52 protein-coding genes are annotated in these 45,084 nt (G+C 62.2%); 42 read left to right on the top strand and 10 right to left on the bottom strand.

Features of this window, described 5'->3' with window-relative positions:
* Positions 1–161: 161 nt before the first annotated feature.
* The 8 genes from NKI18_RS29285 (at position 162) to NKI18_RS29320 (ending at position 9,016) form a co-directional block, all read left to right on the top strand.
* Entirely contained in the window at positions 162–578 is a 417-nt protein-coding gene (locus NKI18_RS29285) for a hypothetical protein (protein ID WP_353021450.1), read from the top strand.
* The gene (locus NKI18_RS29290; protein ID WP_352621478.1) at positions 578–3,199 is read left to right on the top strand and encodes a hypothetical protein; all 2,622 of its coding nucleotides are present in this window, start codon (positions 578–580) and stop codon (positions 3,197–3,199) included. Before NKI18_RS29285 ends, NKI18_RS29290 begins: the two co-directional genes overlap by 1 nt.
* Before the next feature lie 7 nt (positions 3,200–3,206).
* Positions 3,207–3,503, top strand: a complete 297-nt coding sequence (locus NKI18_RS29295) for a hypothetical protein (RefSeq protein WP_352472061.1) — start codon at positions 3,207–3,209, stop codon at positions 3,501–3,503.
* Between the two features lie 87 nt (positions 3,504–3,590).
* Positions 3,591–4,031, top strand: coding sequence for a hypothetical protein (locus NKI18_RS29300; protein WP_352685225.1), 441 nt, complete (start codon positions 3,591–3,593; stop codon positions 4,029–4,031).
* 295 nt (positions 4,032–4,326) lie between these two features.
* Positions 4,327–4,812, top strand: coding sequence for a hypothetical protein (locus NKI18_RS29305; RefSeq protein WP_352621479.1), 486 nt, complete (start codon positions 4,327–4,329; stop codon positions 4,810–4,812).
* A 311-nt stretch (positions 4,813–5,123) separates the two neighbouring features.
* Complete coding sequence (locus tag NKI18_RS29310) at positions 5,124–5,498, top strand: hypothetical protein (protein WP_352621480.1); 375 nt, start codon at positions 5,124–5,126, stop codon at positions 5,496–5,498.
* A gap of 158 nt (positions 5,499–5,656) precedes the next feature.
* Positions 5,657–8,398, top strand: a complete 2,742-nt coding sequence (locus NKI18_RS29315) for an SGNH/GDSL hydrolase family protein (protein ID WP_352621481.1) — start codon at positions 5,657–5,659, stop codon at positions 8,396–8,398.
* A gap of 33 nt (positions 8,399–8,431) precedes the next feature.
* Entirely contained in the window at positions 8,432–9,016 is a 585-nt protein-coding gene (locus tag NKI18_RS29320; RefSeq protein WP_352621482.1) for an acyltransferase, read from the top strand.
* Positions 9,017–9,044: 28 nt separating this feature from the next.
* On the opposite strand, the gene NKI18_RS29325 is transcribed toward NKI18_RS29320, so the two are convergent.
* The 5 genes from NKI18_RS29325 to NKI18_RS29345 all read right to left on the bottom strand — a co-directional run bounded on the left by NKI18_RS29325 (position 9,045) and on the right by NKI18_RS29345 (position 11,217).
* A complete protein-coding gene (locus tag NKI18_RS29325) occupies positions 9,045–9,791 on the bottom strand; it encodes a hypothetical protein (protein WP_352621483.1) in 747 nt (248 codons plus the stop codon).
* A 243-nt stretch (positions 9,792–10,034) separates the two neighbouring features.
* Entirely contained in the window at positions 10,035–10,208 is a 174-nt protein-coding gene (locus tag NKI18_RS29330) for a hypothetical protein (RefSeq protein ID WP_352621484.1), read from the bottom strand.
* A 154-nt stretch (positions 10,209–10,362) separates the two neighbouring features.
* Positions 10,363–10,530: a hypothetical protein gene (locus NKI18_RS29335; RefSeq protein WP_023675755.1), complete on the bottom strand. Its 168-nt coding sequence runs from the start codon at positions 10,528–10,530 to the stop codon at positions 10,363–10,365.
* Between the two features lie 178 nt (positions 10,531–10,708).
* The gene (locus NKI18_RS29340) at positions 10,709–10,891 is read right to left on the bottom strand and encodes a hypothetical protein (RefSeq protein WP_352621486.1); all 183 of its coding nucleotides are present in this window, start codon (positions 10,889–10,891) and stop codon (positions 10,709–10,711) included.
* Positions 10,892–11,031: 140 nt separating this feature from the next.
* Positions 11,032–11,217 (bottom strand): hypothetical protein, encoded by a 186-nt coding sequence (locus NKI18_RS29345; protein WP_352621488.1) that lies wholly within the window; start codon positions 11,215–11,217, stop codon positions 11,032–11,034.
* Between the two features lie 152 nt (positions 11,218–11,369).
* On the opposite strand from NKI18_RS29345, the gene NKI18_RS29350 reads away from it, so the two are divergent.
* From NKI18_RS29350 to NKI18_RS29375, 6 genes are all read left to right on the top strand, one after another.
* A complete protein-coding gene (locus tag NKI18_RS29350; protein WP_352621489.1) occupies positions 11,370–12,167 on the top strand; it encodes an N-acetylmuramidase family protein in 798 nt (265 codons plus the stop codon).
* Position 12,168: 1 nt separating this feature from the next.
* Positions 12,169–12,381, top strand: coding sequence for a hypothetical protein (locus NKI18_RS29355; RefSeq protein ID WP_352621491.1), 213 nt, complete (start codon positions 12,169–12,171; stop codon positions 12,379–12,381).
* Complete coding sequence (locus tag NKI18_RS29360; RefSeq protein ID WP_352621492.1) at positions 12,381–12,650, top strand: hypothetical protein; 270 nt, start codon at positions 12,381–12,383, stop codon at positions 12,648–12,650. Before NKI18_RS29355 ends, NKI18_RS29360 begins: the two co-directional genes overlap by 1 nt.
* The gene (locus NKI18_RS29365; protein WP_352621493.1) at positions 12,635–12,838 is read left to right on the top strand and encodes a hypothetical protein; all 204 of its coding nucleotides are present in this window, start codon (positions 12,635–12,637) and stop codon (positions 12,836–12,838) included. The genes NKI18_RS29360 and NKI18_RS29365 overlap by 16 nt, the downstream gene beginning before the upstream one ends.
* Complete coding sequence (locus NKI18_RS29370; protein WP_023675762.1) at positions 12,838–13,161, top strand: hypothetical protein; 324 nt, start codon at positions 12,838–12,840, stop codon at positions 13,159–13,161. The genes NKI18_RS29365 and NKI18_RS29370 overlap by 1 nt, the downstream gene beginning before the upstream one ends.
* Positions 13,162–13,332: 171 nt before the next feature.
* Complete coding sequence (locus NKI18_RS29375) at positions 13,333–13,632, top strand: hypothetical protein (RefSeq protein ID WP_352621598.1); 300 nt, start codon at positions 13,333–13,335, stop codon at positions 13,630–13,632.
* Between the two features lie 14 nt (positions 13,633–13,646).
* Here NKI18_RS29375 and NKI18_RS29380 read toward each other — a convergent pair whose 3' ends face one another.
* Entirely contained in the window at positions 13,647–13,922 is a 276-nt protein-coding gene (locus tag NKI18_RS29380; protein ID WP_352621599.1) for a hypothetical protein, read from the bottom strand.
* A 169-nt stretch (positions 13,923–14,091) separates the two neighbouring features.
* On the opposite strand from NKI18_RS29380, the gene NKI18_RS29385 reads away from it, so the two are divergent.
* The 4 genes from NKI18_RS29385 (at position 14,092) to NKI18_RS29400 (ending at position 15,697) form a co-directional block, all read left to right on the top strand.
* The gene (locus tag NKI18_RS29385) at positions 14,092–14,388 is read left to right on the top strand and encodes a hypothetical protein (RefSeq protein WP_352571258.1); all 297 of its coding nucleotides are present in this window, start codon (positions 14,092–14,094) and stop codon (positions 14,386–14,388) included.
* A gap of 342 nt (positions 14,389–14,730) precedes the next feature.
* Positions 14,731–15,036: a DUF1236 domain-containing protein gene (locus tag NKI18_RS29390; protein ID WP_352621600.1), complete on the top strand. Its 306-nt coding sequence runs from the start codon at positions 14,731–14,733 to the stop codon at positions 15,034–15,036.
* Positions 15,037–15,164: 128 nt separating this feature from the next.
* The gene (locus NKI18_RS29395) at positions 15,165–15,377 is read left to right on the top strand and encodes a hypothetical protein (protein ID WP_352524156.1); all 213 of its coding nucleotides are present in this window, start codon (positions 15,165–15,167) and stop codon (positions 15,375–15,377) included.
* An 86-nt stretch (positions 15,378–15,463) separates the two neighbouring features.
* Positions 15,464–15,697 carry a DUF2934 domain-containing protein gene (locus tag NKI18_RS29400; RefSeq protein WP_352621602.1) on the top strand — a complete coding sequence of 78 codons (234 nt, stop codon included), beginning with the start codon at positions 15,464–15,466 and terminating at the stop codon, positions 15,695–15,697.
* A gap of 129 nt (positions 15,698–15,826) precedes the next feature.
* Here NKI18_RS29400 and NKI18_RS29405 read toward each other — a convergent pair whose 3' ends face one another.
* A complete protein-coding gene (locus NKI18_RS29405) occupies positions 15,827–16,141 on the bottom strand; it encodes a hypothetical protein (protein WP_352621604.1) in 315 nt (104 codons plus the stop codon).
* A gap of 378 nt (positions 16,142–16,519) precedes the next feature.
* On the opposite strand from NKI18_RS29405, the gene NKI18_RS29410 reads away from it, so the two are divergent.
* A complete protein-coding gene (locus NKI18_RS29410) occupies positions 16,520–17,248 on the top strand; it encodes a hypothetical protein (RefSeq protein ID WP_352621606.1) in 729 nt (242 codons plus the stop codon).
* A 146-nt stretch (positions 17,249–17,394) separates the two neighbouring features.
* Here NKI18_RS29410 and NKI18_RS29415 read toward each other — a convergent pair whose 3' ends face one another.
* A complete protein-coding gene (locus NKI18_RS29415; protein ID WP_023675769.1) occupies positions 17,395–17,727 on the bottom strand; it encodes a hypothetical protein in 333 nt (110 codons plus the stop codon).
* A gap of 275 nt (positions 17,728–18,002) precedes the next feature.
* Between NKI18_RS29415 and NKI18_RS29420 the strand changes: the two genes are divergently transcribed.
* The 3 genes from NKI18_RS29420 (at position 18,003) to NKI18_RS29430 (ending at position 20,106) form a co-directional block, all read left to right on the top strand.
* The gene (locus tag NKI18_RS29420; RefSeq protein WP_352621607.1) at positions 18,003–18,254 is read left to right on the top strand and encodes a hypothetical protein; all 252 of its coding nucleotides are present in this window, start codon (positions 18,003–18,005) and stop codon (positions 18,252–18,254) included.
* Positions 18,255–18,436: 182 nt separating this feature from the next.
* On the top strand, positions 18,437–19,687 hold the full coding sequence (locus NKI18_RS29425; RefSeq protein ID WP_352621642.1) for an aconitase X: 1,251 nt from the start codon (positions 18,437–18,439) through the stop codon (positions 19,685–19,687).
* Positions 19,684–20,106, top strand: a complete 423-nt coding sequence (locus tag NKI18_RS29430; RefSeq protein WP_352621609.1) for an aconitase X swivel domain-containing protein — start codon at positions 19,684–19,686, stop codon at positions 20,104–20,106. The genes NKI18_RS29425 and NKI18_RS29430 overlap by 4 nt, the downstream gene beginning before the upstream one ends.
* On the opposite strand, the gene NKI18_RS29435 is transcribed toward NKI18_RS29430, so the two are convergent.
* Both NKI18_RS29435 and NKI18_RS29440 read right to left on the bottom strand, forming a co-directional pair.
* On the bottom strand, positions 20,103–20,267 hold the full coding sequence (locus NKI18_RS29435; RefSeq protein WP_352621611.1) for an SIP domain-containing protein: 165 nt from the start codon (positions 20,265–20,267) through the stop codon (positions 20,103–20,105). The two genes, NKI18_RS29430 and NKI18_RS29435, sit on opposite strands and share 4 nt — an antisense overlap.
* A 226-nt stretch (positions 20,268–20,493) precedes the next feature.
* Positions 20,494–21,525 carry a LacI family DNA-binding transcriptional regulator gene (locus NKI18_RS29440; protein WP_023675775.1) on the bottom strand — a complete coding sequence of 344 codons (1,032 nt, stop codon included), beginning with the start codon at positions 21,523–21,525 and terminating at the stop codon, positions 20,494–20,496.
* A gap of 372 nt (positions 21,526–21,897) precedes the next feature.
* On the opposite strand from NKI18_RS29440, the gene NKI18_RS29445 reads away from it, so the two are divergent.
* The 20 genes from NKI18_RS29445 to NKI18_RS29540 all read left to right on the top strand — a co-directional run bounded on the left by NKI18_RS29445 (position 21,898) and on the right by NKI18_RS29540 (position 44,845).
* Entirely contained in the window at positions 21,898–23,511 is a 1,614-nt protein-coding gene (locus NKI18_RS29445) for an extracellular solute-binding protein (RefSeq protein ID WP_352621613.1), read from the top strand.
* 78 nt (positions 23,512–23,589) lie between these two features.
* Entirely contained in the window at positions 23,590–24,450 is an 861-nt protein-coding gene (locus NKI18_RS29450; protein WP_254820511.1) for a carbohydrate ABC transporter permease, read from the top strand.
* Complete coding sequence (locus tag NKI18_RS29455; protein ID WP_352621615.1) at positions 24,447–25,406, top strand: carbohydrate ABC transporter permease; 960 nt, start codon at positions 24,447–24,449, stop codon at positions 25,404–25,406. Before NKI18_RS29450 ends, NKI18_RS29455 begins: the two co-directional genes overlap by 4 nt.
* The gene (locus NKI18_RS29460; protein ID WP_352621617.1) at positions 25,403–26,494 is read left to right on the top strand and encodes an ABC transporter ATP-binding protein; all 1,092 of its coding nucleotides are present in this window, start codon (positions 25,403–25,405) and stop codon (positions 26,492–26,494) included. Before NKI18_RS29455 ends, NKI18_RS29460 begins: the two co-directional genes overlap by 4 nt.
* A gap of 1 nt (position 26,495) precedes the next feature.
* Positions 26,496–27,557, top strand: a complete 1,062-nt coding sequence (locus tag NKI18_RS29465; RefSeq protein WP_352621619.1) for an ABC transporter ATP-binding protein — start codon at positions 26,496–26,498, stop codon at positions 27,555–27,557.
* Between the two features lie 50 nt (positions 27,558–27,607).
* The gene (locus NKI18_RS29470; protein ID WP_352621644.1) at positions 27,608–28,696 is read left to right on the top strand and encodes a Gfo/Idh/MocA family protein; all 1,089 of its coding nucleotides are present in this window, start codon (positions 27,608–27,610) and stop codon (positions 28,694–28,696) included.
* 42 nt (positions 28,697–28,738) lie between these two features.
* Positions 28,739–29,653, top strand: coding sequence for a sugar phosphate isomerase/epimerase family protein (locus tag NKI18_RS29475; protein WP_352621621.1), 915 nt, complete (start codon positions 28,739–28,741; stop codon positions 29,651–29,653).
* A gap of 37 nt (positions 29,654–29,690) precedes the next feature.
* Positions 29,691–30,629 (top strand): sugar ABC transporter substrate-binding protein, encoded by a 939-nt coding sequence (locus NKI18_RS29480; RefSeq protein ID WP_352621623.1) that lies wholly within the window; start codon positions 29,691–29,693, stop codon positions 30,627–30,629.
* A gap of 61 nt (positions 30,630–30,690) precedes the next feature.
* Entirely contained in the window at positions 30,691–31,695 is a 1,005-nt protein-coding gene (locus tag NKI18_RS29485; RefSeq protein ID WP_352621625.1) for an ABC transporter permease, read from the top strand.
* The gene (locus NKI18_RS29490; protein ID WP_023675783.1) at positions 31,692–32,474 is read left to right on the top strand and encodes an ATP-binding cassette domain-containing protein; all 783 of its coding nucleotides are present in this window, start codon (positions 31,692–31,694) and stop codon (positions 32,472–32,474) included. The genes NKI18_RS29485 and NKI18_RS29490 overlap by 4 nt, the downstream gene beginning before the upstream one ends.
* Before the next feature lie 34 nt (positions 32,475–32,508).
* Positions 32,509–33,690: an aldose 1-epimerase family protein gene (locus NKI18_RS29495; RefSeq protein WP_352621627.1), complete on the top strand. Its 1,182-nt coding sequence runs from the start codon at positions 32,509–32,511 to the stop codon at positions 33,688–33,690.
* Positions 33,691–33,781: 91 nt separating this feature from the next.
* Positions 33,782–34,870 carry a fatty acid desaturase family protein gene (locus NKI18_RS29500; RefSeq protein ID WP_352621629.1) on the top strand — a complete coding sequence of 363 codons (1,089 nt, stop codon included), beginning with the start codon at positions 33,782–33,784 and terminating at the stop codon, positions 34,868–34,870.
* A gap of 44 nt (positions 34,871–34,914) precedes the next feature.
* On the top strand, positions 34,915–35,229 hold the full coding sequence (locus tag NKI18_RS29505; RefSeq protein WP_352465283.1) for a MocE family 2Fe-2S type ferredoxin: 315 nt from the start codon (positions 34,915–34,917) through the stop codon (positions 35,227–35,229).
* A gap of 37 nt (positions 35,230–35,266) precedes the next feature.
* Entirely contained in the window at positions 35,267–36,067 is an 801-nt protein-coding gene (locus NKI18_RS29510; protein WP_023675787.1) for a 3-methyl-2-oxobutanoate hydroxymethyltransferase, read from the top strand.
* A gap of 226 nt (positions 36,068–36,293) precedes the next feature.
* On the top strand, positions 36,294–37,736 hold the full coding sequence (locus tag NKI18_RS29515) for a DHA2 family efflux MFS transporter permease subunit (RefSeq protein ID WP_352621632.1): 1,443 nt from the start codon (positions 36,294–36,296) through the stop codon (positions 37,734–37,736).
* Positions 37,737–38,015: 279 nt separating this feature from the next.
* Entirely contained in the window at positions 38,016–39,002 is a 987-nt protein-coding gene (locus tag NKI18_RS29520) for an ABC transporter permease (protein ID WP_023675789.1), read from the top strand.
* Positions 39,003–39,061: 59 nt separating this feature from the next.
* Entirely contained in the window at positions 39,062–40,087 is a 1,026-nt protein-coding gene (locus NKI18_RS29525; RefSeq protein WP_352621634.1) for a sugar ABC transporter substrate-binding protein, read from the top strand.
* A gap of 83 nt (positions 40,088–40,170) precedes the next feature.
* Entirely contained in the window at positions 40,171–42,294 is a 2,124-nt protein-coding gene (locus NKI18_RS29530; RefSeq protein WP_352621636.1) for an ABC transporter permease, read from the top strand.
* Entirely contained in the window at positions 42,291–43,349 is a 1,059-nt protein-coding gene (locus NKI18_RS29535) for an SMP-30/gluconolactonase/LRE family protein (protein WP_352621638.1), read from the top strand. Before NKI18_RS29530 ends, NKI18_RS29535 begins: the two co-directional genes overlap by 4 nt.
* Positions 43,349–44,845 carry a sugar ABC transporter ATP-binding protein gene (locus NKI18_RS29540; protein ID WP_352621640.1) on the top strand — a complete coding sequence of 499 codons (1,497 nt, stop codon included), beginning with the start codon at positions 43,349–43,351 and terminating at the stop codon, positions 44,843–44,845. Before NKI18_RS29535 ends, NKI18_RS29540 begins: the two co-directional genes overlap by 1 nt.
* Positions 44,846–45,084: the final 239 nt, after the last annotated feature.

Raw genomic sequence — 45,084 nt, forward strand, 5'->3', positions numbered from 1 at the left:
GCCACATCGGCCACCTCGTTGAAACGATCGAGGCAACCGAATGCAACAACTACTTCGCAAACGCCGGCTACGCTTCCATCAAAACGTGAAAGGCTCTAGCTCTTATCGGTACGGCGCTTTCGGTCGGCGGTGCGCTGGCGGAAGGCCAGCAGTCGAAGCAAATGGCCGAGTACCAGGCCAAAGCCTATGAACAGCAGGCGCGGGCCGACGCTCAAAGCTCGGCCTTCGAGCAGGGCCAGGAGCGCCATAAGCAGGACCTGCTGGAGGCGCAGGCGCGTGCCCAGGCCGGCGCTTCGGGCGTCGCCATTTCTGGCTCGCCGACCGAGGTGCTGGCCGTCAATGCCAGGCAGGGCCAGCTCGACCTCAAGGCGATCCAGTACGGCTCGCAGCTGCGCCAGAACGGTCTCGCCACGCAGGCGGCGATTGCGCGCTTTTCCGGCAGGCAGGCGGTGGGCGCCTCGATCTTCAAGGCCGGCGGCAGTCTCGTATCGGGCATCTCCGGCCTCTACGACCCGGCCAAGGCGGTGACGTTCGGCAGAAGCGCCTTCCCGCCGGCGCCGGGCGGAGGCCTCTACTGATGGCCACCATCCCGCTCCAGCTTGCCCAGCGCCGGCTCGATACCGGCACTGTGGCCTCCTATCCCAACGGCTCGCCAGTGGGCGCCGCCATGCAAGGCTTTGGCGACGAGCTGTCGGCGATAGCCGAACGCTTCCGGCAGCAGAAGCAGCAGCAGGACGCGTTCGACGCCGACATTATCGGCCGCGAGCTGAACGCACGCATCGCCCACGCCGAGGCCGTGGCGGTGCAGACCGCGCCGGCCGACGGCAGCGGCCTGCACGACTTCATGTATGGCCAGCTCGATCCGCGCAGCGACGGCGTCGTCAAGCCCGGCCTGTTCGACCAGATCTTCGACGACACCGTGGCGAAAGTGCCGGAGGGCGAACGCGCCAATTTCCTCGCCCAAAAGCAGGCTCTGCGGCTCGCCGGCTCGGCGCGCATGGCCGCGCAGCAGCACGCGCGGCGCCAGAACTATGAGCAGGCCGAGTGGAGCAAGGTCGAGGACGGCTACACGAGCGCCATCGCGCAGGGCGACCCGGACGACAGCGGCACGTTCGAGGCGATCAGGCAGAGCGGGCTCGAGCTGATCGGCAAGATGGGCAACCCGGCGGCCCGGCAGGCCGCCGAGGCTGCCTGGCGCAGCAACACGGCCAAGGCGCTTGTCCGGGCGATGATTGCCCAGGACCCGAAGCGTGCTGTGGAGGTGCTGGGGACTGGGCCGGTCTCAACGGACGGCAGGACTAAGGACGATACCATCGAGGCTGTGGGCGGACCTCGGGCGAGTGGGTCCAGCGTGCTGGCGACGCGCGAAGCGCCCGTAGGTGGCCTTCCGTCCGACGAAACACCTATCCGCACGGGTTCCGTGGGGCCCGTCGGAAATACGGCTTGGGCTGCCGCAGGACCCTGGATTGCCGACTTGTCGCCGGACACGGTTCAGGATCTCGGCCAGAAGGCGCAGGTAGCGACTGTCGCAAGCCTGGTCGATGCGCGCACGAACATCGACATCGCCTTGCAGAACGCGCCGGCTGCCATTGCCAATACCGGCAGCTATTCTGGCAAGACACCGGGTGCCGAAGACTTCACTGCCGTGTACGGCGCCGAAGAGGGCGGCAAGCGCCTCCAAGCCTTCAACATAACGGCTGATATCGGCCGCGCGGTTTTCGACATGCGACCCGTCCCGAACCGGGCGATACACGCCCAGGTTCGGGATTTTGAACCCGGCCCCTACGGCTCGCGGGAAGAGCGCGAGCAATATGAGATAAGGGCCGGCGCCGCGCAATTGGTGCTGGGTGCCAGGCGCGCCGATCCCGCCGGGTACGTCGGCCAACTGTTCCCGAACCATGCTCCGGACTGGGACAAGATCACAGCTCCTGAGGATTATAAGGCTGCCGTCACCTGGGCCGTCGCTGCTCAGCAGGAGTTGAGCTTCGACCGAATACTGCCAATGCCCTGGGCTGTAGCTGGCCAGCAGGCGGCGAAATACATCGACCAAGGCGTGCCGTTCGAAAAGCGCCTTGCCAAGTTGAGTTCGATCGTCCTGGCGGTTCGCGATCCTGATGCCCGCAAGGCGACAACCCAACAGATTTCTGTGGCGGCGGAAGCCCAGTGGCGAGCCAAGGCCGCCCAAGATCCGAACGTCGCGCCAGAGTCGTTGGAAGCCCAGGTTGCAGTGCTCAAGAACGGGCTGGCGTGGATCGGGGAACATCCGGCCCAAGCCCAGTACAGCACCATGCCGTGGCTACAGCAATTCGGCTTGGCGTTCTCGGATGTCGGCCGCCTCACGGCTAAGGGCGCGGCCGCCGGCGGTGCGGATGCGATCTCCGCCGGGCTGGACTCCGCTTGGTCGGGAGGAAACTACCAGAACCTCCTCGAAGATGAACAGGCCAAGACCGAGGACGCCGAGGACCGGGCCGGCTCGGCCGGTTGGGCGGCGGAAGCCCTCGGCATCGGCTTAAGCGGATATGGCCTGGCGGAAAGTTTGTTCGGTTTGCTGGGCCGGGCAAGCGTTGGCGCGGCGGCAGAGAACGGCTTGATCGGTCTTGCTGCCCGAACTGGCGTCGGGGGTGTGGCGGGTGGCACTTATGGCGGGGCATACGCCTTCAACACAGGACAGAGCGTCCCCTGGGGAATTGCCAACGGCGCGCTTTGGGGGGCGGGCGGCAATGTCCTTGCCGAAGGGCTCAGTGCCGTTGGCAGCCAGGTGTTGGCAAGGCTTGCCGGGCGTTCTGCGAATGCTAAACCTGATATCGTACTGGATAGTGGGGCTCCCCCGGTTTCTGTCAATGCAGAAGAGATTCCGATCTCGACCGGCAAGGCCCGAGAAATAAGGAGGCCCTATACGCATTTGGAAGATCCTCCCAACGTTGCGTCCGGCAAGGATCCAACAAAGAAGCAGAGGATAGCTATTTTCGAGGAAAATAAAAGGGTGAATGATGGAATTTTGAGATCGGATGAGAGTGGTATAGAAATAATTCCAGCAAAGAAAAGCAAAAGAGGCGTAACTCCTCCAAAAAATGAAGCTCATATCGATCACATAGATCCGGTTAATCCCGCTGACAAGACAAAATCGTCAGGATCAAATAGCTATAAAAATCTTCGTCTTACGGCTGGGTTTGAGAATATAGAAAAATCGAACAAATAGGTGACATATGACCGAATGGAAGTTCGAAAACCCAAAAAACACAGCCGTTATTTCGACTCGGAAGATATTTAGGGGGGGCGGCTGGATTGCGTATGTGTCACATGATGATGACGGCGACGATAATGAGTCGTGGCAATTCTACGGAAATGAAGCTGAAGTTGATCAAGATGACCTAATTTTAGTGGCCTTGGTCGAGGTGGTCGAGCTTGATGGAACTGTTGCACAGTTGGCGGATTTGCCGTTAGGCTGGCGTGCGTGGCGCGATACAAAGTCTTCGCCATGGAAGCGCGACAAAATCACCTAAACACATTCTGAATGGTAGCGGAGTTTACTCTGCTTTGACCCGGTGAAAGTAAAAAAAGGCGTTACTCCTCCGCCAACGAATCACAGTTTGATCACATCGATCCGCTTATTCCAGTTGATCCGACAAAGACTCCCGGATCGAATAGTTACACCAATGCAAGGATGGTTGCAAGAATTCGAAACAGAGAAAGTGGAACAAATAGGCGCTGTGATGACTAAATGGAAGTTTGAAGACCCCCAGAACGTAGCTGTTTTTGTAAACAGGAAAGCTATACGCAATGGTGGGTGGGTTGCTCGCGTCGTGCATGATGATGATGACGGATCATGGCAGTTTCACGCGGATGAATCCGAAGATTTCGATGAAAGCGATATTATGATCATAAGCCTGAAAAATATGGTTGAAAAAGACAAGACTATTATGCAGTTGGCTGATTTACCTTACGGCTGGTATGCTTGGCGCGAGACAAAAACCTCGCCATGGAGGCGAGGCAAAACCCTCGACGAACACCCAGAATCGGAGCGGAGTTAGTTTCACCTTCCAATATTGTAACGGTTGACATGGGTGATTGCGACGCTGAGCGGCGGAGCCGACAGCGGTGCAAGAAACCGGGGCGTCACTTCGCACTGAGCGTTCTGGCAAGGACCAATCAGCCCACGGGCCGGAATATGGATGTGTCTCACGAGAAAGCGCTGGCCGACGGGGGGCAGATCAAACATCACGCATCGTGCGAGAGCAGATCATATTAAACACCATAGCGATGCAGGAGACTATGCTCGCTGGGCAAGAAGAAGATGGCTCAAGCAAGAAATGAAAGGGAACACAAGTGGTCGAGAGAAATTATAGCGACGTCAAACCCGACTTGACTAGCGTCACCCGCTTGCCGTCGGCTGACAAAAGCACAGGCGATGAAGAGCTTGATGCTGCACGTCTGGAAGCCCGAAAATATCTTGATTTCTATGATTGGGTTTCAGACATCAAGGGGGAGTACCTTGGATACGGTGCCGATGGCATAATCTATATTTTTCTCTTCGAGATTGTTCCGGGCAGGCCAGAAGTTGACCCATGGATATGGGTAATCGTCGGCGATGTGCCCCCGACATATCTGCCGGCTGCAGACGCCAAGACTCCATACGAGGCGCTGGATGGATATATCGGCGCCATGGAAGAGTGGGTCGAAGCTGCGCGACGGGGGGACTCGGTGGCAGATCTAATCCCGGTCAATGTGCCGGCTAGCCCAGCCAACGCGGAAATGTTGGATAGCCGTCTCAAATTCCTCGACGAAAGGGTATTGCCGGAACTTCGAGAGTGATCGGTTGCCGCTTGTCGGCAAGCGCCGTCGGTTCCTTGACGAGAACGTGCTTCCGTTGCTCCCAAAGTGATGTACAGCCACGTTCCGTGGCTCGTCGCTGATGCAGGCCCGGCAGCCGGCTCGACCGGATCAGCGCTGGCGCGATCACCAGTGAGTATGCCACTCCGGCGATGGCAACCACTCCGGGGTTTGGTGCCACCATCGGGACAGCGGTCTGATTGTGGTCACGATCCTGGCTTATGGCCTGCTAACCGCCGGGCGGTCTGTTGGCGGTCCGGATCGCCTCCTGTTTCAGATGAAGGATTGACCTGTTGCGCACAGACTCTTTTGCGACCATGGCAAGGATCGCTTTTCTGCTTACCTTGGCCGGTGTTCTCCTGCTCGCGCTTTCGCCGGTGCGGTTCCTGCAGGAGTTGGACCTGAGCTTCACCCTCCACCATGACAAGCTCAACCACGCCGCGGCGTTCGCTGTGCTGGCGGCGCTCGGAAGCCTCGGTTGGCCGGAACATAAGATGAGGCTGGTCGTGCTCCTCGCTCTTACCGGCGCGGCGATCGAGCTGCTTCAGGGCGCGCAGCTGATCGCGCGCGATATGGATATCCTCGACTGGGTCGCCGACTGCGCCGGCATGGCCTGCGGGCTGGCGGCAATGGGTGGGACAAGAAGGCTGATTGGCGGATTGCTGTAGCCCTGGACCGCGTTGCTCGTTGTCCGCAAAATCGTCCGTGAATACACCGGCTGCGCCGGATAGCGCGGTGTCCGGCCGCGTAGCTTAAATTCCCCACCGACAGCACTGAACCCCTTCCAGCCTCGCTTAGCGGGGCTTTTTTTATGGAGCAAGCCCTCATGTCCCGACCTGCAACTGCCGCCGTTCGTCTCCTGACCGGCGAACGCGAGCCCGTGCGCCTCGCAACCACGGCCGACATCCTCCTGCACGGCCTGCAGGCCATCGATGGCGTGCCGGCCGAAATCGGCGACCGCGTGCTGGTCAAGGACCAGGCCGACCCGAGGCAGAACGGCATCTATACGGCGAGCGAAGGCAACTGGTTCCGCGCCGCCGATGCCCGTTCTACGCGCACCCTGCAGAAGGGCACGACGGTCCACACCCAGATCGGATCGGTCAATGCCGACCGCGTGTTCGAGTTCACGGCCGACGAGCCGGCCGTCGGCGCCGATGCCATCACCATCGCCGCATCCGTTCCACCCGACATCGCCGACGTGGTCGATGAGGTCGAAGCGCTGCGCGATGAAACCCAGGCCTTGAAGGATGCTGCCGCAGTCAGCGCCGGCCAGGCATCCGCGAGTGCTGCCGCTTCCGCCGCGAATGCCGGACAAACCACAGCCGACCGGGCTGCGACCAATTCCGATGCCGTCGCCGCCGCGGCCGCGGTCATCAGCGCCCAGGCCGCACGCGACGCTTCGCTCTACGGCAAGGGCATTTTCCCGACGACCGCGGCGGCAATCGGCTTCGGCGTTGTCGGCAACGGTGCGATCACGGCGGGCTCGGGCGGCACCAACGGCATATTCGACCTGGCGTTTGCCGGCGGCACCGGCTCGGGCGCGGCCGGCCGCTTCGTGGTGGCGGGCGGGGCGCTGACGCAGATACTGATCACGGCGCCGGGCTCCTACACGGTGGCGCCGACGTTCAGCTTTGCGGCGTCGGCAGGGCTCGCCGGCGCCGCCGCCGCGGCGGTGCTGGGCAGGAATGTCGATGTCGGCGAATATTTCTGGACCGAAGTTTCGACAGGTGTGCTTGGGCTGTACAATGTCACGGCCGGGCCTGTGGCGGCCGATACGGGCGTTCGCGCGGCAACGGCTGCTCTCCTTTCGAGCGTCGATAGCCTAGCAATGATCGAAGGCCTTAGCGTTCCGACCGCCAGGCTAACAGAGGCGGCCGGATCAGTCAGCCCGTCGGTATATCGATCCTACTCTTTTGTGTCGGGCGACACGATCGAGCACATTGCCATTGCCAAAGCTGGAGAGCGAAGCATTCTGCAGCTTATCCACACGGGGGCTGGTGCGGCCTATACAGCCAACTTCAATCTTGGGGAGGGTATCGTCTCAAGCAGTTCTGGCGCGAACCTCGTCAGCGCTGCCATCACGGATATTGGCTCCGGCTGGTACGAGTGCAAGGCTGTCGTCCTGGCTGCGGCAAATATTACGAACAATGTGCAGGCACGCGTGTCGGCTGCTGGCGTTTTTCCGTTCACCGGCGATGGAACCAGCGGTATGTACATTCGCAGTATCGTGCTCCGCAAGCAGGGCCTGCCGGCTAACCTGTTCCCGAGCAGCGACCCCGCCGACGCCGCCTTCACGAAGCAGAACGTGACGGTTACCACCACGGTCAGCCCTTATGAACCGGTGCTGATCTCCCTGCCTCCGCTTGTCGATGGCCTCGACGTGACCGTCAGAGGCCGAATGACGGCATCGAAGCTTGTCGAAATGGTCGGCTCTGGCAATCCTTCCGTTTATCAGGGCAGGGCAGTGGTCAATGGCGACAATATCGTCTGGAAAGTCACCGCCAAAAAGGCCGAACGCAATCGTCTCAATCTCTACTCCAACAACGCCGTCATCTTCGACTGCACCTTCAATCTCGACACCGGGATTGCGACCGGCGCAGGCGCGAGCATCGTCGCTCTTGGCAACGGCTGGTACGAATGCACGGTCACGAAGACGGCAACAGCCACGGCCGCGACGAACTGGCAACAGCGTATTTTCCCGTCTGCTGGCGGTCACCCGTATGTCGGCGATGGTGTGTCTGGATTCTATATCCAAAGGTCGGCTCTAAGCATCAATGGTGGGCCGAATGTCTTCTCGTCTTCGGAAAACCTCTCCAACTCGGCCTGGACCAAAAGCGCCGGCGTGACGGCAGTCGCCAATGGCGCTCTGTATCTTGGCCTACTGTCGGATCCGGCCAACATCGGCGGCGACCCTTATGACGACGGCTCGGCCGCCCTGGCTGGCAAGAAATTGACGCTGATCGGCTCTAGTATTTCGGCCGGAGCCTACTACGTTCCCGTCCTCGCCGGTCTGACCGGTATGGTCCCTACCAATCTAGCCGTCAGTGGCTCGGCCTTGGGGCTGAGCACCACCGCCTATCCGAGCTACGGAATGTCCAATGCGATCACCAACATTCCGGTCGACGCGGAGTTGGTAATCCTGGAGCCGGGCCCGAACGCCTTTGGCGCGCAGGAGACGCCCCTGGGCGCTCTCGGCGACACGACCTACGCCACTCACTATGGTTCGCTGTGGGCGGCCTGCGCCGCCATCCGAGCGCGTGCGCCGAACGCCAAGATCGTCATGATTGGCACCTACAGCGGCGGCCCTGGACACGCGACGCACCGGATAGGTCGGGTCAATGGCCAGGGCAACACCATGGACCAGTTCTTCAAGGCCGAGCGCGAAGTAGCGAGGCTGCTGTCCATACCGTTAATCGACGTAGGTGGTGAGAGTGGCATCGGCTACCTGACCTCGTTGCTTTACATGGGCGATGAGCTCCATCCGAATGCTGCGGGCAGTCTGCGTCACGGAACCTTCGACGCTGAGGAACTTCGTCGTCTGTCGCGCCGGGGCTTCTTCGGAGCCTAGACTGAAATGGTCCTGTGTGGCAGATGTTCGCGAATGCGCGTCTTCTCCACCGTTCTCACTTTTCGCCGCCGCTTTTGGTCGTGGATCGCCACGGGCGCCGCTAGGGAAAATGCCGTCATCGGGCCGCGCACGAAGTTCGGCGCCGGGGCAGAGATCTTCAATATCCACGGCGACCGGTCTCGCGTCTCAATCGGCGCGGACAGCCATTTGGATGGGCATTTGCAGGTCTTTGCCCACGAGGGTCGGATCAAGATTGATGATTGGTTCTATCTTGGCCCAAGCTCGACGATTTGGTCGTCAGACCCGGTGGGGATCAAGATCGGAAGGCGGGTACACGTCTCATGGGGTGTGGCGATCCACGACACCAACTCGCATCCTATGGACCCGAAGAAGCGCTTTGCGCAGATGCAAGCCATCTTCAAGCGGGGCCATCCTAGAGTCGACCCTGGCATCCGCTCCGCTCCGATCGTGATTGGAGACGATGTCTGGATTGGGAACAGTGCTATGATCATGAAGGGTGTCACGATCGGCGATCGGGCGATTATCTCCGCCGGTTCCATAGTGCGAACCGACGTCCCTGCTGACGCGCTGGTGCGGCCTGACCGGGTCGTGAAATGATGCCTTTGGGTTAATGCTCATCACAGGGTTAGCTCACAGTCACGAAGGGCATGTGCTTGATCCGCTCCCATTGCTCCTTCGCCGTGGTTCCTGACCAGCCGTTGCGAAGTGCATTCTCGCGGTACGCCTCCACAGGCTCTAGTCCGGGCAAGGCCACAGTCTGCGGCAAGAAGAACAGGTTGCCGCCAGCTGCCGAGACAGCGACGAGTTTGTAGCCATGGCTATTGCAGAGCTGCGTCAGAGCGGTGATCGAGGCGCCGTGATACCAACCGCTTTCGTGCTTTGCGGCCCTATCGAACGACGGATCGTATGGCACGGTGACGGGGTTGAGCCCAAAGCTGGCATTGTACTCCGCGACAATGACGGCCGGGCGCACTGGCAGCAAGGCTTGCAGAAACCAGTAGTCGTTTCCATCGACATCGACGGAAAGCACTCCAAGTTGCGGAAAATGCGTGGCGAGATTTTCGATGTTGTTGAGATCAATGAAGCTCTGGCGCACTTCAATCCGCTTTGGAAGCAGCGAGCGCGCCAACCGCACGGTCGTTGCGTCGCCGTCGACGAGCAGACCCTTGAATTCACTAAGCCCAATGCAGTTGTACTCCGTCGGATGGAAACCAAATTCCAAGAACGTTTTCGGGCTTTGGCCAACAATCTGCGACAGGATCACACTTTCGTCTGATTGCGGAGACCCGGCAAGGCGAGCCTTTGCGAGGTGAAAATAATATCGGAGCGGGCTTGAGCGAAGGAAAGCATGCATGCGCGATTGGACATTCATCAATGGATGACTCCTGATCGCCCGCCCGCGGACAATTATTTGCGACAAGCGGCGGCGGTTTGCAAGCTTGCGAGACGCCCGCGTCCGCTACTGTAGACGCCGTGAAAATCGCCGAAAGGCATCAGAAGAATCGGGAGCCGCTCGAGCGCACCAACATCGCACGGCAACTCGACCAGAAATCTTTGGGGAGGCGGTATTTCGGCTAGGGTTCATCGCCGACGCAGACCCACCGAGGCGCAGCCGCTACCGTCTGCTGTCCTGCGGCTTGTGGTGCGGGTCCTGGGATTTCGACCACCAGACAAAATAAAGCGAGCCCATCTTCATCACAGGAACGCGGCGGTCGCGTTCCCGGGCTCGCAACTCACGATAGGTCTTTATCTTCAGAGTGCCGCCCGGCAACCTGATACGCACCGCCATCGGTCCAACTCCCGTTGTGCAATGCAGCAATTTTCGTGCAATGCGGTAAGTAGAGACCTTCCGTTACGGGAGAGTCAACAGCAGGATCATCAACTTATTTTGCGAGCTGCGGAGGCTTCGCGGTGCCAGGCGGGCAGGGCCGGCCGAAGGAGTTTTATCCTGGCGACTGATCATCAATCAGGCGCTGGCGGTTCGACCACCAGGTGAAATAGATCCGGCCGATCTTGACGACGGGTATGCGGCGGGCGCGTTCGCGGTCGCGCAATTCGCGGTACACCTTCACCTTCAGTGTGCCGCCAGGCATCCTGATACGCACCGCCATCGATTCCGCCACCCCATTGTGCAATGCAGCATCAGAGACCTTCCGCTGCGGAAGAGTCAATGCCTGCCCGCTGACTATTTCTGGGACTAGTCGAGCGGTCTTGAGGTTTGGGCGCGCGCGGCGGTTCCCGATCCCGCACGGAGGCGGCATGCCCAGTCGGCATCGTCGGGTGCGCGGGCTATTTCCTGGGCGAGGATTTTTTGGGCGAGGATGGGCGATCGGACACGCCGCTCGGCCACCAGATGACGAAGTAATTGCCGACCTGCCAAACCGGCACCTCGCGGTTCTGCTCGCGGCGCCGCAGCTCGTCCCTTTTCTTGATCTTCAAAGTCCCGCCCGGAAGCCTGATTCTTATCGTCACGTGTCCTCCCGTACCCGCTACAGGTACGAACGATAGACGGGAACAGTTTCATCCCGGCTAAGCAATTTCATCCAGGTCGAGCAATTTCGGGCGCGGTAGACGCAGGAACCGGGACCGGAGCGAGATCGCCGGAACTGGCTTCATTTGAAGAAATCCGCAATGCCGTTGATGGCCAGCACCGCATAGACGATCGGTCCGGCGATAAACGCACAATAGAGGCAGAGGATCGCCGCCAGCACCAGCAGCAGCGGCTTGTCGCGAGCGACGGCGCGGAGTTCGGACTTCACCGACCAGCGTGCCGCAGCGGTTTGTTCATCATCAGGCATGTTCACCATCCCGCGCCCATTTCACACGGCGGATCGAAAACATCAACCTTCCTTGCCACATCGGCACGGGCTGCCGCCCAATTCTGCTTTGCCGCCACGCATCTGCTTTTTCAACCTCAAAACCTTGCCCGCGAGGGCGGAAAGGACTGCCCATGGACATGACGTTCAGGGGCGCCGCCAGGCGCCTCGATGACATAGACTTGCCGAAACTCGGCGCCCGGATCGGCGTCGGCGAGGACGAGATGCACGCGTTCCTCGATGTTGAAACCAGCGGGCACGGCTTCGACGCCGTTGGCCGGCCGGTCATCCTGTTCGAACCGCACGTCTTCTACCGCAACCTGTCGGGTGCCAAGCGGGCACAAGCGGTAGCCGCCGGCCTCGCTTATCCGAAGTGGGGCGAGAAGCCCTATCCCAGGGATAGCTACCCACGGCTCAGGGCAGCTTGTGCGATCGACGAAACCGCGGCGCTCAAATCCGCTTCGTGGGGGCTGGGTCAGGTCCTCGGCGAGAATTTCAAGGCCGCGGGCTTCCTTACCGTGCAGGCGATGGCCGAGGCAATGATGGCGGACGAGGCGCTGCAGCTCGGCGCGGCGATCAATTTCATCGTCGAGAAGCGGCTCGACGACAATCTGCGTAACCATGACTGGGCTGCTTTTGCCAAGGGCTACAACGGCGCCGGCTACCGCAAAAACGCCTACGATATCAGGCTTGCCGAGGCCTATCGCAAATGGAGCCGCATCAAGAACACGCCCTGGCCGTCTGCCGGTCCGGTGTCATCCGCGGTTGTCCCTGCAGCCCCGCCAGAGCCCGCGAAGCCAATTGCCGTTCCACAACCGACCGCCGCGCCCTCTGCGCCTCCCGTGCCTGCCGCCAGGCCCGGCTTCTGGGCAGCGCTGATCACAGCCATCCTGAAACTATCAGTCATCCTCAAACTGTCTGGAAGGAAATGACATGTGGACCCGGATCAAGAGCTTCTTCTGCGACAGCGAAACAATAGTCTGGGCGCGGCTTCAGGCGGCCATCGGCATCGCTGCGACCATCATCACCTATATCGACCCGCAGGTGCTTTCGCCGATCATTCCGGGGGAATGGTTCCCCTGGTTTCTTGTGATCAACGGCGTTTTGACCGAGTTCCTGCGCCGCCGCCGCGCGGAGGACTTGTGATGGCAGCGCTTCTCAGCATTCTCAGCGCCATCATCGGCAACAAGGTCGTCATGACGGTGTTCGCTGCCGTGGCGGGCGGCATCGGCCTTTATGTTGCGGGCGGCATCAACCGGGCGAAGAAGGAGGCGGTCAAACAGGCCGAGGCAAAAATCGCGGCCGCCGAGGACCGCCTCGAAATGAACCGCGAGGCCGCCGCCGAAGGGCGCAAGGCCGCCGGCATGACCGATGCGGCAGCAAGAGCGGAGGCTGAGAAATGGGCAAAGCGCTGATCCTCTGCGTGGTGCTCGCCGGCTGCGCGACAACCACGCCGGCCGGCAATCCGCGCCAGGTCTGGTGCGACCACAACCAGCCGCGCCGGCCATCGGCAGCTGTGGTCGCCGCCATGACCCGGCCCGAGCTCGACGAGATGAACGCATTCAACGGGCAGGGCGCCAGATGGTGCGGGTGGATGCCATGATGCACGAATTGCTCGACGTTCTGGGCATCAAAGCACCGGTCCTGGTCGCCGGCCTGTCCGGCGGCATTTTGCGGGCCTTGTCGCGCCACCGCTACAAGGTCCGCGAGATGGTGGCCTCGCCGATCTGCGGCGCGCTGGCGGCGGCCTATCTGACGCTGCCGGTCGTGCATTATTTCCGCGCCGCCGGCCTGCCCATTCCTTCTCCGGACGACGACACCACGACGCTGGCCGCGGCGTTCCTAATCGGCGTCTCCGCCATGTGGATTTCGGACATCGTGTTCGAAATGATCGTGCGCCGGTTCGGGCCGGTGAAGGAGGAGTAAGCCGCCCTAGCCCGACGAAATAGTGACGTTCAGTTGGAGCCCGCCGCACCGAAAGGTGGGGCGGGCTTTTTGCATTTTCCCTCGCATTCTGTACGATCTTTCTTTCGCGACAGGGCGGCTCGATCCGGCGCTGCCCGACCAAGATGCGCGTTAGGCATGGGAGATGGTGTCATGCTTGCCAAGGTCCTGACACAAGCGGCAGTCCTGACAGCCGGGGCGCTTCTGTTTGCCGCGACGGCCCACGCCCGGCCGGACAGCCGCGCGATGACGTGCGAACAGACACAGCTTCTGATCCAGAGGCATCGCTCGGTGGTGCTGACCACCGGCCAGAACACCTACGACCGATACGTCCGCCAATTCGGCAATGAATGCGATTGGCCGCAGGTACCGCGCGCCGCGTATATCAAGACGCGTGACGGTCAATGTCCGGTCTATCGCTGCCAGGAGCCGATCTTCGACCTCCCGAATTGAAAGCAGGCGGCGGCTCATTCCTTGTCGAAAGAACCAGCCTCGCTTGCAAGGTCGCGCGAAATGACACGTTCATCGGTATCGTCCGGCAAGGCCTCGTCGCTGTCCTGGTAAGCGTTATCGTCGTCCTCCTCCGGCAGTTCGCCGCTTTTCTCGACGTCATAGCGAATATCGCCGTTTTGCGGCACGCCGTCAGGGAGGATTCTCCCGCTCCGGATGGCATCCCAGTCCTGCTGCTGGATCGTCGGGCTCTCCGTCTCGTCGTCGGTTCGTTCTTTCCTGCGCGGTTCCATCGCTGGTTCTCCATAATGTCAGCGGCCCTGAATTGGCTCAGTGGTTGAACTCATAAGTCTGGCGGCCGGTTCCCAGGCCACTGCGGTCCGGGCGCATTGCCGCACGACGGAACCAATCGCGCCTGCCTGCCTTCACATTCAGAAGATACTGGCGCGAAAGGAGCTCGATATGAGACCGCTCATTTTCTTGCCGTATATGCTAGGTGCGCTGCTGCTGGCGGTGCCGGCGGCCGCGCAGCCGGGCGAACAGGCGCAATCCGACCGCTGCAAAGTCGAGCTGCCGGACCAGAACAGCGAGCAGCAGAAGCCGGCCGGCAACAATTTGTCCGATACGCTCGAGCCATGCGGTGGGGTCCTGAAGCCCCCGCCAACGGGCGATCAGGGCATGGCGGCGCCACCGCCGGACGAGGGCAGGACCCCGGTGATCAAGCCCGGCGAGGTGCCGCCACAGCCGCCAAAGCAGTAGCAGCGACGAGCGGCAACTTCGCGCCGCTTGCGCCGGCAGGTTTGTTGCACTCGCTTAGGAACATTAGCTTGTCCTAAATGTTATTTCAGACGCAGTAGATATCACCCCCCTCCGGTATCGCTGCTGATCGGGAAACCGATCGGCCCGCGTCTTGCGACGCGGGCCACCGCAGTTCATTCGCAGTCCATTCGCCGCATCGCGCGGGCACTTCACCGCTGTTCGATTAGCCGCCACTTACGGAACAACAAGGTGGCGTGGGCGTTTGCCTAGAGGGTTCGCCGCTTCGACCGGAATGCCGCGTCGCAATTGTAAGGGCGAGGCCCGTAACAACAGGAGTAGACGATGAAAATCCACCTTGTTCCTGCTGCGGCGGGATTGGTGTTGCTTGCCGGCGTCGGCGTGGCCACCGCGGACCAGGTGATTGTCACGCCCGAACAGCAGACGGTCATCCGCGAATACGTCCACAAGCACCCGCTGGCGTCGATCAATCTTCTGGGGGTGGAGCTCAATATCGGTTCCACGTTGCCCGATACGGTCGAGCTGCAACCGATCGATGTTCCCGACGTGCAGTACAGATACGTCGTCGTCGGCGATCACATCGTGCTCGTCGACCCAGGCACCCGCAAGATCGTGCAGGTCATCGAGTGATCGGCGTTGCCAAACCGGGAACCGGATTTGGAAAGGTCACGGTCTAATTACCAAATCAGAGCTCCATCCCGAGCGATCGGGATGGGAGTTGCCGCTGTCGTCTCGGAACAAGGAAAGGAGCCATTCCCATGCTGCCGCATGTCGAGCCGACCAACGTAGCCGCAGCCGTCGACAAACTGCTTGCTGAACGAGGCGATGGCCTGCTGTCGATGAAGGCGGCGATAGCACTGTTGCGCGAACGCACCGGAACGGAGCGCTCGGACGCGGACCTTGAAGGGCTGATCATCAAGAAGGCGGCGCTCCTCGGCGTCGCCGTCCTGTGTGACAGAGAGGCTCAATGACGGTGTTGCCTGCGCCTCAAGACGCGGGTCGAAATTTCAGCTAGAACAAGGTTGCTTACGCATGAACCGAGCCGACGGAGGTATCAGTGACGGACAGGCAGGAACGGATTCGCCAGCGAGCACACGCGATCTGGGAACAGGCAGGCAGGCCCGACGGGGCCCATCAGCAGCATTGGGATCAGGCTACCACAGAAATCGACACGGAAATCGCCGCGAAAGAGAAGACCGCCAGCCGGCCGAAGCCGACACCACGCCAGCCTAAGCCGGCGCCCGCCACCAAGGACGGAAGCAAACCCAAGGCGCGACCACGTAAAGCGTGAACTCGAGCGGATTTGATTCCAACGCCGGATCTCGCGGTTCGGTTGGACCCATCGTAAGGCGGGATCAGTCCTAACCGGTCCCGCTGCCGTAAGCCCACCCGCGATGGTAAGCCCGATTGTCGCGGCTAACTACTTACCGCAATTGTTGTCGTTGACAGTCGGTGAAACTGTCCCGGCAGGCTTGTTGGACGCATCGGGTTGAGCTCCTTGCGGGGTTGCAGGGCAGTTTTCATCCGCATTGGAGTTCATGGCACCCGTCGTACCCATCGTGCTGCTGGTCGTGCCAGGGTCAATACCGTTCGGCTTGGGCTGGACGACGATGCTCTTCTCGCTGCCAGGCGCATTGTTGTCCGACCCGGCGTTCTGGGCTATCGCCGCGGTCGCCAGACCGGCTGCAAGTATGGAAGCTGTCACGATTTTCGTAAGCATGCTGATCTCCATCATTCGGTTATCATCATGTGGCGACTACAGAAAAAACAACCCGGGTGATGGAAGATTCCGGCAAAAATGACGCAGCACGGTGAAGCAAACCCGCGCAGCGCGGACCTTCTCGGTCCATTGTTCTATTGCCGTAGGTAGGTTTGATGTTGTGGTTTGCAGATTAGGAATTCGCCTTCTTTTGGCCGCCGACCGTCGCAACGTTCGCCTGTTGCGGCGCCATCAGCTAAGTCTCGCATCGCTTCAATCGGTAGAGGCCATCCCAAAGTAAAACTTTCGGAAAATTTCACTACAAATTTCACGCGGCTGTTATTTGAAAATATACCATGGGGCCAGCGAGTTGACCGGCAAAGAAACCGATTACCTTCTTGCAAATTAGTAGGTATGCAACCGGCGCCGTCGCGGGCTGTTCAGCGCAACTACAGCAAGGAGAGTGTTATGATCACAATAATCAAAACAATCACCGATGCGGTGGCAGGCAGCGCAGTTATTTTCATGCTCTCGATGCCCGTGAATGCCGCGGACGGAATTGCCGTTGGTGTTGGAACATCCATCGGCGGCAACGGCGGCATCAAAGCCGGCCTCGGCGCGACGGTTGGCGGTCGCGGCGGCATCAACGCCGGTGCCGGCGCAACGGTTGGCGGCAGCGGCGGCATCAAGGCAGGCCTCGGTGCCTCGGTGGGCGGCAGCGGCGGCATCAACACCGGTGCCGGCGCAACGATTGGCGGTTCCAGTGGCATCGCCGCGGGCGCCGGCGCATCGGTCGGGGGCAGAAGCGGCATCAACGCCGGTGCCGGCGCGACAATCGGCGGTTCGGATGGCATTGCAGCCGGCGCGGGGGTAGGTATCGGCAGCGGCGTTAGGGCTGGCGCGGGGGTCGGGATCGGCAGTGGCATCAATGTCGGCGCCGGTGTCGGGATCGGTGGTGGAAGCAATCCGTCCAACCCGGGCAGCCCGTCCAATCCCAGCAATCCCAGCTTGCCCCAGGTCGTTGCCGACATGTCGGGCGACAAGTTGGCCAGGATGAAGAAGCGCTGCGTCGACGTGCTGAGCAGCGAAGGCGCTTACGACAGCGATCTGCGCCAATTATGCCTGCTGATCGCGCGCCGCTAAGGCGAATAACATCGGAATGAAATGTCGGACCCGGCCGAGAGGCCTTCGTCCATCAAACCTCCATCAGTCCAAAGCCCGCCATAATCGCGGGCTTTGTTGCCGAGCACGTAGCGGCAGCATGGCGGGGGCTCACAAGAGCACGCGCCTCAATGCGTTTGACGGCCAGGATCCGGCGAAGCGGACGCTCCGTCTTCCAAGGCGTCCCAGCCTACGGCGGGGCTTCTTTGCATCAGCTGAGGGCACGCAAACTCCGCCAGATCGGTTTCCGCGAAGCCGTCGAACTCGATAGCCGCCCCGTAGAGCTGGGCTGCTTGCATGACGAGCCATTCGATGTCTTCGCGCGCAACATTCTCGGCGAGGTTCTGCAGTCGCGCGGCTTCGGCGACAGCAGTCAGATTGATGGCAATCCCGGACCGCAATGTAGCCCGAACTCGGGAACTGACGTCTTCGTGCAGGCGAACCGAAAATCCGTAGCGCATGGAAAACCTTCCCTTCAGGAGCGGTTTGTCCCTCGTGTTCCACGATGCGCCCAAGATTCGCGATTGGCAAGCGAAATTCCTTAAAAACTCGTTTTATGTCAAATAGTTAGCGTATTTTGTTGATTGCCCATTTGATGCTCAATCCGCTTCATCGGACTTCTGCATGACTCGCTGATCTGAAGGCCTTGACGCATTCTGCTCACGTACCTAACTCTACAGAAAATTAGGAACATACTAACTCAGCTGCATTTAGGCTGGTATGACTGGAGGCCGAGATGTCCGAACTGGAACGCCCGGAACGATTGCAGATCATGCTGACCGTCGATGAACTGGCGGCGTTGGAGAACTGGCGCTTCGACAAGCGCATGCCGAGCCGGTCGGCCGCGGTACGGGAACTTTTGAGGCGAGGCCTCACAGCCGATGGTTTCCTGACGGCGGCGCATGGGACCAAGTCGCGCGACTTCGGCATTCTGCCGCATTCTGCAGATGGCGACGGGGTGGTCGACGGGGTGCCCCAGAAGGAATAGCGTCGTTTCCGCCGCGCTCGCCCGCTCTGCGACCGTGCTTCGCGATTCTCTTGCTTCGCGATGAGCTGTGAACGTCTGGTCCGCTGATCGCCGCGAAGTAGAAGAGATCCAAAGCTCTGTCTTGCCAGACGCTCCGCAATCAGGGAGTGGTTGATCGGCATGGTGTGGGCTCGGGAATTTTGCTGATGCTGGAATTGACGGCCGGCGACCAGTCGATGCTGCATGGCGAGCAAGGCTTGGCAGCGGCTGCCGCCATGAAGATCCTGGTTGCCTTTTCGAAGGCGGTCGGCGCGCGCAAGTTGCTGGACATTGCCGGTGCCCATATCGACGGCTGCCTCTATCACGGCCAAGCCAGCCTCGATTTCGTCGAAAGGCTGATCGAGGGCGGCGGCCGCGTTCGGGTGCCGACGACGCTGAATGTCGGTTCGTTCGACCTCATCCATCCCGGATTGGTGAAGATGCCGGTGTCGCAAGAAACGCCGGCGCGACGCCTGATGAAGGCGCATCTGGAACTCGGCTGCCAGGCGACCTTCACCTGCGCACCCTATCAGACTCGGTTCCGGCCAAGGTTCGGCGAGCAGATTGCCTGGGGTGAATCCAACGCCATCGTCTTTGCCAATTCGGTGATCGGCGCGCGCACCAACCGCTATGGCGATTTTATCGATTTGTGCTGCGCAATTACCGGGCGCGCGCCAGCATGGGGGCTGCACCTGATCGAAAACCGGCGTGGCCAGGTCCTGTTCGAGCTGACTGACGCTGCTTTCGAGCCAAGCGACGCTCTGTTTGTCGGCGTCGGGCTGATCATCGGGCAAAGGGCTCGCGACCGCATCCCTGTCATATCGGGCCTGCCGCAGCCGCGCGACGAGGACCAATTGAAGGCGCTGGGGGCGGCGGCGGCAACGACGGGTGCCGTGGCGCTGTTTCATGCCGTCGGCATCACGCCGGAGGCGAAGACGCCGGATGAGGCGTTGCACGGCCTGGCGCCGGAGGAAAAAATCCGGATCTCTCGCGCTGACATCCACCATGCGCTGGCCAGGCTGTCGAGCGTCCCCGACGGCGTGCAGCTTGCAGCCGTGTCGTTAGGCACGCCGCATTTCTCCTATGACGAGTGGATGCGCCTGTTGCCGCTGCTGCGCGAAGTCGGTCCAGGCAAGGGTGTCCCAATCTATGTCAACACAGGGCGCGCGACGCTGACGCGGCTGCAGGACGAAGGCGCACTGGCCGGCATGGAAGCCTTCGGCCTCGTTCCGGTCACCGACACCTGCACCTATGTCACGTCGATCCTCGAGCGTCTCGATGGCGTGGTGATGACCAATTCGGGCAAATGGGCGCATTACGCACCTGGCAATATCGGTGTCTCGGTGGCCTTCGGTGACATGGAAGACTGCGTCCGCTCGGCTGCGGCCGGCCGCGTCGTGCGAGGCGCGCCATGAAGACGCCGGCCAGAACCGGTACATTCCACCTTTCCGGCTCGGCACAAGGCCCAGCGCTGGTGCTTTCGCAGGCGCTCAGCTTCTGGGGCGGGATCGACGTCGAAACGGGCGACATCATCGACCATTCGCATCCGGACCTGGGCGGCAATATCGCCGGCAAGATCCTGGTGATGCCGAGCGGGCGAGGGTCGTCGTCCTCGTCTTCGGTTCTGGCCGAAGCGATCCGCAGAGGCACGGCGCCGGCCGGCATTATCCTGGAGCGGCCGGACCCGATCCTTGCAGTCGGCGCCATCGTTGCCGAATTCCTCTACGAAATCAGCATGCCGCTGGTTGTCTGCGACATGTCAGGCATTGTCTCCGGCGACCGGATCGCAATCGGTCTGGGCGAAGATGCGCAAGCGACGGTGAGCAAGCTCTAGCCGGCCATCAGTCCCGCCGCGCCCCGCCGCCAGTAGACTGCCGCCAGTGTTTCGTTGCGGCCGAGCGCCAGTGTGCCGCGCCAGTGTTCGCGCACCGTCGTGGCGGCTGCCGCTTCGGCCGCGAACCAGCCGAATGCCGAACCGGTCGGCCATGCGAGCAATCTTACCCACAGGAGCGAAATGGCATGGTCGGCAGTGATAGCCGGCGCGGGCAGATGCGCTGGTTTCGATCGGGCAGCATGACGGTCATGCTGCCGATGGCGTGTCTGTCCTTGCGCCGTCTTGCGGGTTCAAGGCACTGGCCGCCGAGACGGTCGTCGCCAGCGGCGGAGACGAAGGCGCTGTTGGTATTGGGCGGCGCATCTATGATCGGCTTCGGCCCTCCGTTCAGATCTCCGGGATGCTTTCCCTGAAGATCACTTGCAGCCGTGGCTGGTGCAGTTCGTAAGGCAAGCCCCTGACCGCATGGCTCAAGGTGTTGAGCGCTTCACGGGCCTCGACGCGCGGGTTCTGGTCGATGACTGCGTCGAGCGTGCCGTCGAGCAGAAGTTCCTTGGTGCCTTCCGTCACCTCATGGCCGAGAAAGACCGTCGACAGCGCGCGCCCGCGCTCCTTGAGTGCGCGGGCGATGCCGGTGTTGCCGGCGCCGACATTGTAGATGGCGGCCAGGTCCGGGTGCCGGTCCAGCAGGGCGGAAGCCTCCGAATAGGCCTTTTCCCGATCGTCGAGCATTTCGCGCATCTCGACGATCTGCAGATTGGGCGATTCTTCCGCCAGTATGTGGCGGAAGCCCATCTCGCGCTCTTCGTGGCCGCGATAGGAGAGCGAACCGGCGAACAGCGCGACCTTGCCCGGACGCCCGGCACCCATGAAGCGGTTGAGAAGGTAGCCGGCGAGCCGGCCGGCGGCGCGGTTGTCGATGCCGATATAGGCAACCCTCGGCACATGCAGGATGTCGGAAGCGATGGTGACGACCCTGACGCCGCTGGCCGAAAGCGAGCGGATCGCCTCACGCACAGTTGGATGGTCGAGCGCGATCACACCAACGCCCTGCGTCTGCCCGTGCAGTTCCTGCAGCAGACGGGCAAGCCGGTCCGGATTGAAGCCTTCGATAGTAGCGACGCGGACGTCGAGGTCGGGCCGCGCCTGCGCCTGCGCCTCGATCTGGCGGTGCAGCATCTTGATGAAGGAATTGGTGCCGGCGGGCAGGGCGAAATCCAGCCGTATGACCTCGCCAGTAACCGCGTTGCGCTGGTTCGGATTGTTCGAATTTTCAGCGATATAGCCAAGCCGCTGTGCCGTTTCGAGCACGACCTCGCGGGTGCGCGCCCGAACCCCGGCGCGGTTGTTGAGCACACGGTCGACCGTGGCGGCCGAAACGCCGGCCTCCCGGGCTATGTCTGTCAGGGTGGACCGCACTGTCGATCACCTCATTCCAAAACGCGCCAGGGGCGCATCGAGATCATGCATTTCATGGGGCCGATGTCGGAGAGCGGCTTCATCGCCGTCCGCGATTCTGATGGGAAATGATGTAACCGGCCTTGGCCGATGCGCAAGCCGCTGCGCTACACCAAAATGCCCAAGCAGACCAAAGCGGGGAGGTGGGCAGCCGGGCTCCCTCAAATTCAAGCACCGGCTTCAGTATGAGAGCCTTTACAAACGCCATTCTTCCCCTCCCATGAGATGTTATGATGTATTTTGATTATTTATGATGTTGACAGCCTTCGTATAGTGCCGTCAATATCCATCATAAGGGCCGTGGAGGAACAAGGCCCTGAGGGAGGAGTTCCAATGTCGAATTTGATCCGCGTGTCGCGGCGCCGTTTGCTGGCGTCTGGTGGAAAGGCGGCAGTCCTTGTTGCCGCCGCAGGTATTGCACCGAAATTCATTCGCCCAAGCCGTGCCTATGCGGCCGATGCCCTGGCGCCCGGCATGATCGGTGGCCCGACGGGCTTCGACGGTTCGGAGCGCTACCAGTATGGCGCCGACACGCCCGAGGGCCGCGCCATCGAGGCGGCCAAGGCGATGAAGGGCGCCGGCAAGGCGCCGGCCAAGATCGTGCTTGGCCTGTCCGACGGCTCGATCGGCCAGCTAACCCAGCCGTTTCCGGCCGGCGCGCCGTCGATCAAGGATCTCTGGGAGAAGGAAACCGGCATTCCGTTGGAAATCGTCGGTGTGCCGAACGGCCAGGAATTCACCAAGACGATGCAGGACATCTCCACCAAGGGTGGGGCGTATGACATCTACGCGGTCGAATGGAACCGCCTTGGCGACCTCGCCGAAACCGGCGGCATCCTCAAGCTCGACGACTTCGTCGCGCAATACAAGCCGGAATGGGACGATCCCGAGCGCGGCTATGTCGACGGCGCCAAGGGCGTCTCGCTGCTCAATCAGTATCGTGGCTCGACCTATGGCGTGTCACTGGATGGCGACTTCCAGACATGGGTCTACCGTACCGATCTGTTCGGCGACGCAAACGAGAAGAAGGCCTTCTCCGACAAATACGGCTATGAACTGGCGGCGCCGAAGACCTGGAAGCAGCATGACGAGATCGCGGCCTTCTTCCAGCGCCCGGACAAGGGCCTGTTCGGCTCGACCGATCTGCGCAACCAGGGCTGGGGCTACACCAACTGGTATCAGCGTTATGTCTCAATGGCTTCGCCCAATCAGTTCTTGTTCGACGATGCCGGCAAGCCGCTGATCAATTCGGAGCAAGGTATCGCGGCGACCAGCGAGTACATCGCGTCGCTCTCGCATCATTCGCCGGATGCCATCTCCTGGGGCTGGCCGGAGCAGTACGGCAATTTCGCCAAGGGCGGCGCGGCCATGACCTGTGCCTTCTCCAATCTGCCGAAATTCCTCGACAATGCCGGCAACAAGGATTCAGCTGTCACCGGCAAGATCGGCTCGATGCTGCCGCCCGGCCGCGAAATCGACGGCAAGCTGATCAGCCGGTCGGTGCTGTGGCTCAATCTGTCGGCGTCGGTGTCCTCGCAAGCCAAGAATCCGGAGGCGTGCTACCTGTTCCTGCAGTGGCTGGGCTCAAGCCGCATCTACGCCTGGATGACTGCCAATCCGGGCGGCTACTTCGATCCGTTCCGGCTATCGGATTTCTCGGATCCGCTGGTTCGCCAGACCTATCACGCCTACCACATGGACGTGGTGCGAGAGACGGTCGCCCGCACCGTGCCCACCATCAACTATCCCGGGGCCACCGCCTTCCACAATGCGCTGGACGAGAACCTCGTCGCCGCGCTGACCAAGGCCAAGACAGCCGAGCAGGCGATGGCCGACACCGAGGCCGAGTGGAAGAAGATTGCCCGCCGCACCGGCGAGGAGAAGCTTCTCGAAGCCATCAAGACCAACAAGGAGGCCTGGCCGACCGTCCTCGATCCGATCGCCTGATCCTCGCAGGATCTTACCAAGAAGGGGAGGAGCGGTCGCTCTTCCCCTCGGCAACGAAGGACCCAGCAAAGCCGCAAGATGAAGCGTTCAGTTCCTTTCGAGATATTCCGCTATGCCGCGATCCTTGCGGCGATGGCGGTGACGCTGGTGCCGATCCTGTGGATGGTGTCGATGGCGTTCAAGCCGATCGCCGAATGGTCGGCGACCGGCGCCGACCTGACCTGGTGGCCGAAGAACCCGACACTCAGCAATTTCCGCTTCGTTTTCGGTGAATCGACCAACAATCTGATCGTCGCCCTCGACCGCACAGCTTTGAAGCCGATCCTGTCGTCGCTGCTGTCGGCCACATTCGGCACGGCAATCGCCATGTCGGCGGGCACCGCGGCGGCCTACGGTCTGTCGCGCTTCGGCTCGGGCCAGAACCTGCCGCTGGCGCTGATCCAGCTTCGCCTGTTTCCGCCAATGGCAGTCATGACCCCGGTGATGATCATGTGGGCCTTCCTCAACTTCACCGACAGCTGGTGGGGGCTGTCGTTGATCTACGGCATCGTCACGCTGCCTTTCGCCTTCTGGCTGATGAAGACCTTCTTCGACGACATGCCGCGCGAGATCGAGGAGGCGGCACTGGTCGAGGGCTGTTCGCGGTGGCGCGTCTTCACGCGCATCACGCTGCCGATGATGCGCGCGCCGCTGGCCAGTGCCGCGTTGTTCGTCTTCATCCTCAACTGGTCGGACTATCTGATTGCGCTGCTTCTGACGACGCGCGAATGGGTGACGGTCCCTGTCTACATGGCCTCGCTGTCCTCCTCGATGACCGGCCAACTCTACGGCGCCAAGGCAGCCCTCGGCCTGATAGCCGCAGTGCCGCCTGTCATCATGGGCATCGCCATCCAGCGCCATCTGGTGCGCGGGTTGACCTTCGGGGCGCTCAAGCAATGAGCGCGGTGACTGCGACGATTTCGGAGGGCGACATGCAAGCCTCCAAAGCGCCGTCGGTGCTGCCGGACGAGGGCGCAAAGCTCGGCTTCCGGCTGACGCTGCCGGCGCAGATACTGGTGCTGTTCATTGCCGTCTTCCCGCTCCTGATGCAGCTCTACATCAGCCTGACCGACTGGTCGCCGCTGTCGGGCACCGGCTGGTGGAACGCCTGGTCGATGTGGAACAGTTTCGCCAACTACACCGACCTTGCCGCCGATGCGCGCTTCTGGAGTGCGCTGAAGCGCACGGCCATCGTCATGATCGTCTGCGTGCCGGCGGAGTTCCTGCTCGGCTTGGTGCTCGCGACACTGTTTGCCGACGAGTTCCCCGGCAAGCGGATCTTCTACTCGATCCTCTTGATGCCGATGATGGTGGTGCCGGCGGTGGCCGGCTACATGTTCTTCATGCTGTTTCAGTCAGGCGGCCCGGTCAACGACATCCTGTCGGCGATCTCAGGCTTTCCCGTCACCATCGCCTGGCTGTCGGACCCGACGCTGGCGCTCATCGCCGTCATGGTCGCCGACATCTGGCAGTGGACGCCGCTGATGTTCCTGATCCTGCTTGCCGGCCTGGTCGGCGTGCCCGACGACCAAATCAAGGCGGCGACTCTGCTCGGCGCCAACCCGTGGCAGCGCTTCGTCACCATCGTGCTGCCGAAGATGAAGACGATCATCATCATCGCGCTGGCGATCAGGGTGATCGAGAACTTCAAGATATTCGACACGCTTTACATCATGACCGGCGGCGGTCCCGGCGTCGCTACCGAAACCATCTCCGTCTACATCTACAAGCTCACCACCCAGGACCTGATCTGGGGCTATGTGGCGGCAATCGCGCTGGCCATATTGATCGTGCTGTCCATCGCCGCGGTGTTTGCCATGAAACGCATGGCCCGGGTACGCGAGGTGGCGGTATGAGCACCATCCACCTGCAGAACCTGGTCAAGAAATTCGGCGACTTCACCGCGCTGAAGACGATGGACCTGGCCATTGCCGACGGCGAGTTCATGGCGCTGCTCGGGCCGTCCGGCTGCGGCAAGTCGACGACGATGAACATGATCGCCGGCATGGAAGAGCCGACCAGCGGCAAGATCCTTTTCGGCGAGCGTGACATGGCCGGCGTGCCGATGGGGCGGCGCGGCGTCGGCTTCGTCTTCCAGAACTATGCGATCTTCACTCATATGAGCGTGCGGCAGAACCTCGCCTACGGGCCGAAAATGCGCGGCGCACCAAAGGCCGAGATCGGCCGCCGTGTCGGCGCCATTGCCGAGATGCTGCAACTGACGCCGCTGCTCGACCGCAAGGCGGACAGGCTGTCGGTCAACATTTTGCAGCGGGTGGCGATCGGCCGTTCGGCGATCATGGAGCCGGCGATCTTCCTGCTCGACGAGCCGCTGTCCAATGTCGATGCCGCCTTCCGGGCGGTGATGCGGACCGAACTGAAGCAGTTGCAGCGGCAGTTCCGGCAGACCATGGTCTACGTCACCCACGATCAGCTTGAAGCAATGACCATGGCCGACCGCATCGCGGTGATGGACCACGGCGTGCTGCAGCAGGTCGGCACGCCGCTCGAGGTCTATAACAATCCGGCCAATGTCTTCGTCGCCCGCTTTATCGGCGCGCCGGGCATGAACCTGCTCAAGGGCAGGCCGGCGGAAAGCGACCGTGGTCTGGTCATCGATCTCGGCCCGCTCGGCGTGACACCGCCACTGCCGGTCGAGATCGCCGATGCCGTACGCAGGATGCGCGGCGAGGTGTTTTATGGCTTTCGACCGGAGCAGGTGACGCTGGCTGAAGGTGGCCGTGGCCTGTCCATGCCGGTGAGTTTCGTCGAGCGGATCGGCGCGCGCACCATCATCCACCTTGGCGACGGGGAAACCGCAGTTAAGGCGGTGTTCGACAATGATGTCGGGCTGGCGATCGGGCAGACAGTGGTCGTCGCGCCGGCGGCGGAGGCGGTGCGCGTCTTCGACGCCGCCTCCGGTCTTGCATTGAGAGCAGGTTGAGATGGCCGACATCGTTTTCCATAATGTGACAAAACGCTATGGCGGCACGCTTGCCCTCGACGATGCGTCGTTCGCGGTGAACGACAACGAGTTCTTCTGCTTCTTCGGGCCGCCGCTGTCGGGCAAGTCGACGATACTGCGTCTGGTGCTCGGGCTGGAAACCCCGGACGCGGGCGAGGTCCTGATCGGCGGAAAGCCGGTCAACACGGTGTCGCCGGCCGAGCGCAACGTCGCCATGGTGTTCCAGAATTTGGCGCTGTTTCCGCATATGAACGCGCGCGACAACATCCGCTTTCCGCTGGTCGAACGCCGGGTCGCCGAAGCCGAGATCGAAAAACGCGTCGCCGACGTCGCGGCCAAGCTGCATATCGGCCATATCCTGCACAAGCCGCCGGCGCAGCTTTCGGGCGGCGAGCGGCAGCGCGTGGCGATTGCCCGCGCGCTGGTGCGCGACCCGGCCGCCTATCTGATGGATGACCCGATTTCGGCGCTCGACGCCCGGCTGCGCGAGGAGACGCGCGTCGAGCTCAAGCGCATCCAGCGCGAGCTTGGCAAGACGCTGATCTATGTCACGCACGACCAGGAAGAAGCGATGTCGGTCGCCGACCGAATGGCCATTCTGGAGAACGGCAAGATCAGGCAGATCGGCGCGCCTGCCGAGATCTATGACCGGCCGGCCAGCACCTATGTGGCGCGGCTGCTCGGCTCGCCGATGATGAATATATTGAAGTCGGTGCATGGCGCGGAAGGCGTGGAGGCGGCGGAAGGCACAGTCCGCATCGCGGATGCCGGCGCCCCGGCCGATGCCGTGGAAATTGGACTCAGGCCGGAAGACATCAAAGTTAGGGCCTGGTCGGAGGGGGGCGCGGGCCGCGCGGCGCGAGTGTTCGAGGTCGAGCCGCTCGGCGGCTACACCGTTGTGACGCTCGCCGCCGGGCCGGCGCGTCTGCGGGCGCTGTTGCGCGGCCAGCCGGACATCAGGCCGGACGCGATGGTGGCGATATCCTGCGAGCCGGGCAGGGTGCATTATTTCGGGCAAGGCGGCGGAGCGCTGGCAAGATGACGGCGGCTGCAAGGAACGAGCTTCGGGAGGAACATATGGCAAGCCAAGAAATGGCGGGCAACGGCTTCGAGCCGGACGTTAAAGTCCGCACCAGAGAATACAGGATCGGCTGCGTTGGTGCCGGCATGATCATGGCCGAATGTCACCTTGCCGCCTACAAGGAAGCCGGTTTCCCGGTGGTGGCGATTGCCTCGCGGACCAAGGCCAGCGCCGAGAAGGTCGCCAAACGCTGGGATATCCCAACCGTCCACGACACGCCGGAACAGCTCATCGAGGACAAGAACGTCGAGATCATCGACCTTGCCTTTCCACCGGACAAGCAGCCGGCACTGATCCGTCATGCTCTGAAGCAGGCACATATCAAGGCGATCCTGGCGCAGAAGCCATTGGCGCTGTCCCTTGAAGAGGCCGTCAAACTTCGCGACGAGGCGGCCAAGGCAGGCAAGATCCTCTCGGTCAACCAGAACATGCGTTACGACCAGTCGATGCGCGTCTTGAAGCAGATCATCGACAGCGGCGCGCTCGGCGACATCGTTTTCGCCCAGATCGACATGCATGCGATCCCGCACTGGCAGAGCTTCCTCGAGGACTATGACCGGCTGACGCTCGCCAATATGAGCGTCCACCATCTCGACGTATTGCGCTTCCTGTTCGGCGATCCCTTGGAGATCACCACCCTGACCCGCAAGGATCCGCGCACCCGCTTCGATCATTCGGACGGCATCACCGTGTCGACGATAAAGTTCCCGTCGGGCGTGCTCGCCGTATCGCTTGAGGATGTCTGGTCCGGTCCGCGCCAGGAGGGCTACAAGGACGACCAGCACATCAACTGGCGCGTCGACGGCACCAAGGGCGTCGCCACGGGCACCATCGGCTGGCCGACAGGTTCTGCCTCGACGCTGACATATGCCTCGACCGAGACCACCGGTGGTGAATGGGTGACGCCCAGCTGGGACACGATGTGGTTCCCGCATGCCTTCATCGGCGTCATGGAGCAGCTCCAGCACGCGGTCAAGACGGGCGAGCCGCCGGCGCTGTCCGTCGCCGACAACGTCAAGACCATGGCGCTGGTCGAAGCCGGCTACCGCTCCATCGACAAGGGCCGGACCGTCAAGCTTACCGAAATCTCGATCAACTGAAACACCGGACGACTGAATCACTTACAGGGAGGACTTCACACCATGATGCAGGCAGGTATTTTCACGGGTTATTTCCCGTATGGCCTCAAGGAAACCGCGCAGAAGATCCGTGCGCTCGATTTCAACACCGTGCAGCTCGACCTGCATTTCAGGGATATCGACCTTTCCGCCGGACAGATCACCAAGGACAAGGCCAAGACTGTCCGCGATACGTTCCGCGACCACAATCTGCCGATCTGCTGTGTGTCGGGCTACACCAACATCATCCATCCGGACCTGGGCGAGCGCGAGCGGCGCGTCGGCTATTTGAAGGAGATCATCCGCAACGCACGCCATTTCGGCACCCCTTACGTGATCTCGGAAACCGGTACCTACAACACCGAGTCCGACTGGGTGCATCACCCGAAGAACAAGACCGAGGAAGGTTTTGAGGAATGCCGCAAGGTCATCGCCGACCTTGCCCAGACCGCCTATGACCACGGCGCAGTCTTCCTGCTCGAAACCTATGTCAACAATGTCGTCGGTTCGGTCGAAGAGACGGTGAGGATGTTCGCGCAGATCGACCACCCAGGCCTCGGCCTGCTGATGGACCCGACCAACTATTTCGAAACCCACAACATCGACAGGATGGACCAGATCCTGAACCAGGTGTTCGACACGTTGACCGACAAGATCAAGATTGCCCACGCCAAGGACGTCAAGCGTTCCGGCGGCGACAAGTCGGAAAAGCACGCAGACATCGGCGACGAGGACGCGCTGGAGAGCCACACTTTCCGCGGCGTCGGCGAGATCGAGCTGCCGGCGCCCGGTCTCGGTTCGCTGAACTACGACCTCTATCTCAAGCGGCTGGCCGAAAAGCACCCGAACATCCCGGTCATCATCGAACATCTTTCGGAAGACGACGTGCCGCGCGCCAAGAAATTCCTCGACGGGAAATTCCGCACCAACGGTCTGTGATGGCGCGGTTCGGCTACGAAACAAGGGAGGAAGAGAAATGTTGAAATTCGCGTTGAAAATCGCGGCTGCGGCGACCCTGCTCGCCGGCGTGACCATGGCCTCGGCGCTGGCACAGGACGCCCAGAAGACGTTCTACCTGCTGTCGCATGGCGGCCCGTCGGATGCCTTCTGGATCGACTGGAATGCCGGCGCCACCAAGGCCTGCGACCAGCTCAAGGTGACCTGCAAGATCTCGTTCAGCGGCGGCGACATGGCGGCGCAGAAGGAGGCCTTCAACTCCGCACTCGCCGCCAAACCGGACGGCATCGCCACGACCTCGGCGCAGCCCGGCCTGTGGACCGAGGAGGTCAAGGCAGCCAAGGCGGCCGGCATCCCGATCGTGTTCTTCAATACCGACGATCCGGCGACCGGCCGGCAGGCCTATGTCGGCGCCGACCTTAAGGAAGCCGGTGTCATCTGGGCGAAATATCTGGTCGACCACAATATGGTGAAGCAGGGCGACAAGGTGTTCCTGCCGGTCGAAGTGCCAGGCGCCAGCTACCAGCAGCTCGAGACCGAAGGCATCGCCAGCGTCTTCGATCCGCTCGGCATCAAATATGACGTGGTCGATTGCGGCACCGATCCGGCCGGCATCATCGCCAAGATGACCGACTACATGGTCGCCAACAATCCGCCGGCGATCATCGCGCTCGGCGATTCCGTTGCGGCCAGCGTCAAGCGGGTGTTCGACGGCGCCGGCGTGCCGGCCGGCAAGATTCCGGTCGTCGGCTGGGGCAATTCGAAGGAAACGGCCGAGTCAGTGAAGTCCGGCTTCATCAACGCGGCTGCCTGGCAGTTCCCGTCAGCGCAGGGCTTCATGCCGGTGGCGCTGCTCGGTTTGGCCGCCGCTGGCGAACCGATCGGCTACGACATCCACACGTTCAGCCTCTACGACGCGTCGAGCGTCGAACCGATCCTGAAACTCTACAACAAGTGATTGAAATTAACGCTCGCCGCGCAGGCGGCGGGCGTCACCTTGAAATATGGTCGAAACAGTCATGACAATTGCCGCAGAAGAGGAAATGCCGCGTGCCAAACGCAGGTCGAGCCTGATGCGCTCGCCGCAGTTCTCTTCGCTCGTCATCCTGATTGTCCTGCTTGCGGTGTTCGCGATCGCCGACGCGAATTTCCTGTCGCCGCTCAACATCTCCAACATGATGGCGTTCCTGCCCGAGCTCGGCATCATCGCGCTCGGCATGACGCTGCTTCTGACGGCGGGCGAGTTCGACCTTTCGGTCGGTGCCGTATTCGGGCTGGCGCCGGTCGTCGTCATGCTGCTGGTGCAGAACGGCGGGTTTGATATTGGCCTCGCGCTGCTGGCCGGCCTGCTGCTCTGCATAGCGATCGGTGCGATCAACGGGCTGATCGTCACCAAGATCGGCATCTCGTCCTTCCTGGTGACACTGTCGATGCTGCTCGTCGTGCGTGGGGCAGCGCTTTACATCACCCAAGGCTTTCCGCTGAAATCCTGGAACCAGCCAGGCTTCTTCGTGACGCTGCTGGCCGGCAGCTTCAATATCGGAACGTTCCGTTTCTATACCTCGCTGTGGTGGTTCATCGGCCTGTCGCTACTGGCGATCTATGTGCTGCACTACGCCAAGCTCGGCAACTGGATCAGCGCTATCGGCTCGAACCGTAACGCTGCCGTGGCGCGCGGCGTGCCGGCCGATGCGGTCAAGATCTGGCTGTTCATCCTGACCTCGGTGCTGGCCGGTCTCGCCGGCATGATCAGCGCCTTCCGCATCTCTGCCGCCTCGCCGGTGGCCGGCACCGGGTACGAGCTCGAAGTGATCGCCATGGTGGTGGTCGGCGGCACTGCGCTGACCGGTGGGCGCGGCACCATCCTAGGCACCATCGTCGGCGCGCTGATGCTGCGCAGCATCCGCAACGGCATCGTGCTGATCGGCGTGCCCGGGCTCGCCTATAACATCTTCGTCGGCGTCATCATCCTTGCCATGCTCATCCTGCACGCTTTGCTGCAGAAGAACGCCGCCAGGAGCTGATCATGGAAGTGCTTCGGCTGCAGAATTTGCAAAAATCCTTCGGCAGCGTCCGCGCCCTGAAGAGCGCCTCCTTCACGCTCAACGAGGGCGAAGTGGTGGCCTTGCTCGGCGACAACGGCGCCGGCAAATCGACATTAATCAAGGCGATCTCCGGGGTCTTTCCCGTCGATCGCGGCGACATCTATGTGCGCGGCCAGAAGGTCTCCATCCGCTCGACGCGCGACGCGATGGATCTCGGCATCGAGACCATCCACCAGGACACCTCGCTGGCTCCCGATCTCAGCATCGCGCGCAATCTTTTCCTCGGCCGCGAGCCGGTCAATCTCAAATGGCTTGGCGTGTTCGCGCCGCTCGATCTCGCTCGATTGCGCGATGCTGCGTCGGCTCTATTGAAGCGCGTCGGCATCTCGAAGAAACTCGACGCCGATGCGCTGGTCAGCACGCTGTCAGGCGGCGAGCGTCAGTCGATCGCCATCTCGCGCGCCATGCAGTTCGCCGCCAAGGTCATCATCCTCGACGAGCCGACCAACAATCTCGGCGTCGAGGAAACGCACGGCGTGCTGCGCTTCGTCAAGGAAGTGCGCGATGCCGGTCACTCGGTGCTTTTGATCACCCACAACATCCATCACGTCTTCCAGGTCGCCGATCGCATCATCGTCATGCGCCGCGGCGAGATCGTCGCCGAGCAGACGGTCGCCGGCACCGATCTGCTGACCGTGGAAAGCATCATCACCGGCGCCGACATGTCGGCCCTGCTCAAGGAGACGAGAGCGAAGTGAAGGACGGGAGCAAAGTGAAAGAACTGGCCGTCACATGGTAGAGCTTTACGGCAAGACGCTGTCGCGCCGGCAGGTCTCGGAACGGTCCGGCATGCTGTCGCAGTTCGCCGGCGTGCGGCTGATGACGCTTGGCGACGGCGTCGAGCGCGGCATCCGCATGCTCGAATTCCGCACCGGCTCCGGCCTGCGCTTCACCGCGCTGGTCGACCGGGCGCTCGATATCGCCGACTGCGACTTCAAAGGCCAGGCGATCGGCTGGCACTCGCCGAGCGGTTTTCGCCATCCCGGCCTGCACGAGTATGAAGGCGAGGAGGGATTGGCGTGGGCGCGGTCGTTTTCCGGCCTTCTGCTGACCTGCGGCCTCGACCATATATTGTTCATGAACGAAGTACCGGCCGATACCTACAACTACCCGCCGAAGAAGACGGTGCGCCATTCGCTGCACGGCCGCGTCAGCACCATTCCGGCGCGGCTGACCGGCTATGGCGAGACCTGGGACGGCGACCGCTGCGTGTTGTGGGCCGAAGGCATCGTCCAGCAATCGACTGTATTCGGTGAAGATCTGCATCTGCTGCGGCGGATCGAGGCCGATGTCGGCGGCAACGAGATCCGGCTTTCGGACCGTGTCGTCAATCACGGCTTCAACCGGACGCCGCATATGTATTTCTACCACATCAATGTCAGTCATCCGGTGCTCGACGAGGGATCGCGCTACCTGGCGCCGATCCGCGACGTCGTCTGGGCAGGCCATGCCGGCGAGCGCTATGAAGCGCAGAAGGTCGGCTACCGCACGGTGCCGGCGCCGCAACCGGGATTCAAGGAACAGGTCTGGCAGCACGAACTCGGCGCCGACGGCGCCGGCAATGTGCCGATGGCGGTGGTCAACGACAGGCTCGGCCTCGGCTTCGAGGTGGTCACGCGCAAGGACCAATTGCCCTGCGCCTATCAATGGCAGAATTTCCAGGCCGGGCAGTACGCGCTTGGCATCGAGCCGTCGACGCATCATGTACTGGGAAATCTGGCCGCGCGCGAACGCGGCGAGATGATTTGGCTGGAGCACGGCGAGAGCCGCTCCTACGATGCCGTGTTCCGGGTTCTCGACGGCGCCGGCGAGATCGCCGCCGCCGAGAGCCGGATCGCGGCAATCGCCAGGCAGCCGCGAGAGGACTACCCGCAGCCGTCGGGCCGTTTTCCTGTTCTTGGAGGCAGGTCGTGATAATGGCGAACAAGATACGGGACACCAGTTGGGAGGCTGGCTCCGGCCGGAGCGGGGAGGGCTCGCGGCAGATCGGGAATCGGAGGTCACAATGGCTGGCACGGTAAAGCGCGATTACAGCCTGGTCGGCGAAAGCACGCGCAGGGCGATCGAGACGGGACTGGCCTCGGCGGAGTGGTACCACACGGATGTCCCTCGCAAGGCGATCAAGGAGCTGATGCAGCGCTCAGACAGCCCGGCGATCCGCGACACGATCATCTGGATCGTCGCCATCCTCGGCTCCGCCGCCGGCGCCATCTATTTCTGGGGCACCTGGTGGTGCGTGCCGTTCTTCTTCGTCTACGGCGTGCTCTACGGCTCCTCCAGCGACTCGCGCTGGCACGAATGCGGCCATGGCACTGCCTTCCGCACGCGCTGGATGAACGATGTCGTCTACCAGATCGCCAGCTTCATGCTGATGCGCAACCCGGTGACCTGGCGCTGGAGCCATGCCCGGCACCATACAGACACGATCATCGTCGGCCGCGACGCCGAGATCGCCGTGATGCGCCCGCCGGACCTTTTGCGTGCGGCGCTGGCTTTCACCGGCATCCTTGATTTTCGCTATTCGCTTCCGGCGCTGGTACGCCAGGCGCTCGGCAAGCTGACGCCCGACGAGAAAAGCTACGTTCCCGAGATGGAACAGCACAAGGCCGTCATCGCGGCGCGCTGGCATATTGCCATCTACATCGCCACGATAGCACTCGCCCTCTACATGCAGTCGTGGGTGCCGGTGGTGCTCATCGGCGTGCCGCGCCTCTACGGCACCTGGCACATGGTGATGACCGGCCTGCTGCAACACATCGGTCTGGCCGACAACGTCGTCGACCACCGGCTCAACACCCGTACCGTGTACATGAACCCGATCAGCCGGTTTATCTACTGGAACATGAACTACCACGTCGAGCACCACATGTTTCCGATGGTGCCCTATCACGCGATGCCCAAGCTGCATGAATTGATCAAGCACGATCTGCCGGAGCCGAACCCGTCGATATGGCATGCCTATCGCGAGGTCTGGCCTGTCCTGCTCAGGCAGCTCAAATACGAGGATCATTTCCTCAAGCGCGAACTGCCGCCAACGGCCAGGCCCTATCGTGGCGAGTTCCACGAAGTGAACATGTCGGCGGCGGCTGAATAGGCACCGCACCGGCGCCATGCAGAAAATTTCAGGAGAGATATAGAATGGCCGATTGGGTCGAAGCGTGCGCCGTGGACGATGTCGAAGAGGAAGATGTCATCCGCTTCGACCATGGCGGCCGCACCTTCGCGATTTACCGTTCGCCGGACGATGAATTCTTCGCCACCGACGGGTTTTGTACGCATGAGAAGGCGCATCTGGCCGATGGGCTTGTCATGGACGACATCATCGAATGCCCAAAGCACAATGGCCGCTTCAATTACAAGACCGGCCAGGCCAAAGGGGCTCCCGTCTGTGTCAATCTGCAGACCTATGCGGTCAAGGTGGAAGCTGGCAAGGTGATGATCCAGATCGCCTGACCGGCCTTCTGTCACGTAGCAAAGGGGACCAAAATCCATGAGCCGGAAAAGACCGACCGTCGCAGACCTGCGGGCCATGAAGGGCAAGCGGCAGCTGACGATGCTGCGCGTGCTGACGATGGACGAGGCCGAGGCCGCCGAACGCGCCGGCGTCGATATCGTCTCGGTGCCGCCGGAGCTGGTGCTCAATCCGCAATACCGCGATGCGGCACCCAGCCTGTTCACCATGCCGGGCGAGAATTTCTTCGAAATCGGCACCGCCGATGATTTCGTCCGCTGGGCGTTCCGGCTCTACAAGGCCAGCGCCGATGCCGTCTATTGCAGCGCCGGCTACGCCACCATCAAGCGGATGGCCGACGATGCCATTCCGGTGATCGGCCATGTCGGCCTCATCCCGTCACGCGCCACCTGGACGGGCGGCTTCAAGGCTGTCGGCAAGACCGCCGACACCGCCATGCAGGTGTTCGAGGCGGTGAAGCAACTGGAGGCCGCCGGCGCGATCGGCGCCGAGATCGAGGTGGTGCCGGTGGAAGTGGCCAAGGCGATCTCGGAACGGACGTCGCTGATCATGCTGTCGATGGGAGCGGGCACCGGCTGTGACGCGCAGTATCTGTTCGCCGACGACATCCTCGGCCAGAACCGCGGCCACATGCCTCGGCATTCCAAGGTCTATCGCAATTTCGCCGCCGAATACGATCGCCTGCAGGCCGAACGCATCGCCGCCTTTTCCGAATATGTCGCCGATGTGAACAGCCTGGCCTATCCCGAAGACAGGCACGTCGTGCACATGGACCCGGACCAGCTCAGCCTGTTCCTGGAGAAGATCGAAGCCGCATGAGATACGCCGGCTGCGGCGCGAAGCGCCATCGTGGATCGTGAAAGGCCGGTCCGGCGGCAGGGCTGGGTCATCGCATAGCCGGCAGCGATGCCACACGAAAGTTTGTTGGACCAGGTCTGGACGGCACCGGCCAGATGCTGTTGAAACCGGTGCGTCATCGGTTTGCCGGACAATTGTGCGGTTGCCGATGGAGCGGGTGAAAATTCCCCTTCGGACAGTTCTGTGCATGACCGCCATTCCCGAAAACAAAGCCTTGCCCGAAACCGCGCCGGCGGCGCGGCAAGCCCGGCGGGTGGCGCTGATCGTCGCCGTCGCCTTTTTCATGCAGCTTCTGGATTCGACCATCATCTCGACCTCGCTGCCGCAGATGGGAGAATCCTTCGGCGTGCCGGCGGTGGCGATGAGCATCGGCATCACCGTTTATATGCTGACCATGGCGGTGTTCGTGCCGCTGTCCGGCTGGCTTGCCGACCGTTTTGGCACGCGCAACATCTTCCTCGTGGCGATCGCCCTGTTCACGCTGGCCTCGCTCGTTTGCGGCATCTCACAGAACCTGGCCGAGTTCGTCGCCGCACGCGCGGTTCAGGGCCTGGGCAGCGCGCTGATGACGCCGGTCGGCCGCATCCTGGTGCTGCGCAACGCGCCGAAATCCGAGCTTCTCAACGCCACGGCGCTGATCACCTGGCCGGCGCTGTTTGCGCCGGTGGTCGGGCCGGTGCTTGGCGGCTTCATCACCACTTATCTCTCCTGGCACTGGAATTTCTTCATCAACATTCCGCTTGGGGTTGCCGGTTTGGCGCTGGTTGCCCGCTTTATTCCTGGCGACCGCGAAGCTGGGGCCAAGCCGCTCGACTGGCCGGGCTTCCTGCTGACCTCGGTCGGGCTCGCCTCGATGCTCTATGGCCTCGAGCGCATCGCGCATCCGCAAAAGGGTGCGTTGCCGACCGTGGCACTGCTCGGCACGGGCATTTTGGTCGGCTGGCTGGCGGTGCGGCATCTGCGACGCGCCAACCATCCGCTGCTCGATCTCACAGCTTTCAAGGTGCAGACCTTCGCCATCTCGACGCTGTCGGCCGGCACGATTTTCCGGATCGCCATTAACGCCACGCCATTTCTGCTGCCGCTTTTGTTCCAGGTCGGCTTCGGCCTGAGCCCGGTCGATGCCGGCATGATGATCCTGGCCTATTTCCTCGGCAATCTCGGCATGAAGGCGGTGACGACGCCGACGCTGAGGCGCTTCGGCTTCCGTTCGGTGCTGATCGTCAACGGGGTGATCGCTTCCTTGTCGATCATGGCCTGCGCGGCGCTTTCGCCGCAGACGCCGCAAGCGTTGGTGGTGGTGCTGATGCTGATCGCCGGACTGTCGCGATCGATGCAGTTCACCGCGCTGAACACGCTGGCCTTCGCCGATGTGGCCTCACAGCAGCGTAGTTCGGCGGCGACGTTGTCCAGCATGCTGCAGCAGATAGCGATGCTGTTCGGCGTGGCGGTCGCGGCGGCGCTGCTCAACCTGTCGCAGATCGCCAGGGGCGTGCCGGCGCTCGATCTCGTCGACTTCCGCCTTGCCTTCCTGGTGATCGGCGCAATCGGTCTCGTCGCCTCGTTCCGCTTTCTGGCGTTACCGAACGCTGCCGGCGCCGAGGTCTCGGGCCATGCTTTGCGGATTTGACGCGGGAATCCAGCGGCGATCGCGGACATAAATTCTGCCTGCTTCGCTCGTTGTGGAACAAACTTTTGCGAGCGCTCCGATCGGCACGGTTAATTGCAAAAGTGCTTGAGTTCCTGGCATTGCGCCAGCCTCGCCAATCGGCGCGTCCACCGCAGAATTTCCTCGCAAGCCGGCCTGCAATGCGCGGATTCATTTGACGAATTGGTCTTGAGCCGATTAGCTTTCGTTCCGATGGCCGCAGAGGGAGCAGGGCGTAGCCATCGCGGGTGAAAGCGGGCAATGAACGCGACCGGCTGGCTAAACTGGAGAAGCCTGAACCAGGAGGGCATTGTCTTTGCCATCGCGGTTGTGCTGTTCATTGCCGCCGCCATCGGACTGCCCGGGTTTATCAACTCGAACAATCTCGTTGCCATCGTACGCTCGGTCTCGGTGCTGGGCATATTGGCGCTTGGCATGGCGGTCGTCATTATCGGCAGGGGCATCGACCTGTCGGCGGTGGCGATCATGGCGATGTCGGTCGCGTGGTATCTGCAACTGCTGAATTCGGGAACATCCGACGGGCTGGCCTTCGCCTATGTGCTCGCTGGCGTTCTCGCCATCGGGCTGTTGAACGGAATCCTGGTCGCCTACGCCGAGGTTCCGGCGATCTTCGTGACGCTGGCGACCGCATCCTTCGTCTTCGGCTATGTGCGTTCACAACTGATCACGCAGGACGCCGTGCCGGTGCCGCCCGGCCATTGGGTCGAGCTTCTGGGCGGGCTGCGTTTCCTCGACATCCCGGTCGAGGTGTTTGTCTTCGCCGGGCTGGCTTTCGCCTTCTTCCTGTTCCTGCGCTACACCAAATGGGGCCGCTACGTCTATTTCGCCGGTGACAACCCGGTCGCCGCGCGCAACATCGGCATTCCAGTGCGCCCGATGCTGGTGCTGCGCTACGTGCTGTCGGCCCTGGTCTCGCTGGTGGCCGGCCTGCTCACCGCCGCCAGCCTGCATTCGATCAACACCCGCATCGTCAATTCCACGCTGCTCTACGACATCGTGCTGGTGGCGGTGATCGGCGGCATCGGTCTGTCTGGCGGGCGGGGCGGGGTGCGCAACGTGCTGGTGGGTGCCGCGCTGATTGGCATCCTGCTCAACGCCATGACCATCATCGATATTCCGCTGCTCTATCAGAACCTGATCAAGGCCGCGATCCTGCTGGCGGCGATCATCGTCGATGGGTTCATCAATCCGCGCGACGAGCAGACCGCGCAGCAAGGCGACATTTAGACTGACGCGAACGGTTGGGGCCGGCCGCGAACGACAACGACCAAACCAGAGGATGTGACATGAAAATCATCAGGACGTTTATGGCTGCCGCGGCAGCGCTTGCCGCCTCCGCATTCGTGGCGCCAGGCTTCGCGGCCGAAGATCCGGGTCCGGGCGCCTATTCGCAAGCGCTCAAGGGCAAGCGTGTGATGCTGGTCCCGATGGCGATGGGCTTCGACCTGGCACAGGGCTGGGCGCATTACCTGAAGACGGAGGTCGAGGCCTGGGGTGGCGTGTTCGAGACGCGTGACCCGAACTGGGTGGTCGATGCCGGCGCGCAGGCGATAACCGACGCAATCTCGTCGGACACCAGGCCGGACGTGCTGATCATCCATTCGCCGGACCTCAACTCCTATGCCAAGCTGATGAAGAAGGCGCAGGCGGCCGGCACCTATGTGCTTTTGGTCGACAATCCGGCGAACTTCCCGGCCGATGCCTTTGTCGGCAGCGACTGGGATCGCCTCGGCCAGCTGGAAGCCGAAGCGGCGATCAAGGGTTGTGGGCCGAACTCGTCCAAGAAGATCGGGCTGGTGCAGGGCGACCAGGCCAACTCATCGAGCCTTTACCAGTATGCCGGCATCATGAAGGTGCTGGACAGGAACCCCGACTTCAAGGTCGTGGCCAAGCCGGACTCCAACTGGGATGCGACGACCTCGCGAAACGTGACGACGACGATGCTGCAGCAGAACCCCGACATCTGCGCCATCATCGATTTCTGGGACGGCGACGCGACCGGCGCATCGGCTGCGATCCGCGATGCCAAGCTCGAGGGCAAAGTCTTTCTGGTCACCACCGGCGGTGGCGAAAAGACCGCCGACTGCGACAAGCTGCAGGACGGCACCTATGGCGCGGTGGTGATGACCGATCTTGCCCGCCAGTCGGGCGACATGAACGCCGTCATCAAGTTCCTGTTGCAGAGTGGCCAGCCGGCCGGCACCTCGCACACCTACATCTACACGCTGGAGAAGGCGACAACCAAGGCCGACCTCAAGCCAGACAGCTGCTGGGACTTGAAGGCACTGCAAGCCCAAGCTGCGGCCAAGTAAACCGCGGGTCCGTTGCAAGCATCGACGAGGTGGCCGGACCGGGTTCGGCCGCCTCTTTCTCTCTTGAGTGGCAGCAGCAACCGATGTCCTTTCGCGAACGCCTTCAATCCTGGCGCTACAATCTCGTGCCCGACCACCTCGTCGGCGAGATCCTAAGCAAACGCTGGACCGACAACGCCATTCCTTTCCTGGCGCTGGTGGCGACGCTCAGCGTGTTCGGTTCGATCATCCCCGGCTTCTTCAAGCCGATGTCGCTGCAGGAATCGACCCGCCAGCTCGGCGAATTCTCGCTGGTCGTCACCGGTATGACGGTGGTCATGCTTGGCGGCGGCATCGACCTTTCGGTCGGCTCGATCTTCGCGCTGTCGTGCTTTTCCGCCGTGTTCGTCTTCTTCATCCTCGAACAATCGGTGTGGCTGGCGCTGGCCGCCTCGATCGCCACCGGGCTGCTGTTCGGCGCGATCAACGGCTATCTGATCGGCTATTTCAGGCTGCGCGCGTTCCTGACGACGCTGGTCACCTTCATCTTCGGGCGGGCGCTGTTCGACATTTTAGTCACCACTTATGCCGCCGACGTCCAGCTTTCCGATGCAACATCGGATGTGCTGGACTTCATCGGCGACGACACCTTCTGGGGCCTCTCGGTTGCGGTGTGGGCGGCGATTATCCTGGCCATCATTACCCACGTCGCGTTGACGCGCTCGCGGCCCGGCTGGCATGTGCAGGCGGTGGGCGGGTCGCGGCGATCGGCCCACAATGCCGGCATCCGCGTGCGCCGCACCGTATTCATGACCTATGTGTTTTCCGGCTTCTGCGCCTCGCTCGGCGGCTTCCTCATCGCCTGCCGGCTGAGCGGGGCAGGGCCGGGCACAGGCCTCAACCTCGAGGTCATGGCACTGACAGCGGCGGTCGTCGGCGGCGTCAGCCTGGGCGGCGGTCGCGGTTCGGTGATTAAGGGGCTGATGGGCGCGATCATCGTGCTGACCATGACCAACGGGCTGATCCGGCTGGGCTATGGCACCGGCACCAACCAGATGGTGCTGGGCATCATGCTGGCCGTCGCCGTCACCATCGACATTCGCTGGCTGAAGAACCGTCACAAGGTTCTGGACGAGGTCTATGTCGCACCGGTCTACCTGAAGATGGGGGCAACGCAGTCGGCTGCACCGGGCTCGGGCACCCCTTACGAACTCGACAACCGATTGTCGGAGGCCGACCATATCGGGCTCGGCGAGCTGGAAGGTCCGGAAGACGTCATCCTCGACCGCGACGACCATCTCTATTGCGGCACCAGGCATGGCGAGATCGTCCGCTTCTTCGCGCCGGACTACAAACGCTCGGAGGTCTTTGCCCATATTGGCGGCTTTCCGCTCGGCCTGGCCTTCGACAAGACAGGCAATCTGATCAGCTGCGTTGGCGCGATGGGCCTTTATTCGGTTTCGCCGCAGCGCGAGGTGAAGCGGCTTTCGGCGGAAACGTCGCGCTCCTGGACCTCGATCGTCGACGATGCGCGGCTGCGCGATCCCAATGATTGCGACATCGCGCCGGACGGCCGCATCTATTTCACCGATTCCACCAAGCGCTATGACGCGCACGACTGGGCGCTGGATTCGATCGAGAACCGCGCCACCGGGCGGCTGCTCGTCTATGACCCGAGGGACGGGTCGACGAAAACGCTGCTCGACGGCTACCGCTATACCAACGGCGTCTGCATGGCGCATGACGGCAAGTCGCTGTTTTTTGCCGAAAGCTGGGCCTGCCGCGTGCATCGATATTGGCTGGAAGGGTCGAAAGCAGGCAGCGCAGAATGCGTCATCCGCGACATGCCGGGCTACCCCGACAACATCAACCGTGCCTCCGACGGCAATTACTGGATGGCCTGGCTCGGCATGCGCACGCCGAGCTTCGACCTGTCGCTGCGCCATCCCGACATGCGCAAGCGCATGACGCGCCGGCTGCCGCAGGACGAATGGCTGTTCCCCAACATCAACACCGGCGGTGTGGTGAAGTTCAACGAGAAGGGCGGCATCGTCGAAGCGATGGGCGATCTGTCGGGCGCCGCTCACCCGATGGTGACTTCGATGCGCGAGCACAAGGGTTTTCTGTTCGTCGGCGGTATTCTCAACAACCGCATCGGCCGCTACAGGATTGCCGGGGCCGACCCGAACTGGACCAGCCCCGCTTCCTACTGGGGAGCAAAGGCATGATGCTGGACCCGATCCTCGACATCTTCCGCGGCAAGGCGATGACCATCCCGCCGCTCGACGGTGCCTTCAGGCCGAACACGCTGCTGGACGATGTTGCGGCCTTCGCCGAACTGCTCCAGCCCGATAATCTGCTGGTCGCCGACGGCCGGCTGCTGGCGTCCAGCGGCAATGCCGCCTACGCGCTCGCCGCCGGTGGCGCGCCTGTTCTGGTCGAGACATTTCCGGCCGCGGTCACAGCGCTCGCGCGCTCGCCCGCCGGCGAACTGACGGTCGGGCTCGAAAGCGGCAGGCTGCTGATTGCAGGCAAGGAGGCCGCCCTGCCGGCCGAGATCCGCTGCATCACAGCACTCGCCTATGCGGAAGATGGCACGCTTTGGCTGGCCAATGGCTCGGCCGACCACGGGCCGTCGCAATGGGCCGCCGATCTGATGAAGAAGGGTGCATCGGGTTCGCTGTGGAAGCGCGATCCGGCAGGCAGCGAATTCCGCAAGCTCGCCGGTGACATCGCCTTCCCCTATGGGCTGCATCCAACCGGCAAGGATGTGCTGGTCGGCGAGAGCTGGCGGCACCAACTCGTCCGCTTCGACAGCGCGACAGGCAGCCGCTCGACGGTGCTGGCGCATCTGCCCGGCTATCCCGCACGGCTGTCGCCTGCCGCCGACGGTGGCGCCTGGCTTACGCTGTTTGCGCCGCGCAACCGGCTGATCGAATTCGTACTGCAGGAAACGCACTACCGAAACGACATGCTCGCGCAAGTGCCGCCGCAACACTGGATCGCGCCGGCGCTCGCCTCCAACCGAAGCTTCCTCGAGCCGCTGCAATGCGGCGGCATCCGCACCATGGGCATCCACAAGCCGTGGTCGCCGAGCCGCTCCTACGGGCTGGTGGTCAGGCTCGATCGGGAGATGCGGCCGCAATTCAGCCTGCACAGCCGCGCCAACGGCACGCGCCACGGCATCTGCAGCGTGGCGGAGACAGACGGTCGCCTGTTCATCGCCTCGAAAGGCGGCGATTGCCTGCTGGCGATCGATCTGGCCTCAGGAGGGCATCGCTGATGGAGCCGATCGTCCGCCTGGAGAACGTGACCAAGACCTATCGCGGCGTGCCCGCGGTGAAGAATGTCAGCTTCGAGCTGCGCAAGGGCGAGATCCACGCGCTGCTCGGCGAGAATGGTGCTGGAAAATCGACGCTGACCAAGATCATCGCCGGCGTCGTCGACGCGACATCGGGAACGATGTTCCACAAGGGCCAGGAGATCGCCTACGCCTCGCCGCATGCGGCGCTTGAAGCCGGCATCGCCATGGTGTTCCAGGAGACCAGCCTGGTGCCGTCGATGACGGTGGCGCAGAACCTTTATCTCGGCACGGAAAGCTTTCTCAACCGGCTGCGCGGCACCTACATTTCGGCGCAGCAGTTTCTGCAATCGCTGAACTTTCCCGTCGACCCGAACGCAATGGTGGCGACGCTGGGCGCGGCCAAGCGGCAGATGGTCGAGATCGCGCGCGCCGTCCACCACAATGCCGAGATCATCATCTTCGACGAGCCGACGGCGACGCTGACGCCAGAGGAAAAGCGGCACTTCTTCGCGCTGATCCGCCGGCTCAAGGCAAGGGGCGTGTCGATCGTCTTCATCAGCCATGCGCTCGAAGAGGCGCTTGATATCGCCGACCGCATCACCATCCTGCGCGACGGCGAGCTGGTGATCACCGACGATACCGCCGCTTTCGATCGCGACAGGATCGTCGCGGCGATGGTCGGGCGCACGCTGTCGGGGCAGCTCTACAGCCAGCGCGACGAGACCAAGCTGCGCAAGCCCGGCAAGAAGGTGCTGTCGGTGCAGGACATCTCGATGAGCAACGTCGTGCGCAACAATTCCTTCTCGATCTTCGAGGGCCAGATCACCGGGGTGTTCGGGCTGATCGGCTCGGGCCGCACCGAGACATTCAAGATCGTCTCCGGCATCTACAAGCGCGACTTCCTGCGCGGCGGCAGCATCGAACTGCACGACCGGCCGGTGCGCTATCTCGTGCCGAGCGAGGCGGTGGCGGACGGCATCGTCTATGTCACCGAAGATCGCAAAAGCGAGGGGATTTTCGAGACGATGGACGTCGCCGAGAACCTGTTCGGCGGCTTTTTGGCGGCGGGGCGGGAAAAGAGCTGGGTAATCAATGCGCAGGAGATGCGGGCGCTGTCGGCCGAATGGACCAGGACGCTGAACGTCAAGGCGATCAACGACAATGCGCGCGTGGTCGAGCTTTCCGGCGGCAACCAGCAGAAGGTGGTGATCGGCAAGGGACTGGTGCAGAAGCCGCGCATCGTCATCTTCGACGAACCGACGCGCGGCGTCGATGTCGGCGCCATCGCCGAGATCCACCAGATCATCAACCGGCTGGCCGACGAGGGCTTGGCCGTCGTCGTCATCTCGTCCTATCTGCCGGAGATCATGAACCTGTCCGACCGCATCCTGGTCTGCCGGCAAGGCCGCATCGTCGAGGAGTTCTCGCCTGCGGAGGCGACGGAGGAGAAGATCATGTACGCGGCGGTGCACTAGGTTCCCGGGCGCGGAAGGTTGACATTTGGATGGTTTTTGCGCCGGCGGATCGTACACTTTGGAGATTGGCCGAGGCGCCCGTCGTTTCGTCATCGTGGGGCGAAGCAAGGAGCGAAGCGACGCGGCGCAGACCCCAGGATCCATATGTGGACGGCGCCCTGCCTGCAACGGTTGTTTTGCGTCGTTTTCGATCGCTTGCGTCCATATGTCCGGCCTTTGAGCACGGTCCTTGCGGCCGC

Origin of the sequence: Mesorhizobium sp. M0800 (assembly GCF_040320095.1) — a bacterium.
GTDB lineage: Bacteria > Pseudomonadota > Alphaproteobacteria > Rhizobiales > Rhizobiaceae > Mesorhizobium.

Coding starts and splice junctions, on each gene's coding strand:
- NKI18_RS29285 (WP_353021450.1), top strand. CDS start 162: ATGGCCGAGTACCAGGCCAAAGCCTATGAACAGCAGGCGCGGGCCGAC.
- NKI18_RS29290 (WP_352621478.1), top strand. CDS start 578: ATGGCCACCATCCCGCTCCAGCTTGCCCAGCGCCGGCTCGATACCGGC.
- NKI18_RS29295 (WP_352472061.1), top strand. CDS start 3,207: ATGACCGAATGGAAGTTCGAAAACCCAAAAAACACAGCCGTTATTTCG.
- NKI18_RS29315 (WP_352621481.1), top strand. CDS start 5,657: ATGTCCCGACCTGCAACTGCCGCCGTTCGTCTCCTGACCGGCGAACGC.
- NKI18_RS29320 (WP_352621482.1), top strand. CDS start 8,432: ATGCGCGTCTTCTCCACCGTTCTCACTTTTCGCCGCCGCTTTTGGTCG.
- NKI18_RS29325 (WP_352621483.1), bottom strand. CDS start 9,791: ATGAATGTCCAATCGCGCATGCATGCTTTCCTTCGCTCAAGCCCGCTC.
- NKI18_RS29330 (WP_352621484.1), bottom strand. CDS start 10,208: ATGGCGGTGCGTATCAGGTTGCCGGGCGGCACTCTGAAGATAAAGACC.
- NKI18_RS29335 (WP_023675755.1), bottom strand. CDS start 10,530: ATGGCGGTGCGTATCAGGATGCCTGGCGGCACACTGAAGGTGAAGGTG.
- NKI18_RS29345 (WP_352621488.1), bottom strand. CDS start 11,217: ATGCCTGATGATGAACAAACCGCTGCGGCACGCTGGTCGGTGAAGTCC.
- NKI18_RS29350 (WP_352621489.1), top strand. CDS start 11,370: ATGGACATGACGTTCAGGGGCGCCGCCAGGCGCCTCGATGACATAGAC.
- NKI18_RS29355 (WP_352621491.1), top strand. CDS start 12,169: ATGTGGACCCGGATCAAGAGCTTCTTCTGCGACAGCGAAACAATAGTC.
- NKI18_RS29360 (WP_352621492.1), top strand. CDS start 12,381: ATGGCAGCGCTTCTCAGCATTCTCAGCGCCATCATCGGCAACAAGGTC.
- NKI18_RS29365 (WP_352621493.1), top strand. CDS start 12,635: ATGGGCAAAGCGCTGATCCTCTGCGTGGTGCTCGCCGGCTGCGCGACA.
- NKI18_RS29370 (WP_023675762.1), top strand. CDS start 12,838: ATGCACGAATTGCTCGACGTTCTGGGCATCAAAGCACCGGTCCTGGTC.
- NKI18_RS29375 (WP_352621598.1), top strand. CDS start 13,333: ATGCTTGCCAAGGTCCTGACACAAGCGGCAGTCCTGACAGCCGGGGCG.
- NKI18_RS29380 (WP_352621599.1), bottom strand. CDS start 13,922: ATGGAACCGCGCAGGAAAGAACGAACCGACGACGAGACGGAGAGCCCG.
- NKI18_RS29385 (WP_352571258.1), top strand. CDS start 14,092: ATGAGACCGCTCATTTTCTTGCCGTATATGCTAGGTGCGCTGCTGCTG.
- NKI18_RS29390 (WP_352621600.1), top strand. CDS start 14,731: ATGAAAATCCACCTTGTTCCTGCTGCGGCGGGATTGGTGTTGCTTGCC.
- NKI18_RS29395 (WP_352524156.1), top strand. CDS start 15,165: ATGCTGCCGCATGTCGAGCCGACCAACGTAGCCGCAGCCGTCGACAAA.
- NKI18_RS29405 (WP_352621604.1), bottom strand. CDS start 16,141: ATGATGGAGATCAGCATGCTTACGAAAATCGTGACAGCTTCCATACTT.
- NKI18_RS29410 (WP_352621606.1), top strand. CDS start 16,520: ATGCAACCGGCGCCGTCGCGGGCTGTTCAGCGCAACTACAGCAAGGAG.
- NKI18_RS29415 (WP_023675769.1), bottom strand. CDS start 17,727: ATGCGCTACGGATTTTCGGTTCGCCTGCACGAAGACGTCAGTTCCCGA.
- NKI18_RS29420 (WP_352621607.1), top strand. CDS start 18,003: ATGTCCGAACTGGAACGCCCGGAACGATTGCAGATCATGCTGACCGTC.
- NKI18_RS29430 (WP_352621609.1), top strand. CDS start 19,684: ATGAAGACGCCGGCCAGAACCGGTACATTCCACCTTTCCGGCTCGGCA.
- NKI18_RS29445 (WP_352621613.1), top strand. CDS start 21,898: ATGTCGAATTTGATCCGCGTGTCGCGGCGCCGTTTGCTGGCGTCTGGT.
- NKI18_RS29450 (WP_254820511.1), top strand. CDS start 23,590: ATGAAGCGTTCAGTTCCTTTCGAGATATTCCGCTATGCCGCGATCCTT.
- NKI18_RS29455 (WP_352621615.1), top strand. CDS start 24,447: ATGAGCGCGGTGACTGCGACGATTTCGGAGGGCGACATGCAAGCCTCC.
- NKI18_RS29460 (WP_352621617.1), top strand. CDS start 25,403: ATGAGCACCATCCACCTGCAGAACCTGGTCAAGAAATTCGGCGACTTC.
- NKI18_RS29465 (WP_352621619.1), top strand. CDS start 26,496: ATGGCCGACATCGTTTTCCATAATGTGACAAAACGCTATGGCGGCACG.
- NKI18_RS29470 (WP_352621644.1), top strand. CDS start 27,608: ATGGCGGGCAACGGCTTCGAGCCGGACGTTAAAGTCCGCACCAGAGAA.
- NKI18_RS29475 (WP_352621621.1), top strand. CDS start 28,739: ATGATGCAGGCAGGTATTTTCACGGGTTATTTCCCGTATGGCCTCAAG.
- NKI18_RS29480 (WP_352621623.1), top strand. CDS start 29,691: ATGTTGAAATTCGCGTTGAAAATCGCGGCTGCGGCGACCCTGCTCGCC.
- NKI18_RS29485 (WP_352621625.1), top strand. CDS start 30,691: ATGACAATTGCCGCAGAAGAGGAAATGCCGCGTGCCAAACGCAGGTCG.
- NKI18_RS29495 (WP_352621627.1), top strand. CDS start 32,509: ATGGTAGAGCTTTACGGCAAGACGCTGTCGCGCCGGCAGGTCTCGGAA.
- NKI18_RS29500 (WP_352621629.1), top strand. CDS start 33,782: ATGGCTGGCACGGTAAAGCGCGATTACAGCCTGGTCGGCGAAAGCACG.
- NKI18_RS29505 (WP_352465283.1), top strand. CDS start 34,915: ATGGCCGATTGGGTCGAAGCGTGCGCCGTGGACGATGTCGAAGAGGAA.
- NKI18_RS29510 (WP_023675787.1), top strand. CDS start 35,267: ATGAGCCGGAAAAGACCGACCGTCGCAGACCTGCGGGCCATGAAGGGC.
- NKI18_RS29515 (WP_352621632.1), top strand. CDS start 36,294: ATGACCGCCATTCCCGAAAACAAAGCCTTGCCCGAAACCGCGCCGGCG.
- NKI18_RS29520 (WP_023675789.1), top strand. CDS start 38,016: ATGAACGCGACCGGCTGGCTAAACTGGAGAAGCCTGAACCAGGAGGGC.
- NKI18_RS29525 (WP_352621634.1), top strand. CDS start 39,062: ATGAAAATCATCAGGACGTTTATGGCTGCCGCGGCAGCGCTTGCCGCC.
- NKI18_RS29530 (WP_352621636.1), top strand. CDS start 40,171: ATGTCCTTTCGCGAACGCCTTCAATCCTGGCGCTACAATCTCGTGCCC.
- NKI18_RS29535 (WP_352621638.1), top strand. CDS start 42,291: ATGATGCTGGACCCGATCCTCGACATCTTCCGCGGCAAGGCGATGACC.
- NKI18_RS29540 (WP_352621640.1), top strand. CDS start 43,349: ATGGAGCCGATCGTCCGCCTGGAGAACGTGACCAAGACCTATCGCGGC.